This window comes from Methylomonas sp. HW2-6 (genome assembly GCF_052474525.1).
Window position 1 is genome coordinate 2,182,144 of record NZ_CP184124.1, and the last position, 57,671, is coordinate 2,239,814.

A 57,671-nucleotide genomic window follows, 5' to 3' on the forward strand; every position below is an offset into this window, starting at 1 on the left:
CTAAATCCGAGATCAAGACCAGTCTGGATAAACGGTTCGATATGAACTATGTCGAACATGTCAAGCCCGAAGACGTGACGATCGTGGCGCAACCGGGTTACGTCCGGGTCGAAATCGACTACGAGCGGGTGGAGCACATCATGGGTAATCTGAGTGTACTGGTCGAATTCCACGAAGGATTCGAAGCCGGCAACAAGTGATTAAGAAACCCGAACTTCTCTCGGCAAAACTCGGATTGACCTTCAACGATCCGCAGTTGTTCAGCATGGCGCTGACCCACCGTAGCGTCGGTGCCCGCAATAACGAACGGTTGGAATATCTGGGTGATTCGGTACTCGGCTTCGTCATTGCCGAGCAATTGTACGAGTTGTTTCCCGACGCCGGCGAAGGCGTGCTGAGCCGTTTGCGGGCTAGTCTGGTCAATCAAAGTTCGCTGGCCGAATTGGCCAGACAGCATAATCTCGGCGACTATCTGATCCTGGGGTCCGGCGAGTTGAAGAGCGGCGGATTTCGCCGCGATTCGATTTTGTCGGATGCGCTGGAAGCCATCATGGGCGCGTTGCTTCGAGACCAGGGCATCGACACTTGCCGGCAATGGATACTGCGCCTGTTTGCCGATAAGTTCGCAGATTTGAAAGTCGACGATTGGAACAAGGATCCGAAAACCCGGCTGCAAGAGTTGATGCAGGCCGGCCGCAAGCCCTTGCCGGTTTACGAATTGATCGGCATGTCCGGCGCCGACCATGCCCAGACTTTCGAAGTCAAATGTAGCGTCGTGGTCACTTCCGAGACCTGCAACGGTGTCGGAATCTCCCGCAAAAAGGCCGAGCAGGCCGCGGCGGAAAATATGTTGAACCTTTTGCAAACCAAGGCTAAATGAACTGCGGATATGTCGCTCTGATCGGTAGGCCCAACGTCGGCAAGTCGACGTTGATGAACCACTTGCTGGGGCAAAAGCTCAGCATCACATCCCGCAAGCCGCAAACCACCCGGCATCGGATTCTCGGCATCAAAACCACCGAGGCCGGTCAGGCGATTTTCATGGATACGCCGGGCATGCATCAGGACGAAAAAAAAGTCTTGAACCGTTACCTGAACAAAACCGCCGACAGCACCCTGCTGGGCGTCGACGTCGTGGTCTGGTTATTGGACGGCTTGTATTGGCACGAATACGACGAGAAAATTTTCAAGAAGTTGGAGCGGGCTGGTTTGCCGGTGATTCTGGTGGTCAACAAAGTCGATAAGCTCAAGGACAAGGATGCCGTATTGCAGTTTTTCGCCGAGGCCCAGACCAAGTATCCGTTCCAACACATTCTGCCGGTGTCGGCCTTACGGAACACCAATCTGGATGTTCTGGAGCAGCAAATCATGGCCTTATTGCCCGAGGCCGAGCCGATTTACCCGGAGGACCAAATCACCGACCGGCCGGAGCGGTTTTTTGCCGCGGAAATCATTCGCGAGAAATTGACCCGGCGTCTGGGTGACGAGCTGCCTTACGCATTGACTGTCGAAATCGAGCGCTACGAAGAATACCCGGAATTATGCAAAATTTACGCGGCGATTTTAGTTGAGCGCGACAGCCAGAAAAGCATCGTCATCGGTAAACAGGGCGAGATGCTGAAAAAGGTCGGTAGCGAGGCTCGAGTCGATATCGAAAAATTGATCGGCCAAAAAGTCTATCTGCAGTTATGGGTCAAGGTGAAAAAAGGCTGGTCGGATAACGAGCGGGCCTTGCAGAGTTTGGGTTTTACCGACTTCGGTGAGTGATGGATGGTGGTGCGGTTCATTTGCAGCCGGCGTTCGTGTTGCAACATCGGCCGTATCGGGAAACCAGCCTGTTGTTAGACGTATTCACCCGCGATTTCGGCTTGGTCCCGATATTGGCCAAAGGGGTCAGAAAACCGAAGTCTAAGACGGCCGGCCTGCTGCTGCCGTTTTCGGCATTGAAGCTGTCTTATGTCGGCAAAAACGAACTGAAAGTCCTGGCCGATGCCGAATATGTCGACAGTTATCCGTTGCAGAGCTTGGCTTTGTACTGCGGATTTTATGTCAACGAATTGGTCGGTATCTTCGTGCAGAAAGCCGATCCCCAACCGGGAGTTTTCGCGCTTTACCGGCGATGTCTGCGCGAATTGTCCGATGCTCGGAATATCGAGCAAACTTTGCGCTATTTCGAGCTGGATTTGTTGCGAGAGGCCGGCTATGCCGCCGATTTGGCTTACGATGTCAGCGGCGAACCGATTGTCGCCGGCCGGCGCTACAATTTTGTTGCCGATTACGGCATGGAACAGGCCGGCGGCGGCGTGGCCGGCGGCGACACGCTGGCGATGTTAGCCGGCAGGGCGGCATTGCCGGCTGAGGCGTTGGTCGAAGCCAAAGCCCTGCTCAGGAAAATGTTGGATGTCCACTTGCAAGGGCGGCAGCTGAGTAGTCGCGCAGTGCTGGCCAAAATAATCAAACATTTATAACCGAATGGTTTTCGCGGATTTTTTCCTCGGATTTAAGAGTACATGACAAAACAAACTATATTGCTGGGCGTCAACATCGATCATGTCGCGACACTGCGGCAAGCCAGAGGCACCCGTTACCCTGAACCGGTGCAGGCAGCGTTGTTGGCGGAGCAAGCCGGTGCCGACGGCATCACCGCACATTTGCGGGAGGATAGACGGCATATTCAGGACCGGGATATCCGGCTGTTGCAGGAGATGTTACATACCCGCTTGAATCTGGAAATGGCGGTGACCGAGCCGATGCTGGCGATCGCCTGTGAACTGCGGCCGCAGGCTTGCTGTTTGGTGCCAGAGCGTCGCGAGGAATTGACGACCGAGGGTGGCTTGGACGTGGCCGGCGCTGCCGACAGAATGAAACAAGCCTGCCTACAGTTGGCCGAGGCCGGCATCGAAGTCTCGTTGTTCATCGATCCTGATTTTCGCCAAATCGACGCGGCGCTGGCTGCCGGGGCTCCGGTAGTCGAATTACATACCGGCCGCTATGCCGATGCCGAAACCTGCGAGGAGCGTGAAAGGGAATTACAGCGGATTCGCGACGCAGCGGCATACGCCCATGCCGCCGGCCTGCAGGTCAATGCCGGACATGGTTTAAATCTGCACAACGTCGAAGCGATTTGCCGGATCGATTCTATCGTCGAATTGAATATCGGCCACGCCTTGATCGCCCAGGCTTTGTTTTGCGGGTTGGAGCAAGCGGTAAGGGATATGAAGCGGGTGATGCGAGAGGCGCGTTTGCACGGTTAGAGCTATGCTGGCAGAACTCGAGTTTTACCAATTGACCTCGATCGGTAACCGCGAGGTCAATCAAGATTGTATGGCGCATCGGGTATGTAACGAATATGCGCTGTTTGTGGTGGCTGACGGTTTGGGCGGTCACCATGGCGGGGAAAAAGCGTCGCAATATTTTTGCCGTTGTTTGATTGCGTTGGTGGATAAATATCGCTCACCTATTCAAAGTCGCGGCGCGCCGGCGGTGCAGGATTGGATTGCCGAGGCTGTGGTTGGTATGCGCGAGCTGTTTGCCGGCGACCCGGTCGCGCTAAATGCGCATACGACTTGTGCGATATTGTATCTGGACGCTGAGCAGGTCATCACCGCACACTGCGGCGATTCGCGCATTTACCGGCTCAACGCCGAGCGGGTGTTGTGGCGGACCAAGGATCATTCGCTGCCGCAGCAATTGTTCGACGAAGGTAAGATCAGCGAATGGGAAATGGGTGTGCATCCAGATCAGCATAAATTGACGCGGAGTATTAACGCCTTATATCCTCCGGTTGTCGATATTGTCAGTTGTCCGCCGGTAAAAAGTGGCGAGACTTTCATTTTATGCAGCGACGGCTTTTGGGAATTTGTCAAAGAGCCCGAATTGTTGCAATTGTCGCAACCGGCCAGCGCTAAACCCGAGTTGCAGAAGATGGCGAAAATGGCCGTGCTGCGGGCTCAGGGCAAAAGCGACAATGTAACGGTGCAATGGGTGCGCAAACGATAATACGGCGGATTGGAAATTGTTAGCCGTAGGCCTTTTTTGCGGGGCATAAAAAAGGCCGCTGAATGTGCGGCCTCGGTTTGTCAGTGGGTGGCTAAACCGTGTTTCTGAATCCGATACAGTAGCGTATCGCGCGATATGCCCAGCAATCTGGCGGATTTGCTGCGGTTGCCTTTGGTTCTGGTCAGCGCCTGTAAAATCATGTCCGCTTCCAATGCATCCAATTGCAGACCCAGTTCCGGCAGCGTGAATTCCGGGCCGGAGGCTACCGTTCCACGGCTGAATTCGTGCGGCAGGTTTTCCGGCTCGATGACTTTGCCGGATAGCAGGATGCTGAGTCGTTCGCAGAGGTTGCGCAGTTCGCGCACGTTGCCCGGCCATTTGTAGTTGCGCAGGGTTTTTAACGCTTGCCTGCTGAAGGTTGGCGGTTCTAGCGAATGCGTCGCCGAAAAATGGGCGAAGAAGTGTTTCGCTAACTCTTCGATGTCTTCGCTACGCTGATGTAAGGACGGGATTTCCAGAGGGACGACATTCAGGCGGAAATACAAGTCTTGGCGAAACTCGCCGTTTTCGATCAATCTGGTCAAGTCGGCGTTGGAGGCCGCAATGACGCGCACGTTGACAGTATAGGGTTTGGTACCGCCGACCGGCAGGCATTCGCCGGATTCCAGAAAACGTAACAGTTTCGATTGAATGCTGATCGGTAATGAGTTGATTTCGTCCAGGAACAGCGTGCCGCCGTCAGCGGCCTGGAACAATCCCTGTTTGTCGGAAATTGCGCCGGTAAACGCGCCTTTTTTATGGCCGAAAATCTCCGATTCGACCAAGCCCTCGGGTAGGGCGGCACAGTTCAACGTGATAAAAGGTTTGTTGGCGCGCGGGCTGTCTTTCTGTATTGCCGTGGCGAGTACCTCTTTGCCGGTACCGGTTTCGCCTTTGATCAAGACGGTAACGTCGGTCGCGGCGACAATTCGGGCGCTACGGATTAGCGCTTCTATGGCTGGAGACTGTCCAATAATCGAATTGAAGTTATCCACCTGTAAAACCTCTCAATACGTCATAATGTGTTCAACGCGCATCGGGTTTAGCCAAGGAAAGGCTGCCAATAATGCGAAAATGATAAACAAGGCTCCGACCGCATGCTTGAATTGGCGCAGTCTGGAAAGCCGAGTCAGAAACGAGGTCATTATACCGATTCCCATGACGGCTGGTAAAGTACCTAACCCGAAAGCTAGCATGGTCATTGCACTGTGTAGTATCCCTTCGGCCGTTGCCGCTAACGCCAGCGCGGTGTAGATCAGGCCGCACGGCAACCACCCCCAAACCATACCGAACAATAAGGCCTGGGTGCGGTTCTGTACCGGAATCAGGCGTCGGCCCAAAGGTTCGATGCATTTCCAAAAGCGCGCGCCCACTTTTTCGATATAAGCAAAGCGTGGAAACCAGCCGGCCAAGTACAGACCGGCGCCGGCCATCACGGCGGCTGAAAAAAGTTGCAGCAACCGATGTGCTTGGCCATGGCTGAACGGCAAGCTTAGAAACACCTGTATCGCCCCGGCCAACGCGCCGGCCAGGGCGTAGCTGAAAATCCGCCCCAGGTTGTAATTCAGTACGATTGCGAACAAACGCCGTTTGTCGTTACGCAGCTCGGGTTTAAGGCTATATGTCAGCGTGCCGATGATCGAGCCGCACATGCCGATACAATGCAGACTACTGAACAGACCCATTAGGAACGCTGCAAAATACGAAGCGTTGAAATCGAGATAAACGTGCATATTCGGAACGAGTTGGCGGCGATCGGTGGTGGCGATAGGCGCGGATTATAGCGGGTTTCCGCTGTTCTCGATGCGAGATTGCGCTGGGGCCTTTAACCAGTGTCGGTAATGTTGTTGGCGCAAACCCGGTTGCGCCCCTGGTTTTTGGCTTGATAGAGCGCGTCGTCGGCGGCTTTTAGTAGAATTGCCGAGTGGTCGTGAGCATGGGCCTGTAAGCTGGCGACGCCGACGGAGATGGTGACAAAAGCCAAGGGATTGTTCTTGACGTGACGGATTTTCAGGGTTTCTACGGTTTCCCGATACTGTTCCGCCCTCAGCATTGCGCCGATACTGTCGGTGTTGGGTAGCAGGATTGCGAATTCCTCGCCGCCGAGTCGAGCGACCAAGTCTTCCGGGCGGAGGGTCATCGCTTGCAATGCTTCGGCTACCCGTTTCAAGCATTCGTCCCCCATCGGGTGGCCGTAAAAGTCGTTATATTGTTTGAACGAATCAATGTCGACGATCAGCAACGAAAGCGGCATGCCGGTACGCTTGGATTGGTTCCACTGCCGTTCCAGCGCTGCATCGAACGCGCGGCGGTTGGGAAGTTCCGTCAATCCGTCCAGCGATGCCAATTTTTCCAACAGATCGGATTTGGTTTTTAGTTGGATTTGGGTTTTGACTCTGGCCAGGACGATGGAAGGGGAAAAGGGCTTGGTGATGTAATCGTTACCACCGATGCGGAAGCCGTGGACCTCGTCTTCTTCGGTATGTTTGGCGGTCAAAAAAATGATGGGAATGTTACGGGTTTTATCTTGCGATTTGAGTTGCAGGCAGGTCTGGTAGCCATCGGTACCGTCCATCACGATATCCAGCAGAATCAAGTCAGGAAGTTGGCTGGACGCGATTTTTATCGCCAGTTCGCTGTTCACGGCGACCTTGACGTGATAGTACGGCTCCAGGATGTTTTTGATCAAATCCAGGTTTTCCGGACTGTCGTCCACCGCTAGGATGGTGTGGGCCTTTGGGTTTTCCATGATGTTACATTCCAGAATCCAATAAACGGTTCAGTGCCTGAGCGGCTTCCACAAACTGGTAATTGGCGATTTGCTTTTTCACCGGTGCCAACGCTTCCGCCAGCTTTGCGTCTTCGACCGCGGCGGCGATCTGTTCCATTTGCCGATCTGCATCCGAGTCGAAGACTTGTAATTTGTTGATCAGTAACGCCAATTGTTGACGGAGTTCCAGCGGCGACAGGCTGATTTTCGCCTCGGGTTCGGCGGCGGCCGGTAGCGCGCTGTTGATGCCGCGGATCACTTTGGCCATTTCCAACGCAGTGGCGGCGATGTTGTTTTCTATCGTCGACCAGGTTCCGGGGTTGGACTGAGTGGCCGACAAGCATTCTTCCAGTCGCACCAAATGGCTTTGTAACTGTAGCGCGCCAAGTGAGCCGACCAAGCCTTTTAAAGTATGGACCAATTGGTAAACTTTATCGTGATTGTTGTCGGCAACCGCCTGATTGATTTCGGCCATCGTGTCGGCGTGGTTTTCGGCGAATTTTTGCAGGATTTTGCGGTAGACCACGCGGTTTCCGGCCGTATGCTGTAAACCGACGACGCTATCGATGCCGTAGAGGTAAGGGATATGGCTGTTGGCTGTGTCTTTCGGCGCGATGTGGAGCGTGGTGTTGGTGCGCGGGGCAATCCATTTCACCAGGGCCGCGTAGAGGGTTTCCGGCAATATCGGTTTGCTGACGAAATCGTCCATATCCGCTTGCAGGCACTTATTGCGGTCATTGCTCATCGCGTTCGCGGTCATCGCGATGACCGGCAATGTCTGGCAACTTGGCAGGGATCGCAAGTGTTTCGTGGTCTGATAGCCGTCCATGACCGGCATCTGTACGTCCATCAATACGCAGTCGAACGGCATCTGTTGCAGTTTCTGCAAGGCTATTTCGCCGTTTTCGGCGACCTCCGCCTCGATACCGGCTTGCTTGAGCAATTCGATCGCGACGATTCGATTCACTTCGTTGTCCTCGACTAACAATACCCGGGCTCCGGCGATGGTATGCAGCTTGTCGGTGTCCAGGGTATTTTTCCGCAGGTATTGTGCCTGACGAATCGAAGCCATATTGCTGATACCCAATTTGACGCTGAACGTAAAGGTGGAACCAACGTTTTCCCGACTCGAAACGCTGATCGTTCCGCCCATTTGCTCGACCAACTGCTTCGATATGATCAGGCCAAGCCCGGTGCCGCCATAGTTGCGGGTGATGCTGCTATCGCCCTGGCTGAACGCTTGAAACAATTTGGCTTGCATTTCGGCGTTCATACCGATGCCGGTATCGCTGATGCTGAATTGCATGCAGGTCTGTTGGGCCGAGCGGCTTAATTCGTTTAGCGTGACTCGGATCTCGCCGTGTTCGGTGAACTTGATAGCGTTACCGATCAAGTTGATAAGTATTTGCCGTAAACGTTGTGGATCGCCGACGACTGCCAGATGCGTTTGGTCCGCCGGCGGCCGAATTAGCGCCAAGCCTTTGCGGGCGCTAAGTTCTGACATTGTCGAAAAGACGTTATCCAGCATTTCCTCGAGTACGAAGGGTGTGGATTCCAAGTGCATCTTCCCGGCTTCCATTTTCGAGAAATCCAGAATATCGTCGATGATGGTCATCAGCGAGCGGGACGCGGTTTCGACCCGTTCCAGATAATCGCGTTGTTTGTCGGTGATACCGGTGTTCAGGCATAGCTCCACCAGGCCGATGATGGCATTCATCGGCGTGCGGATTTCGTGGCTCATATTGGCCAAAAACTCCGATTTGACCCGGGTGGCTTGTTCCGCCTGTTGTTTCGCCTCCAACAAACGTTGTTCGGCCTGCAGGCGGTCGGTAATGTCTTGCATGGTGCCTTGCACGCCGACGATTTTGTTATCGGCATCGCGCAAGGCTTTGCCGCGCTGGTGCACGTGACGGATTTCCTTATTACTCAATACGATCCGGTGGCGAAAGTCGATAACGTGGCCGTGGACGGCATTTTGCATCGCCGATTTGAAAAAAGCTTGGTCTTCCGGGTGCACCAGTCGGGTCAAAATCGCCGAAAAATCCGGGGAAAAATCCGGTTTTCCGGTCCCGGTGATGCGGTACATTTCGTCCGACCAACTGAAATGATTGTCGGACAAACGCCAGCGCCAATCGCCGATATGGGAAATACTTTGCGCATCCAGTAAGCGTTGTTTTTGATCCTGCAACGCATCGATTGCCCGGCTCCGTGCCAATTCTGCGCTGATTTGCAGCGCGAGCAGCTTCAGTATGTCTGTGGCGAATGTGGCGTCGGGGATCGGTTTGCAATACGACACGGCGATGAAGCCGAAACTGTTCTGCTGTTTGTCCTGTAGCGGAATGCCGAGATAGCCCTCGATATGTCGCGCTTGCAACCATCCCGCGTTAGGAAAGGTTTGGCCGACGCCGCTGCCGAAGCAGCAGATGCGGCCGGCAGCAACCTCCCGGCAGGGCGAATTCAATAAGCTAATTTCCTGGTTGGGCACGATTTTGCCGTGAGCGCATAGCGAAAGGCTATGGGCGCGGCCGCTATCCAATACTTCTGCTACCAATGCGTAATCGGCTCCCAGAGTTTCCAGGGTCAGTATGGTCAAGTTATCCAATAGTGACTCGGCATTCTGCGGCGCCGTGCTGGAAATGATGTTTCTGATGGCGCTGTTTTGCTGGCGTTGCTGGGTGACGTCACTGACCAGTCCCTGGTAATCGGTAATCCGGCCCTGCTCGTTGCGGACGATCATCTTTCGGTCTTGCACCCATTTAATGCCGCCGCCGTGGGTAACGATACGATAAGGTTGATGGACGATTTCCTGGCATTCTAAGGATTCACCGCCGATTTCAATCTCCCTTTGGAATGCGGCCAAGTCGTCCGGATGTACCAGGTTTGTGTAAAACACGCCGCCGTTAACCAGTTGCTCTGCGCTGTAGCCGAATAGCTGGCGAGCGTTCTCAGTGGCGAACTCGACTGGCAAGCCCTCGGAATTGTTCCATTTCAATACCACTGCACCGCTACGACTGATAATGTGGTAAGCGGCCTGTAAATTGGTCTCGGACTGTTTGCGTTGGCTGATATCCTGATGGGTGCCGCATAAACGGGTGGGGCCGCCGCTTACCGGATCGTGTGCGACTACGGCTCCGGACCCTTGAATCCAAACCCAGTGGCCCAGTTTGTGGCGCATGCGAAATTCGACGACATAAGGGCGGCGGGACTCGATGTGTTTTGCGACGACAGTCCTTACCCGCTCCCTATCGTCAGGGTGCAAACGCCTCGCCCAATCGCTGACGTAGTTGTCGAGTTCGTCCTGCTTCAGGCCGAGCATGTCGAGCCAACGTTGATTGACCAAATGCTTGCCGGTGGGATACTCCCAATCCCAATAGCCCAGTTGGGCGCCGTCGATGGCCAGCGTCAATTGTTCTTCGACGCGCTTACGCGGTGTGATATCGATGTGAAATTCGATCAATTCGCTATTGTTGCGCGAACTCAAACGCTGCAGCGAGATTTCCCGCCAAGTGTCGCCGGGGAAAGCGAAATCGGCGGCGAGCATGGCTTTACCGGCTTTGATGTGTTGGCACAGAGGGCATTCGCTTTCCGCAAGCTGGCACGGGTGAAACCAAACGTGTACCGGCTGATTCAGCAAATCCCCGGCGTTTTTGCCTGTCGCCAATGTGGCGGCGCGGTTGATAGCGCGTATCAGGCCGGCACTGTCGACTAACACGACCGGATGGTTCAGCGCATCGTAGTTGCGCCGCACCTGGGCCGCCAGCGATTTGTCGCGGGTCGGGTGTAGCAGTAGGTTGCCGAATAGCAATAGCGCGGCAGTTCCCGGCAATAGCAAACTGATTAGATCGGATAAAGAGCCGCGGCCGCTGGTCTGCTGGTAGAGTGTCACCGCTACATCGCAGAGCAAAAGCAAGCAAGCGGCGATCAACACCAGCCGCGGTATCTGCTCGGATGATTCGGTGGAAGTGTCGGTCATGGCGGATTGGCCCGGGTAAAACCGTTCTCGAAGCGAAAATCTTAGCCTGCGGCCATGTAAATGTGAATTTAGCTGAAGCCGAATTTGCTGGTGTGTTTAGCAAATCGGGATTTTAAAGGCTGCTCCTGCCTGTTCTTTGACCAGTCGCGGTACCAAATAGCCGGGCAAATGCCTTTGCAAGTGCTGGTGCAGTATTTTGGCTTCCGCTTCGCTCACTTCGAAATGGCCGACGCCGCGAGCTCGGTCCAGCAAATGTAAGTAGTAGGGCAGGATGTTAAAGCTGAATAATTTTTCGCTCAGCTCACGGAGTTGTTCGCCGTCATCGTTGATTCCTTTCAATAACACACTTTGATTTAATAGGGTCACGCCGCTAAGTTTGAGTTCGGTACAGATTTGGTTGACCGAATTGCTGAGTTCTTGAGCATGGTTGACGTGCAACACCATCACGACTGGTTTTGGCAACGCGGCGAAAGTCCGCAGCAATGCTTTGGTCACGCGTTCCGGCAGCACTACCGGGGTGCGGGTGTGGATGCGGATGCGCTTGATGTGGCCGATTTCAGCGAAACGAAACATGAGCTGTTCGAGTTTAGCGTCGCTGAGTAGCAAAGGATCGCCACCGCTCAGAATTACTTCGCTAATTTCCGGACGTTGCTCGACATAGGTCAGGGCGCTTTCGAATTGTCGGCCGGACAATTGCAATTCGCCGTACGGAAAATTTCTGCGAAAACAGTAGCGGCAGTGCACCGCACAGGCGCCGGTCATGATGAATAGCACTCGACCCCGGTATTTGTGAATCACGCCGGTCTCCGCCACGGCCTTTAAGTCGCCGACCGGGTCGTCAGTGTAGCCGCGGTAATCGGTTAATTCGGCCAGATCCGGCAATACTTGGCGTAGCAGTGGGTCATCCGGATTGCCGGCTTGCATGCGTGCCGCAAAATCACGCGGCACCCGTAACGGGAATGCGCTGGCTTGCTCGGGTAAATTCAAATCGGCGGGTGAAAGTTGCAGGTAGGCGCACAAGTCGGCAACGCTGTCGAATGCATCGGCAAGCGCCTGTTGCCACGTGGCGGATGGGGTGTTCAAAGTTGCTCCGGTTTCCGAATAAAAATCTTATCCATTATAATCGTCCGCTTATTGTTTGTTTCACGAGGAAAAAATGGCGACTTTTAGCACCAACGAGTTCAAGGGCGGTTTGAAGATCATGCTGGATAACGACCCTTGCGCGATTATCGAGAACGAGTTCGTTAAGCCCGGCAAAGGCCAAGCCTTTAACCGGGTCAGGATCCGCAATCTGAAAACCGGCCGGGTAATCGAGCGCACTTTCAAATCCGGCGATACCGTGGAAGGTGCCGACGTCGTCGATAAGGAAATGCAATATCTGTATAGCGACGGCGAATTCTGGCATTTCATGGTGCCGGACACCTTCGAGCAATACCAAGCCGATAAAAACGCCGTGTCCGAAGCCATTAAATGGCTGAAAGAGCAGGATATCTGCACCATGACTTTGTGGAACGATTCGCCGCTGTCGGTGACGCCGCCCAATTTCGTCGAATTGGCGATCACCGAAACCGATCCCGGTTTGAAGGGTGATACCTCCGGCGGCGGCGGCAAGCCGGCGACATTGGAAACCGGCGCTGTGGTGCGGGTGCCGCTGTTCGTGCAAACCGGAGAAGTGATCAAAGTCGATACCCGTACCGGCGAGTACGTCTCCCGCGTCAAAGAATAGTGGCTGCTGCCTGGCGGCCTGTTTGCACTATCGGGCATTTGCGCAGCCGAGCGCAAATGCTCGCCGCAATCAGGCGCTTTTTCGATCAGCGTCAGGTTCTGGAAGTCGAGACCCCGCTGTTATGCCGGACCACCGGTACCGATCCGCAGTTGGATTTTTTCAGCAGCGATTACCTCGCGCGGCCGACGCGGCAAACCCTGTTTCTGCAAACCTCGCCGGAATTTGCGATGAAGCGGCTGTTGGCAGCCGGCAGCGGCAGCATCTACCAGATTTGCAAGGCCTTCCGCAACGGCGAGGCCGGACGCTTTCACAATCCGGAGTTCACGATTCTGGAGTGGTACAGAGTCGGTTTCGATCTGCAACGACTCATGGCCGAGGCGGCCGAGTTGGTGCGGTCTTTAGTCTTAGTGGACGGCTTGCCGATGCCTGTGGTGCAAATCTCCTACCGGCAACTGTTCCTCGGCAGCGTGGGCCTGGACCCGTTGGCGTTCCAGCGCGAGACTTACGCTGCCTATGCTGCGGAGCACGGCCTACAAGACGCCATTAGCTTGTGCGGCAACGACCACGCATTGTGGTTGGATTTTATTTTCAGCCACCGGGTGCAGCCGGCGCTGGCAGCCAGCACTCTGTATCTGGTTTACGGCTATCCGGCGATACAGTCTTCGCTGGCCAGGCACAGTGTCGACGATCCGCGGGTTTGCGAGCGTTTCGAGATTTTTGTCAATGGTGTCGAATTGGGTAACGGATTTTTCGAGTTGGCCGATCCGGACGAGCAGGAACGGCGGTTCAACCGCGAAATCGCTTACCGCGAGCAAAAAGGCCTGCCTGCGGTTACCAAAGACCGTTATCTGCTGGACGCGTTAGTCTCCGGCTTGCCGGACTGTAGCGGGGTGGCGATCGGTTTGGATCGGTTGTTGATGTTAGCCACCGGTAGCGAATCGATTGCCGAGGTGTTGGCTTTTCCGTTGGCGAATGCCTGAGGTTGGGCTGTCGTTGCCGGAAAAAACGCCCCCTTCTGCTGAAGGGGGAATTCGGCAAGGGTTCCGGATCAGAATAAGACAGTCATAGTTGCGCGGCGGTTTAGAAAGGCCAGCTCAAATGGTTTTTTTGGTTATCCATGCTGTCGAGCGCCGCTTGTACGTCCTTAACGAAAAAGCGTTTCAAGCCGCGGCCCAGTCGGGTCGAGAGCATCGGAACCGCCTGTTCTTTAGCCAGATAAGTCGCCGGTTCGCGCCCTCTACGGTATTTGCTGAGCGCTTGTCTAACGGCCGAACACAAATAGCATTCGGTGCCTTCCGGAAGTGTGGCGTTTAAATCGCGAATAAGATGGGGGGTTATTTTGTTCATACCAACCTCCTCCGCAATCGGGAGCCGGGGACGCTAATCCCTGTGTCAGTTAAAGATCCGCGACTCGGATCTGTTATTTAACAAAAATAACGTGATTAACTTATCAATCCTGTGGAAAAAGTCAACGATTGTGTTGCCGTATTTTTTGATTTATGTCAAGGCAATTTTTGACTGCTTGTGGGTTTGCTGCGATGCGGAAGCAGGCGGACCGTCCTAACGGTTCGCCTGCTGCTGCTTGGCGGCAGATTAGTCTGGTTTCTCTTCTTTGCCGGCCGGTTTGCGCAGGCGGATGCCCAATTCTTTGAGTTGTTCTTCACTGACCACTGCCGGGGCATTGAATAGCGGGCAGGCTGCGGTTTGGGTTTTCGGGAAGGCAATTACATCGCGGATAGAGCCGGCGCCGGTCATCAGCATCACCAGACGGTCCAAGCCGAAAGCAATACCGCCGTGCGGCGGCGCCCCGTATTTCAGTGCGTCCAAGAGGAAGCCGAATTTCTCGCGGGCCTCTTCGTGACCAATACCGAGAATATCGAACACGGTTTGCTGCATCGCGGTGCGGTTGATCCGGATCGAACCGCCGCCGACTTCGGTGCCATTCAATACCAAATCGTAAGCCCGTGACAACGCGGTTCCCGGATTAGCGACCAGTTCCTCGACCGAACAGCTCGGCGCGGTAAACGGATGGTGAATCGCAGTGTAGCGCTGGGCTTTTTCGTCCCAGGCGAACATCGGGAAATCGACGACCCACAATGGTTTCCACGGCCCGGTCAGCAGGTTGCGGTCCAGGCCCAGTTTGACCCGCAGGGCGCCCATGGCTTCGTTGACGATACCGGCTTTGTCGGCGCCGAAAAAAATCAGGTCGCCGTTTTGGGCGCCGACTTTTGCCATGACCTTGGCCCAAACTTCGGCTGGCGCAAATTTGACGATGGGCGATTGCAAGCCGTCTACGCCAGCGGCCAAATCGTTGACCTTGATGTACGCCAGGCCTTTGGCGCCATAGATGCCGACGAATTTGGTCAGCTCGTCGATCACGCTACGGCTCAAGTCGCCGCCTTCCGGCAGTTTCATCGCTACCACGCGGCCGTTGGGATCGTTGGCCGGACCGGAAAAGACTTTGAAATCCACCTCTTTCATTTCTTCGGCGATGTCCACCAGCTCCAGCGGAATCCGCAGGTCGGGGCGGTCGGAACCGAAACGGCGCATCGCTTCTGCATAGCTCATGACCGGGAATTGGTCGCCCAAATCGACGTCGATGATGTCCTTGAACAGGCGGCGGATCATTTCTTCCATCACCGCCATGATTTCCTGCTCGTTCATGAACGAGGTTTCGATATCGAGCTGGGTAAATTCCGGCTGGCGGTCGGCGCGCAAGTCTTCGTCGCGGAAGCAACGCACTACTTGGTAGTAACGGTCCATGCCGGCGATCATCAGCAACTGTTTGTAGAGCTGCGGCGATTGCGGCAAGGCAAAGAACGAATTTTGGTGGGTGCGGCTGGGGACGATGTAGTCGCGGGCGCCTTCCGGCGTGGCTTTAGTTAAATACGGGGTTTCGATTTCGAAAAACTCGTGGTCGTCCAGATACTGGCGCAGGTTTCGGGTGACGTCGCGGCGCACCTTCATTTTTTGCTGCATCGCGGTGCGGCGTAAGTCGATGTAACGGAAGCGCAAGCGGGTTTCTTCGTTGACTTCGATCTCGCTTTCCAGCGGGAACGGCGGGGTCTCGGCTTCGTTTAAGACTTCAATGTGTTTGCCCAGCACTTCGATCTGGCCGGTGGACATATTCGGATTATGCGTGCCTTCAGGCCGGTCGCGGACGATGCCTTCGATGCGCAGCACGTATTCGCTGCGCACATGCTCGGCAATGGCGAAACTCTCGGCCGCGTCGGGATCGAACACCACTTGCACCAGGCCGGCGCGGTCGCGCAAGTCGATAAAAATCACGCCGCCATGGTCGCGGCGGCGGTGCACCCAGCCGCACAGGGCCACGGTTTGTCCCAGATGCTGGGTGTTCAGTTCTCCACACTTGTGGCTACGCATAATGTCTCTCGGAATATTTCAAAAAGCTGGCGATGGTACGGATTTATAGGGTTTCAGGCAAGTTTAATGGCAAGCGCAACTGCCGCCGCAACCGCCGCTGTTACCGCCGGATTTTTCCGGAGTCTTGCTTTCGCCGGCGACGTTTTTCTTGTTGCCGCTTTTGAAATCGGTTTCGTACCAGCCGCCGCCTTTCAGTCTGAAGCCGGCCGCGGAGATTTTCTTTTTCAATTCGGGTTCATTACAGGCGGGGCAAATCACCAGCGGTTCGGCGCCCAGTTTTTGCAGGGCCTCGTGTTCGTAGCCGCAAGCGTTACATTGGTATTCGTAAATAGGCATCTGCTTCTCCAGTTAAAAGTCTCTAAAAACCGCTTACTAAGGCCAGGTTTTAAATTTTCAAGGCCCTTAATGCTAGAATATCGCGCCATTTTAAATGAAAACGCCCGGAGAATATGGACAAATTGACCATCCGCCAGCCCGACGACTGGCATTTGCACGTCAGAAACGGAAGTATGTTGCGCTCGGTCATTGGTCATAGCGCCAGGCAATTTGCCAGGGCGATCATCATGCCCAATCTGAAGCCGCCGGTTACTACGTTGGAGCAGGCGTTGGCTTATCGGCAGGAGATTTTGAATGCGCTGCCTGAAGGCTCTGAGTTTCAGCCATTGATGACGCTGTATCTGACCGGGAACACAACGCCGGAACAAATAAAAAACGTCGCCGACTGCGAACACGTTTATGCCTTCAAGCTGTATCCGGCCGGTGCGACGACCAATTCCGACGCCGGCGTCGCCGATATCGTTGCGGCTTACCCCTTGTTTGAAGCGATGGAAAAATATGGGGTGCCATTGCTGGTTCACGGCGAGGTTACCGACGCCGAATACGACATTTTCGATCGCGAAAAAATCTTTCTCGAAACCAAGCTCAGTCCAATTATCCGTCGTTTTCCGCGGCTACGGATTGTTGTCGAACACGTGACTACGCAGGAGGCGGTGGAATTTGTCCAATCGGCGCCGACCAATGTCGGTGCAACCATCACGCCGCAGCATTTGCTTTACAACCGTAATGCCTTATTGGCGGGCGGGATTCGGCCGCATTTTTACTGTTTGCCGATTCTGAAACGCGAGCATCATCGGCAGGCTTTATTGCAGGCGGCAACCAGCGGCAACTCCAAGTTTTTTCTCGGTACCGACAGCGCGCCTCATCTTACCGCATTGAAAGAAAGCCACTGCGGTTGCGCCGGCTGTTTCAGTGCGCACGCGGCGTTGGAATTGTATGCGGAAGCCTTCGAAACGGCCGGCGCTCTGGAAAAGTTGGAGGGCTTTGCCAGCGATTTCGGTGCGGATTTCTACGGATTGCCGCGCAATAGCGGTGAGGTTACCTTGGTCAAGCAGGCGTGGCAGGTGCCGGATGTATATGCCGATCCCGATTTAGGAACGGCGATCACACCGTTGCGGGCCGGAGAATCGGTTTCTTGGCGATTGCTGAGTCAGTAACGGTGCAATTGAACCGTCATTGTGGTTTATATCAACCCGCAGCGGCAGTCGTGTACGTTTTCGATTGGGGCGCCTGGCGTCGAAATCCCTCTAACGAAGTATTGGCATGAATCTGGCTTTTCCATCGGATTTAGTCCGGTCTTCGGCTCCCATGGCCGTTAGTTGCGGCGGCCGCAAATTTTCGAAATGAATTTATCTAGCGATCCGATTTACCGTTGGGGAATATTTTTGCTCTGGCTTCTGCTGAGCATCAGCGTGTTTTTTCGCGCGCCGATTCCGATCGACGAAACCCGCTATCTGAGTGTGGCTTGGGAAATGTGGCTACGCGGCGATTTTTTAGTGCCTTATCTGAACGGGCATACCTATAGCCACAAGCCGCCCCTGTTGTTCTGGCTGATTCAGCTCGGTTGGGGGCTGTTTGGCGTCAACGACTGGTGGCCGCGTTTAGTGGGACCGCTGGCGGCGCTCGGTAATTTGCTATTGGTCAGGCGCTTGGCTGCAACTCTTTGGCCTGAGCAACGCGAGGCAGCGGCACTGGCGCCCTGGGTGCTGGCGGGTACATTGCTCTGGACTTTGTTTGCCACGTCGACCATGTTCGATATCTTGCTGACCGATTGCGTGATGCTCGGCATGCTGGGCCTGTTAATCGTAGCGAACGGTCGGGTGCGCAAGGGCTGGCTCTATTTCGGCCTGGCGATCGGGTTGGGTCTGCTGACCAAGGGGCCGGTGATTTTTCTGCATCTGTTGCCCACGGCCTTGTTTGTCAGATTCTGGCACACCGACGCCAAAGCGCTGGGAGCCGCCTGGTGGGCGGGATTGCTGGCGGCAGTGTTGTTGGGTGCGTCGCTGGCTTTGGCTTGGGCCTTGCCCGCAGCACAGGCGGGCGGGCAGGAGTACGCCGACGCGATTTTGTGGCATCAAACCGCGGACCGTACCGTGGGTACCAAAATCCATACCCGGCCTTTTTTCTGGTATTTACAGTTTCTGCCGTTGTTATTGTTTCCCTGGTTGTTCTGGCCGCGCTTATGGGCCGGCTTGCGTCAGGGGGTTAATGGCGACAACGGTTTAAAGTTCAGTGCGATTTGGTTGGTTTCGGTTTTTGTGTTGTTTTCGGCATTGCCCAGCAAGCAACTGCACTATCTGATTCCGATGCTGCCGGCTTTTGCTTTGGTTACGGCCAGGGTGTTGTCGCGGAAGCGTTTGGCCTGTTCTATTGCCGCGGAATCGGTGCTCCCGGTTTTGTTTGCGTTGATCGGGATTTTTCTGATGATACTGCCGCAGGTGCCGGGTTTGGCCAAGTTGCATTGGGTGCAAACTATCCAAATCGACTGGGGGCTCTGGGTGTTGGCAGTTGGGGTAGGCTTGGTCGTCGCAGTCTGGCGCTCGCGAAGTCTGTCGGTGGCATCCTTGTCCGCCGCTGTGGTGGTGGCGGTTTTCGCCGGTTTTATCTTCTTCTTTCAGTATGTCGGTCTGGCCTATGACTTGCGTCCGGCTGCGATGCAGATCCGCGCGTTCAACGAACAGGGCGTGCCCTACGTTTACGTCGGCAATTACCAGGGGCAGCTGAATTTTCTGGGCAGACTGACCACGCCGCTGCCGGTATTGGCGACGGTTGCCGACGCCGAGCGCTGGGCGGCCAGCCATCCGGCCGGTTATCTGGTTTCGCTGGAAAAAGACAAACCGGAGGATACCTTTTATCTGCAGGGGCATCGCGAATATTGGCTGGTTTTCCGCCGTGCCGACCAGTTTGGTCGGTTAAAACCCCTATGACCGGCCGACAATAATCCGGCTTCGCATTAAGCGTTTGATACAATTAGCAACTTTTTACTTTTTCCGAGTTTATGCAAATTTCCGTCGTAGTTCCCGTTCATAACGAAACCGACAACGTAGACGCGTTGATCGCCGAAATTGACCAAGCTTTGAGCGGTCAGGATGCTTACGAAATGATATTCGTCGACGACGGCAGCACCGACGATACCGCGGCCAAGTTGCAGCGGGCCATGCAAAAATATTCGGCATTACGCGTATTGCAGCATCGGCGCAGTTGCGGCCAAAGCCGGGCGGTGCACAGTGGAGTGCTTGCTGCGCGTTACCCGTGGATCGCGACGCTGGACGGCGACGGCCAGAACGATCCGGCCGACATTCCAAATCTGGTCGCCGCCTGGCAAGCCCAGAACGATCCGCAATTATGGATGCTGGCCGGGTTTCGTCATCAACGAAACGACACGGGTTGGCGCAAATTCTCGTCCAAATTCGCCAATGCGGTGCGCCAGGCGATTTTGCACGATGCAACCCCGGATACTGGCTGCGGCTTGAAATTGTTTTTGCGCGACAAATTCTTAGGATTACCGTATTTCGATCATATCCACCGCTTCTTGCCGGCCTTGATCCAAATGGCCGGCGGCCGGGTGATTTCGGTTAAAGTGAACCACCGGCCGCGCAATTTCGGGCAGTCCAAATACGGGACGTTGGATCGGGCTTTGGTGGGTATCGTCGATATCTTGGGTGTGGTCTGGCTGAAACGGCGGCACAGTTTGGCGCAAGTCAGCGAGGTGGCGCGTGGTTAATTCTGCGTATCCCGCATCAGCTCAGTTGGAAGCGAGGGCTTGATGGAACAGGGTGTTTTCGGTTTTTTCAGTCATTTGATGGATAAGTGGCAGCACCATCTGTCCAGCATGGACTCGAACGATATTATCTGGCTCACCATCGGGTTGGTGGGGCAGTCGCTGTTCATGATGCGCTTCATCGTGCAGTGGATTCATAGCGAACGCCACCAAAAAAGCGTTATTCCGGTCAGTTTTTGGTATTTCAGTCTGTCGGGCGGGGTGATCGTCTTGATGTACGGTATTCACCGGGTCGATCCGGTGATTATTCTGGGGCAGTTGCCGGGCACTTTTGTCTATGCCAGAAATCTTATGTTGATCAGGCGGGAGCACAGAGATGCGCTGGCCGAATTGACCGATGACGACATGGGTGGCTAGTGCCGGGTGTTTACTCGGAGAGCGATTTTCGCCGTTTTTCGGAAAAGACGGCCGCTTTACCCTAGACTTAATCAATTAGTATAACGACATATCGGTGAGGTTCCGGATGAGGTATTTTGTTCTGATCGCAATGATTGTTGCCTGGCAGCAAGCGGATGCCGAGGTTTTCAAATGCGTCGGCAAGGATGGTAAGACCGTTTATCAATCGAAACCCTGCCAAACCGCGGCGAAAGTCGAGCAGTTGGATATTCAGGCCGATCCGGAGCTGGAGGCGGCAGCAAAAGCCAAACGCGAAGCTTTGGAAAGCGAATATGACAGTAAGAAAGCCGCGAAACGAGAAGCCGAGCGCCGCGATACCGTGTTGAGAAATCAAACCGAATCGACCAATGCATTGAAGCAAAGCGCTATCGCCCAGCAGCAACAAGTCGAGGCTGCGCAAAGACAGGCCGCAGCGCTGGAACGGCAGGCCCAGCACAATGCCAATCCGGTCATGATCGTCGCGCCGCCGATGGTATTGCCGACACCGGCGGTGCCTGTGTCTCCAGGCTCGACGGTCACCAAAGACCAGACGCTGCGCTAACCGGCGGGTGCACCGATGTTGTGGTTAAAAGCCTTACACCTGATATTCATGGTCACCTGGTTTGCCGGGCTGTTTTATTTGCCGCGCCTATTCGTCTACCATGCGATGAGCGAGGACAGTATCAGCAACGAGCGCTTTAAAGTCATGGAACGCAAGTTGTACTGCGGCATCATGACTCCGGGAATGCTGTGCACCCTTGCGTTCGGCATCTGGATGTTGGCCGACTATGCCTGGATGTTGTATTCGGCTAGCGGCTGGTTGCACTTGAAATTGGCACTGTTGGGCTTGTTGGTGGTGTACCACGGCGTTTGCGGCAAATGGCTGCTGGATTTCAAACACGACCGGAATCGCCATTCCCACATTTATTTTCGGTGGGTCAACGAGATACCGGTTCTGTTCCTGTTTGCGATCGTCATCTTGGCAGTGGTTAAGCCTTTTTGACGGCCTGCCGATCGATTGTCCTGGAGCCGCTGGGCGGTCTAAGTCTTTATCGGGGCTCGTTCGCTGCCGACCATGTTACTGAAATGTTCCAGTCGGTCTGGAGTGCCGATATCGAGCCAGATACCGGAATGTTTTTGTCCGCTTATCCGTTGCTGCTGTATTGCCCGATTGAGCACCGGGCGCAATTTTAGCGGTGCTACCGGAACACCCTCGAATAATTCGGGGCGATAGAGGCCGATTCCGCTGAAAGTCAGTTTGGTTTCGCCTTGCCCTGTCAGCAAGCCGGAGTCCGTCAGGGCGAAGTCGCCTTCGGGGTGGTGCGGTGGATTGTCGATCATGACCAGATGCGCCAAGTCTAACTTGACGTCGCGCAACGGCTGCAATGAACAATCGCAGACAATGTCGGCGTTGATAGCCAGAAACGGAGTATCACCAAGTAGCGGCAAGGCTTTGGCGATGCCGCCGGCCGTTTCCAGTGCCGTTTCGCCTTCGTCGGAGTAAGCGATCGATAGGCCCCAGCGTGCGCCGTTGCCGCAATGGTTTTTAATGAGCGCGCCGAGGTGGGCGATATTGATCACGATATCGGTGAAACCGGCGGCGGCCAGATTTTCCAACGTGTATTCGATCAAAGGCTTGCCGGCGGCTCGCAGTAGCGGTTTCGGGGTGTGATCGGTCAGCGGACGCATTCGTTCGCCGCGTCCGGCGGCGAGGATCATGGCTTTCATTGGATGGGCGGGTAAGCGAGTTTAAGCTGCTGCTGTAAAAATTGGTGAAACTGGTCAAGCTCCGGATAGCGAGCGCAAACGTTCTCCACATAGGCAAGCGTGCGCGGAATATCCGCCAGATAACTGGATTTGGCATCGCGCAGGTGGAGTCTGGCAAAAATACCGATCGCTTTCAGGTGGCGTTGCATGCCCATCAGATCGAACCAGCGTTGAAATTGCCGGTAGTCCACTGCGATCAAGCCTTCGGCGTACAGGCGGGCATGGTAGGCTCGAGTCCAGGCGTCGACTTGCCGGTCCGGCCAGGCGACATAACAGTCGCGTAACAGCGACACCAAGTCGTAGCTGATCGGGCCAACCACGGCGTCTTGAAAGTCGATTACACCTAGACTACCACTGCGCGGCAACATCAGATTACGGGAATGGTAGTCGCGGTGGACGCAGACCTGCGGCTGCGCCAATGCCGATTCGATTAGAATCCGATTCAGTCGCTCTGCCAATGATTGCGGCAATTCCAGTCCGACCAATTTTTGCAGGAACCACTCGTAGAAGATGCCGAGTTCGCGTTCGATGAATCCCGCGTCGTATTCCGGCAATCCGCAGCTGGCGGGGTCGACGTTGCGCTGCAATGCGAACAGGCTATCCAAGGCCTTGGCATAGAGGCTCTCCGCAGTTTTCGGGTTTAGCCGGTCCAACAGGTTTTCGCAGCCGAGATCTTCCAACAGCAAAAATCCCCGCTCAGTGTTGCTGCTATGAATCTCAGGTACGTGAATGCCGGCCTCTCGCATTAAACCCGCGACCCGGATAAACGCGGCGCAGTTCTCTTTCTCGGGCGGGGCGTCCATCGCGATGTGCACGCCTGAGGCGTGTTCGATCCGAAAGTACCGCCGGAAACTGGCGTCACTGGAAGCGGGGGAGAAACGATGGATGTCTAGCGAAAGATCGCGCTGCAACCAATCGACGAGTGCCGCCAGGCGACGGTCTTCCAAGCGGGAGTCGTACATTTTTGATATTTGCCGAGCAACCTAAGGTAAAATGATTCGATGCATTTTATTCGATTTCCATCCTGCTAAGCCAATTTAGCCGCATTCGCCAAAACATGAATTATCGGTTCTATACAATTTCTTCGGCTTTGATGTTCGTAACCGGGCTCGCGTCCGCCGCCAACAACTCGGCATGGAATTGTGAACAAACCAAAAATGGCGAATGGACCTGTCTTAACCAAGGCCCAAGTAACACGCCTGAGCCCCAGCAACAACCGCAAACCGTAAAAACTGTTCCGGCCGAGCCGGTGGGGCCGGTCAAAGCGGAAACGGTGGTCCAACCGCCCGCCGCCGCAGCGCCTGTGCCGGTGCAGCAGGCGCAACAACCGGCGGTGTCTCCGAAGGATGCGCCGAAAGAAACGGTTAAAGTCGTGGAAAAATCGGTCGCCGAGCCGCAGAAGTTGCGGGTGAAAGTTGGCGAGAACCAGAAACCGGAAGTCGAAAAAGCAGAAGCCAAAACTCAGGTTGCGGCGGGTGGCAGCCGAACCCAAGGCTGGACCTGTAAGGCTGGGGATGCCAAAAACGGTTGGAACTGCAATCTGGTCGGTGCCGATCCCAAAGGCGAAGCCCATATAGTCGACGATAACGGCGTCGCCGATGCGGCCGGTTCGCTCTGGTTTGCCCCGGCGTTCAGTCATCAGCAGGAACGCGACTTTCAGACCTTGCGGGCCGAATTCGATCGCGATCCGTGGCAAAGCTGCGAGGTGTGGGGAAAGAGGAGGCCTAAAATCAAGGCGACTTCCAAAGAAGCCAGGGATGCGGCAACCACCGAAATCAATGCCGACTTTTCCGAAGTCTTCGACGGCGAAGTGTTGAATTTTGCCGGCAATGTCGATATGAACCGTGCCGACCAGCATTTGGTGGCCGATAAAGCCAGTTACGATACGGTGGCCGAAACCCTGGACGCGCAAGGCGGCGTGTTATACAGCGAAGATCAACTCGCTATGTCCAGCGACACGTTGTCGCTGAATCTGGGCAAAGACGAAGCCCGTCTGCGCAATGCTCAATTCATCGTGCCGCAGGCACCTTTCCGCGGTAGCGCCGACGTGGTTTACCGGGACAGTAAAAGTTTGTCGCGCTATAACGATGCAGCCTTTACCAGTTGCGCCCCCGGTAACCAGGATTGGGTCGTGCATGCTTCGCGTTTGAAGATTAACCGGGACAGCGGGCAAGGCTCGGCGAAGAACGCCTGGCTGGAGTTCAAAGGCGTTCCGGTGTTGTATACGCCGTACATCTCGTTTCCTACCGACAACCGGCGCTTATCCGGTTTCCTGGCGCCGACCTGGGGTAGTACCCAGCGTAACGGTTTCGACGCTACTTTACCGTTTTACTGGAATATCGCGCCTAACTTCGACGACATCGTCACTCCCCGGTACATGAGCCGACGCGGCGAACAATTACGCAATAAATTCCGCTATTTGACGGAGATGTCCCGCGGTACGTTTGCCGCAGAATACATGCCGCACGACCAGTTGGCGGATAAAGCCCGCTACTCGGCGAGTTTGAAAGACCAGACCTTATGGCTTCCGGGCCTAAGTTCCTTGCTGGATTTGAACTACGTCTCCGACAAGACTTATTTCAACGACTTGAACAACGCTCTGGGATTTCAAAATACCAGTTACCTGCCCAGTACCGGCATGCTGACCTACGCTCGCGCCGGCGTGTATCTGTCGGCCGCCGGCTACCACTACCAGTCGGTGGACAAGACCATCACCGACGATTTGTTGCCTTACGACGTACTGCCGCGCATCGGCATGAATTTTTCCCACGCCTTCGACGATTTTCCGCTGACTTTGGCGTTGGACAACCAATATAGCTATTTCACCCACAAGACCCTGGTCAACGGCCAGCGCTTTAATGTGGCGCCGTCGGTCAGCTTCCCGTTGGAAAGCAGTGAGGGCTTCTTCATCCCGAAGATTTCGGCCTTGTATTCCCAATACCAGCTCAGCAACCAGACCGTCGCCGGGCTGCCGAGCAGCATTTCCCGGACCTTGCCGGTGTTTTCGGTGGACAGCGGCATTGTGTTCGAAAAGGATATGCAGATTTCGGGGACTCCGTATGTCAATACTTTGGAGCCGCGCCTGTTTTATCTGTACATCCCGCGCAAAGACCAGAGCAATATTCCGATCTTCGATACCGCGCTGTTCGATACCAATTTCTACAGTTTATTCCGGGAAAACCGTTTCTCCGGTTACGACCGGATTCAAGATGCTAACCAAATCACGCTGGCGGCCTCCTCGCGCTTTATTGATTCAACTACGGGGCTTGAACCGCTCAAACTGACGCTCGGCCAGATTTTGTATTTCGAGGATCGCACGGTCGATCTGTTCGATCGAAATAATCCGACCTTGCGGCCGTTCGCCCAACCTCAAACCAGTAGCACTTCCAACTTCATCGGCGAGTTGAGCGGCCAGTTGAGTCGGAATCTGCGCTACATCACCGGCGCCCAATGGGATCCGGAGTTGAACAGCTTGTCTCGCGGCCAGTTTGCGTTGAAATACCGGATGCAGCCAAACCAAATCTTGAATATCGGTTACCGTTACCGTCGCGCCAATCCGCAGGACGTGGTGCAGACCGTAAACCAAAACAACACGACTCAAGTGTTCTCGCAAACCATCTCGCAAACCGACGTCTCGTTCCGCTGGCCGTTGTTTGGCGAGTGGTTCGGCTTAGGCCGTTGGCAATATTCGTTGAATTTCGACAAAACCACCGAGAGCTTCATCGGGATCGAGAAGGAAAACTGCTGCTGGCGGTTCCGCGTCCTCGGCCGGCGTTTCATCAACGGTGCCAACACCATCGCCTTCATCGATCCGAGCACCAAGCCGGAAACCGCTTTCTTCGTACAGTTGGAACTCAAAGGCCTGAGTAGTTTCGGCGACCATGTCGATACCTTCCTGCAAACCAACCTGGACGGTTACCGCAAGGATAATTTCTTTGAATAAGCAATACATTTTGAAACAATCGCTAGCCACTTTGCTGTTTTCGCTTAGTTTTTACGTCGGCTTGGCCCAGGCCCAGCTATTGGATCGGATCGTCGCGGTGGTCGAAGAAGACGTTATCCTGGAACGGGAGCTGAACACCGAAGTTGCGGCGATCAGCAATAAGCTGAGTAGTAGCAACGTGATGGTGCCGCCGGAATTCGTGCTACGCAAACAGGTGTTGGAACGGATGGTGGTCGATAAATTACAGCGGCAAATGGCGGCAAAGTCCGGGATTCAGGTCAGCGACGAAATGCTGAACGCCTCGGTGGCGGACATCGCCGCCCGCAACGGCATGTCCGTCGATGCTTTCCGCAGCGAATTGGCCCGGCAAGGGATGGATTACAAGGGTTTCGAAGACAACTTGCGCAACGAAATCATCATCAACCAGTTGCGTGGCCGCGAAATCGGGGCGCGGGTTAAAGTGACCGATGCCGAAGTCCAGCACTACATGGAAACCCAGAGTAAGGCGGGGCAGAGTGGCGGGCAATATCATCTGGGCCATATTCTGATCGCGGTCCCGGAAGGCGCCTCAGCTTCGGCGATTCAAAAAGCCAAAGACAAAGCCGACCAAGTCATTGCCGATTTGCGCGGCGGCAAAGATTTCAAACAAGTCGCGGTTGGCGTTTCCGACGACGACAACGCGTTGAAGGGCGGCGATCTGGGCTGGCGCAGCATAGGCCAGATTCCTTCGCTGTTTACCGATATTGTCGGTACGATGAACCAGGGCGACGTATCCGAGGCCATTCGGAGCCCCAGTGGCTTTCATATCATCAAGATGCTGGAAACCGAAGGCGGTAGCCAACATATCGTTACCAAGACCAAGGTCAGACATATCCTGATCAAGACCAATGAACTGGTCGACGATGCCGAGGCACAGAAACGCTTATTGGCGCTGCGTGACAGGATCAACGATGGCGACGATTTTGCCGCGCTGGCTCGGGCCCATTCCGACGACAAAGGTTCGGCCATCAACGGCGGTTCGCTGGATTGGGTTGGGCCGGGCGCCTTGGTGCCGCCGTTCGAGGAAGCGATGAACAAATTGGGTATCAACGAAATTAGTGCCCCGGTACAGACTCAGTTCGGCTGGCACATGATTCAGGTGTTAGGTCGGGAAAGCCAGGATAATAGCGAGCAGTTTAGAAAAGATAAAATCCGCGACGAGATTCGGAAGCGCAAAATCGAGGAAGAAACCGAGTTATGGTTGCGGCGCTTACGCGACGAAGCTTACGTGGAAATCGATTTGGACCGACTGTAATAAGTTATGAGCGCGATTCCGGTTGAGCCGAGAAAAGAAGATAAATTCAAACGCCGCCTGCAACGGGTTGCCAGAGAAGAGGATTTGACTCGGCAGCGCGACTTGGTACAACGGATAGCGGCCGATTTGAATATCGACCTTCTGACTTGCGCCGCGGCGTTGGTATTCATGAACCAGCCGAATCTGTATCCGCCCCTGAAACGCCAGCCGGCGGAACCGAGCCGCTCGATTCAGCCCAACTATAAAATGGTTCGTTACCGCCTCGCGGTCGGCAATCAACACCAAGTCAGTCGCGACCAGATTCAGGCGGTATTGGTATCGGAGTCCGGCGTCGACAGAAAACGCATCGGCCGGATTGACATTCGAGACACCTATACGCTGGTGGAGTTGCCCGACGGCATGCCGGCAGATGTCTTTCAGTTATTGGCAGAAACCGAAATCGGCTCGCAAAAGCTGAACATCAAACGCATCAAGCCCAATAAATTCAGACAACAGCGCAATGTTGGCGGAGACGAAAACGGCGGTTGAACCGCCGTTTTCATTGGTGAAGATTACATCGTCAGGCGAATGCCGATCCAGGCCGCTCGGGGCGCACCGACGCCGACGAAGCGGCTTTGTTGATCGCCCGGCAAACCCAGGCCGTCCAATACATCCCCGGTATTACCCCAGGTGCCGAAGTTGGCGTATTCGCGGTCGAACAAGTTGGTCACTCTACCGAACAAGGTGACGTTTGGATTAAAGCGGTACTCGCTACGCAGGTTGAACACGACGAAAGCCGGCAGTTTGGCCGTCAGATTGGCCTCGTCGCCACGTAGGTATTGCGAGCTGTTGTAGTTCATGTCCATGCCCAAGGTCCAGGCCGAGACGATGTCGAAGTCGGTACTGAATTTGAATTGGTGGGCCGGGATGCCGGGCAATTTATCGCCGGGTCGCACGACGATGTCGCCGTTACCGTCCGCCATCGGGTTGTTGGGGCTGCTGGACAGAAAGCCGGTTTCGAAGCTGGCGTCGATATAGGTGTAATGGGTCGACCAGCGCCAACGTTCGTAAAAGTTTCCGTTCAGGCCGAGTTCGACGCCTTGGCGCAGGGTCGAGCCGACATTGTCGAAGTAACCCAGGTTGCTGCCGACGCCGCCGGTACTCTTGAAGATGATGTCGTCGTTGTTTATGGTGCGGAACAGCGCCAGATTCCAGTCCAGATAACCCGGCAACAGGTTTTTCAAGCGGCCGCGCAGACCGGTTTCGAAGGTGTTTGCGACCACTTGCTTCAACGGCGGATCGGAGACGAATGCGTTCGGCAATCGGCACGGATCGTCGGGATTGGCACAGCTCAACTCCATCGGCGTCGGCACTCGCGACGATTCGCTGTAGTTGCCGAAGAAGGTCAATTCCGGCATCACGGTGTAGGTAAAGCCGGCGGCCGGATTGAAGCGGTCGAAAGAATGCGAGCCGTTCAAATCTTCGCCGACGTGATCGCGCAGTTTGATGTGGGATTGGTTGTAGCGTCCGGAAACCGTGACGTCCAATTGGTCGGTCAAAGAAAAAGTATCGGTCAGGAAAACGCCGTAGTTGTCGGTCTCGGTGGTCAAACGAACGTGAGCGTCTTCGATCAACACGCCGCCGCCGGCCACACCGCGGTCGGCGGTCAATGAACCCAGTTGGGTGTCGGCGTGGTAACGCGCGTTACCGTAATCAAAGCTGGCGCCGCCGACCAGACGGTTGTTTCGGCCGAAAATCTTGTGGTCGAAGGCATCCTGCAGTGCAAAACCGAAGGATTGTTGCAGCGTGCTGGAGGTATTGATCGTGCCGCCTTCCAGTGCGTCGCTGGCAGGGATCGGATTTTCGTTCAGATCTTCCAATTGTGTCACGCCGTCTTCTTCGCACATAAAGCCGCCGCAGTCGTCAAATTCGCTGCCGTCGCCGTTATAAGTGCCGATTTTATTGCGCCGGTAGTACATGGTGCCGGACAACTGGTTGTGATCGTTTAACCAGGTATCGCCGTCCAAGGATACCAACAGCATGCGGTTGCGGGTGATGTCGGGGTGGGTAAAGACCTGATCGCGGCCGAAAGCCAGCATTTGTTGCGGTAGCGCGCCGTTGCCGCGCAAGGTGTTCTCGGTCCCGGCAATGCTTAGGTCCAGACTGGATTTGACGCCGCGCCAGCTTAACGTGCCGAAACCTTGTTTGGCCTCGCTGGGCGAATGGGCGCGCCAACCTTTCTCGTTGAAGTATTTGAAATCCAGGAAATAACCCCAGGTGCCGTTGTTCCAGCCGCTGCTGACTTCTTCGGAATGCCGGTCCCAGGAGCCGCCTTGGGCCTCGAAGCTGTGGCCGGGCGCGGAAAAGCCGGTCTTGGTATTGACGCTGATGGAGCCGCCCAATGCATTCAGACCAAAGGCCGGATTCGACGCCGGCTGCAGCGCCATGCTTTCGATCGCGCCGTTCGGTATCAAATCCCAGTTCACCATGTCGCCGAACGGTTCATTGAAGCGGATGCCGTTGACGTAAACCGCCAAGCCCTGCGGCAATCCCATCAATGGCGACGCGCTGAACCCGCGGTATTGCACGTCCGGCTGTAGCGGGTTGTTTTGGGCGTCGTTAATGTTGACGCTGCCCAAATAACGGTTCATGTACTCGGCCAGCGAAAGCGCCTGTGCCTCCTGCAACTGGTCGGCGGAAACGGTTTGTACGTTGGCCGGGATTTTCCTGATGTCAATGCCGCTGAACTGTAATGGCGTTACCGCAACCACCTCCACCGCATCCAGTTTATCGGATGTTTCGGCCGAGATGGCTTCGGCCAACGGCAGCAGGCTAAACCAGGGCAACATACCCACGGCAAGTTTATTCATGACTTTTACCTGAAACTGACTAAACAAAAAAAGTGCCGCATGGTAACTCGCGCGTTGCAAAGCGCTATGGTTTTGGCCAAAAAAAGGAAATTTTCCCGTTCGCCGTCATTGGCGAATTATTCAGCCGGGCCGCGGCCGGCGGAGTAAAATAGCCAGCCGAGCCCTTTATCGGCCCCCTTGTCAAACAGAATGAGATCATGTCCATCCAATACATCGATAAACCCGACCAAATTGCAGACCTTTGCCGGCAAATAGCCAACGAACCTTGGATTGCACTGGATACCGAGTTTCTCCGCGAAAAAACCTATTACCCCAAGTTCTGTCTGTTGCAAATCGCGGCGCCGGGCTGGGTTGCCTGTGTCGATCCGCTGGCCGTCGGCGATTTGAGCGAGTTGTTCGACGCCATCTACGCGCCGAATATCGTCAAGGTGCTACATTCGTGCCGCCAGGATCTGGAAATTTTTTATCAGATCACCGGCAAAATCCCTGGGCCGATCTTCGATACCCAGATTGCCGCGCCTTTGTTGGGTTTTCAGGAAAATCCGGGCTATGCGATGTTGGTATCCAGCTTTTTGAACGTCAATTTGAGCAAGGCGCATACCCGCACCGATTGGTCGGAGCGGCCGTTGAGCGCCGACCAGATCCAATACGCTGCCGACGACGTGATTTATCTGTGCAAGATTTACACGATGATGTGCGAGCAGTTGGCCAAATTGGGACGATTGAATTGGCTGGAGAGCGATTTTGCCTTGTTGAACAATCCCGAACTCTACCAACTGTCGCCGGAGAACGCCTGGCTCAAAATCCGCGGTAAGAACAAATTGACCGGCAAGCAGTTGTCGATAATGCAAAGCCTGAGCGAATGGCGCGAACGCAGCGCGCAGCAGGAAAACAAACCGCGCAACTGGTTGATGCAGGACGATTTGCTGCTGGAGCTGGCCAAATTGCAGCCGGTAACGCTCGCCGAGCTCGGGAAGATCCGCAACATCAACGAGCGCACGGTAAACCGTTACGGCAAGACCCTGTGCAGCCTGATCGAGGAGGCCAGGCAACGGCCGCCGAAGCCGATTGCCGATAAAGACCACGCTTTTAAAAAGAATCAGCAACACGAGGCGATTCTGGATGTGTTGAGCGCGGTGGTCAGGATTCGGGCCGAGGAAAATTCGCTGAACCCGGTGATACTGGCAAGCCGCAAGGATTTGGAGCAATTGCTGTTCGGCGATGAGGATTGCCTGCTGCTGCAAGGCTGGCGCTACAACATGGCCGGTCGCGAATTGCAGGGCCTGCTGAATGGCGATTATTCGTTGAGCTTAAAACCCGAAGGCGTGGTAATCAGCGCTGCGTAATAGCAAAGCCGTTGAGGCGGATATATTCGACAAACCGGTTCAGAGGGTTGGAATCAGTCCGGCTGCAACCAGGCTAAGATAGGTTTTGTAGCCGGCGGCGGCGGCCAAGCCCAGAAAAAGCAGGCCGCTGACTTTATGCAACAGGCTAAGCGGGATACGTTGCAGTACGGTACGGCCGGCCAATACGCCGAGCGCGGATGTAAAACTCAACGCCAGGGTGGACCCTAACCAAACGGCAGCGGGTTGTGCGGTACTGCTGAAGGCGACCACAGCCAATTGCGTCTTGTCGCCGAATTCGGCGACCGTGATCAATAAGAAGGTGGTGAAGAAAATGCCGTGACCGCTTTTTTCGGCAACATCCTGTCCGTCTTCGTCATCGTCGCCATTGCACAGGGCGTGAATGCCGAACACCGCGAATAACAGCGCGACACAGGCCGCGACGGCATAGTCCGGCAGCCAGTTCGCGATCGCTGTGCCGAATACCACGGCCAACGTATTCAACAGCATGAATGCCGCGATCGCGCCCCACAGTACCGGTGCCGGCCGGTGGCGCGACGCCAGCGTCATGCAAACCAGCTGGCTTTTATCGCCGATTTCGGCGGCGGCGATCAGTGCAAAGCTGGTGCCGCCGGTGGTCAGAAGTTCGGCTGGGCTGATGGCTTGAAGTTGACCAAGTAGCTGGGAGATATAGTCCATGGATCCGGTGTTTTCGAGAAAGACAAAAGCAGGCCCGCCGGTTTTGATCTGTAAGGCGGGCGGTTGGATCGAAAGTGTCGGCTAGGCCAGCAGCCTGTCCAATACCATCATCACGATGAAACCGAACATCAGCGAGAAGGTGGCGATGCGCGAGCGGCCTTTGGAGTGGGTTTCCGGGATGATTTCTTCGCTGATTACAAACAGCATGGCGCCGGCAGCGAAACCCATGGCGATCGGCAGGATCGACGAAAACAGTGTGACCATCGTGATTCCCAGCAAACCGCCGACCGGCTCGACCAGGCCGGTCAAGGTGGCAATTCCGACCGCTTTCCATTTATCGTAGCCCAAGCCCACCAGCGGCAGAGCCACCGCCAAACCTTCCGGCAGGTTTTGCAAGGCGATCGCGATGGACAGCACCAAGCCGTTGTTCAAATCGCCGGAACCAAAGCTGACCCCGACCGACATGCCTTCCGGGAAGTTATGGATGGTGATGGCGATGATGAACAGCGAGATTTTTTGCAAAGAATCCAGGGAATGGTCGCTGACCGAATCGAAATGCAGATGCGGCAGGCGGCTGTCGGCGACATGCAAGAACAGGGCGCCAATTAGCATACCGGCCGAGACGACCCACAAACCTTTGCCGGGCCAGACTTGTTCGCCGTATTCCATGCCGGGCACCAGCAGCGAAAATGCGGTCGCGGCCAACATGACGCCGGCGGCGGCACCGAGCAGACTATTGAATAAGCGGTCGGAAATGTCTTTAAAAAACAGGGCCGGCAGGGCGCCGACGCCGGTGGCGCAGCCGGCCAGTGTGCTGGCGAGAAAGCCGATCACGACAATTTTGCCGAAAATGAGGTAGAGGCTGCCGAATACCAGAATTTGCGATGCCAGGAACAGGCCGATCAATACCCCCCAACGTTGCAAGGTGGGTAAAGTCATAACCTGCAGGTATTTGGGGTGGGCTTGCAAGCGGAGGTAGTAGTCTTCCAGTGTTTTTTGAATATTCTGCATATCGTTACCCGATCGATGGTTAGGCTAAGCCGGCGATTATACTTATTAAGTGTAAGCTTAAGTACCGGTTGCCGGGAATCCGTTCGGAGGCCATCGCGCATGCGGTTTGGACGGGTACTGCCTGGTCGAGACGGTGGTGCCATAGCGGGACAAGTTTAGTACCCCAGAACGCTGTCTGTTGCCAGGCCCTAAGGTTTCGATTTAAAGTTCCACCCGGCACGTTGGGTAGCGGCTGCGTACGCCGGATCGGGACGTCTATTCGCAAACTGAGGCAAAACAGGGTATCTCTACTATGAAAAACTTACACGGGTATGTCACGACGATCGCGCTGTGCTGCTTAAGCGCGAGTGTGCCGGCACAGGAGGCTGGCCAGATTTTCGGCTTGGGTGGGGCGCAAAATGCGGTCGCGCAACAAGCGCCGGCTGCGGTCGGCGCACTGGGCTCTGCCGTTACCGGTACAGGCAACGAAGCGAGTTTGATCAATTTGCTGGTCGGAAAATTGGGCGTCAGTCCGCAGCAGGCTTTGGGTGGCGTCGGCTCGATCTTTTCGGTGGCGCAACAACGCATGAATCCCGCTGATTTTTCTCAGTTGAGCGGTAGCGTTCCCGGCATGGACGGCTACCTGTCGTCGGCGCCGCAACTGCCGCCAGCCGGCAGTAATAGCGGTTTATTGGGTGCTGCCGGTAGTCTGTTGGGTGGTCAAAACAATGCCTTGGGCAGTTTGGCGGCTTTGGCCGGCTCGTTTCAGTCCTTGGGCATGAACCCTTCCATGGTCAGCCAGTTTTTGCCCGTCGTATTACAGTATGTGCAAAACCAGGGCGGAGCCGGCGCCATGAATCTGCTGCAAAGCGCTTTACGCTGATACCCCGCCGGTCGCCCCTTAATTTAATAAAATAAAACAACAACATGGAAATATTATTGGTAGGCGCGGTGTTGATGATTGCCGCAATTTTAATGTCGGCTTGGCTGATGACTTTTGCCAAATGGTTCCCGGTTCCCGGCATCGACGGCGTGTTCCTGAAGGATTACAAAACCATGATTCGCGCTCACGTCGATTTTGCGTTGATGGCGCTGTTCTGTCTCGGCTTTTACGCAACCAAAGTGCAGTTACCGGTGGCGGCATGTTGGCTGGTCGTGATCGGCGGCATGACCAATCCCGGCGTATTTGTGGTTGCGGCCTTCGATCCCGATTTCTGGGCCAAGCCGGTGTGGCGGATTTATTCGCTGCTCAGTTTTATCGCAACGACCCTGGGATTCGGCTGGATCGCCTGGACTTTATTGCGCTTCGCATTGCAGACCGGCTAAGCGGTATCGAAAACAGCGGCTTGGCGCTACAATGGCGCGTCTTTCATTGCCAGGTAACGATTACATGACAGCCGCTGCTTTACCCATCCACGATTATGCCTTACTGGACGACGCCGAGTGTGATGCGCGGATAGCCGCCGCCAAAGCCAAACTCGGCAAACGCTGCATTATTCTGGGCCACCATTACCAGCGCGACGAGGTGTTCAAGCACGCCGATATTTACGGCGATTCTTTGAAACTGTCGCGCGAAGCCGCTCAATCCGAGGCCGAATACATCGTATTTTGCGGCGTGCATTTCATGGCCGAGGTCGCCGACATTCTGTCGCGGCCGGAACAAATCGCAATTCTGCCGGATATGGCGGCCGGTTGCTCGATGGCCGATATGGCCAACAAAGTCAAGGTCCAACAATGCTGGGATGAGTTGGCCAACATCATCGACGTCGAAAATGCGGTCACGCCCGTCACCTATATCAACTCCGCCGCCGATTTGAAAGCGTTTTGCGGCCAACACGGCGGTATCGTCTGTACCTCGTCCAATGCTCAGAAAATCCTGAACTGGAGTTTTGCCCGTCGCGAGAAAGTGTTGTTCTTCCCGGACCAGCATTTGGGCCGCAATACCGGTTTTCGGATGGGCATCCCGTTGGCACAGATGGTGACCTGGGACTTCAACAAACCCCAAGGCGGTTTGACCGAGCAGAAAATCCGCGACGCGAAAATGATCCTGTGGAAAGGCCATTGCTCGGTGCATCAGGCATTTCAGCCGGAGCAGATCGACAATTTCAAGGCTAAACATCCGGAAACCATCGTCATTTCCCATCCGGAGGCTTGTTTCGAAGTCTGCGAAAAATCGGATCACATCGGTTCCACCGAGATGATCCTGAAGATTGTCCGCGAAGCCGAAGCCAATACCCGCTGGCTGGTGGCCACCGAGCTGAATCTGGTCAACCGTCTGGCCCAGGAGTGCAAGGCCCAAGGCAAAAGTGTGCATTTCATGGCGCCGACCTTGAGCATGTGCTCGACCATGTTCCGCACCGATCCGCAGCATTTATGCTGGGTCTTGGAAAACCTGGCGGCCGGCCATGTCGTCAACCAAGTCGCGGTAGCTGCCGAGCAGGCCGCACTGGCCAAGCAGGCACTGGATAATATGCTGGCGGCTTCCTGATCCCGCGCTTTTAAGCGCCCGGCCGGCGCCAATCCGCCGGTCGGCTACTCTCTTTTTCATCATGACATCCTTGCAAAACTCCTTGGCCTGCCCGGCAATGCTGATCGCTGCGCCGGCTTCGGGCCAAGGTAAAACCACCATCACCGCCGCACTGGCTTACCATTTCCGCAGCCAGGGTCTGCGGGTGCGGGTGTGCAAAACCGGCCCCGATTTCATCGATCCGCAGATATTGGCGTTCGCCTCCGGTCATCCGGTTTACCAACTGGATTTGTGGATGATGGGCGAGAGCCATTGCCGCGAGTTGCTCTACCGTGCCGCCGGGGCAGCCGATTTGATCTTGATCGAGGGCGTGATGGGCCTGTTCGACGGCGACAGCAGCAGCGCCGATTTGGCCCAGGCGCTGAGCGTGCCGGTGGCGGCGGTGATCGACGCGCAAGGCATGGCGCAAACCTTCGCCGCGGTCGCCCATGGGTTGGCCAGCTACCGGCCGGAATTGCCGTTTGCCGGCGTCATCGCCAACAAGGTCGGCAGTGCCGGCCATGCCAAGCTGTTGCAGGAAGCCTTGCCTCCGGACATGCCGATGCTGGCGGCGGTCGCCCGCGACGATGCCATCGGACTGCCTTCGCGCCATCTGGGCTTGCTGCAAGCCGACGAAATCGGCGATCTTTCCGCCCGCTTGGCACGAGCCGCCGAATTGCTGAACGGCTTCGGCCCGTGCCGGTTGCCGCAACCGGTAAGATTCGAGCCGGTCCGCGGCGAGCCGCTGCCGCAACTGCTGGCCGGGTTGCGGATTGGCGTGGCGCGGGATGCGGCGTTTTCGTTCCTCTATCAAGCCAATCTGGATTGTCTGCAGGCGATGGGCGCCGAGTTGGCGTTCTTCTCGCCGTTGGCCGATTCGGCGCTGCCGGAGGTCGACAGCCTGTATTTGCCGGGCGGCTATCCGGAGTTGCATTTGTCGGCGCTGGCCGGGAATCAGCCGATGAAGCAGGCCTTGCGCGAGCAGCATGGTCTGGGCAAACCGATTTACGCCGAATGCGGCGGCTTTCTGTATTTGCTGGAAAGTCTGGCCGACAAGCAAGGCCAAGCCGCCGAGATGGCCGGTTTGTTGCCCGGCCGGGCGACGATGCACAGTCGGCTGGCAAACCTGGGTATGCACAGTCTGACCTTGGCGGAAGGCGAGATTCGCGGTCACAGTTTTCATTTTTCGACCCTGGAAACCGAACTGCAGCCGCTGCAGATTTCGCAGCCGCTACGCAGTTTCGGCCACGGCGAAGGGTTTTTTCGCGACGGTGCTTTGCAGGCGTCTTATCTGCACCTGTATTTCCCGTTCAACCCGCGCGCGGCGGCCGGTTTTTTCCGGCAATCCGGCCGATAAAAACTGTTTCACGGCCGGCCTCTATGGGATAATGCCGCGTTTTCACCGGGCAGACAACAGTAGGTAGGATATGGACGAAAACAAGAAAAAGGCTCTCGGCGCCGCGTTGATGCAAATCGAAAAACAATTCGGCAAGGGCTCGGTCATGCGCATGGGCGACGTCGCCGCGACCCGCGACATCGAAGTGGTGTCCACCGGCTCCTTGTCCGTCGACATCGCGCTGGGTTGCGGCGGTTTGCCGCGCGGCCGAATCATCGAGATATACGGTCCCGAATCGTCCGGTAAAACCACGTTGACGCTGCAAACCATCGCCCAGATGCAGAAATTGGGCGGCACCGCGGCCTTCGTTGACGCCGAGCACGCGCTGGACCCGGTATATGCGCAAAAGATCGGCGTCAATATCGACGACCTGCTGGTGTCGCAACCGGATACCGGCGAGCAGGCCCTGGAAATCACCGACATGCTGGTCCGTTCCGGCGCGGTCGACATCGTCGTCATCGACTCGGTCGCGGCGCTGACACCGAAAGCCGAAATCGAAGGCGACATGGGCGACTCGCACATGGGCTTGCAGGCGCGTTTGATGTCGCAAGCCTTGCGTAAACTGACCGCCAACATCAAACGCTCCAACACCCTGGTGATCTTCATCAACCAGTTGCGGATGAAAATCGGCGTGATGTTCGGCAATCCGGAAACTACCACCGGCGGTAACGCGTTGAAATTCTATGCCTCGGTCAGGATGGACATTCGCCGCATCGGCGCGATCAAGAAAGGCGACGAGGTGATCGGCAACGAAACCCGGGTCAAAATCGTCAAAAACAAAGTCGCGCCGCCGTTCAAACAAGCCGATTTCGAAATTCTTTACGGCGAGGGCGTGTCCTTCCTCGGCGAATTGGTCGACTTGGGCGTCGAATTCGGCTTCGTGCAAAAGTCCGGTTCCTGGTACAGCTACAACAACGACAAAATTGGCCAGGGCAAGGATAACGCCAAGCAGTATTTGCGCGAGCACCCAGAAATCGCCGCCGAGCTGGAAAAAGCCATTCGCGAGAAAGCCTTCGCCAGCAGAGTGACGACCGCTCCGGCCCATGAAGACGAAGACCCCGAGTTTAACGCCGGCGAATGAGCGTGGCCGGCAAATCGAAGAGATTTGTCTGAGATTGTTGGCGCGGCGCGAACACAGCCGCCGCGAGTTGCTGGATAAGTTGGCCTTGCGCGGCTTCGAGCGCGACGAAGTTAATCCGGTTATCGATGCGCTGACCGAGCAGAATTGGCAAAACGACGACCGCTACGCCGAATGTTATGTCCGCGACCGCATCGGTAAAGGCTACGGCCCGATCCGCATCGCCTACGAATTGCAGCAGCGCGGTATCAGCGGCGTCGATTTGGATGCGCAAGCCGAAGAGCAGGGCGGCTGGCTGAATTTGGCCTTAGACGTTTATGCGGGTAAATACGGCGATGAAAAGGCCTTGCCGCCAAACGAATGGGCCAAGCGCAGCCGGTTTATGCAGCAGCGCGGCTTTAGCGGCGAGACGATCAAGCAGGTGTTTGCCGAGTTGAAAATAAAGTTGCAAAACACTGCAGATAAATGAATGGCGTGAATTTGTCGATGCCAATTACTACGTTCTGATGGGGAAGAGAAGATTATGGCGCTAGTAAACAAAATTGATTATCAGACTCTGGAACGCGATTCGGTGCATACCGAAGCCGAATGCTCGTATGCGGTTATCCAGGACAATCAAGGATGTCGTTACTGCAACTAGATACTTTTGGTTCGAAAGAAAGGCAACTTGTAGGAAAGAAAAGCCAGAGTATTCGACTATCACCGGAAGGCATAAAGCGGCTCAAAGATATTCTGATAAAACACGGACTTTGAGAGAGCCCCTAGCTCCGAATCGCAAAGCGTATTCGGGAATAAAAGACTCAAACAGGTAGAAGGTAAGTATATGGAATTATCAATCAGCGACGAAAAAACCAAAGAGTTGCTCACCGAGGTGATGATCGACTTACTCAAAACCAAACGGGATATATTGTATGACGTGGTTTTGGAAGCCTTGGAGGAAGTTGGATTAGCTAATGCTATTGCCGAGGGTAGAAAAGATCAATTTGTATCCGAAGATGAGGTTTTTTCTATTCTCGATAATGGCGCAAAGTGAAAGTCCGGTTTGAAGCCAAATTTGCTAAAGACTTACGGAATATCAAAGACGGTAAATTCCTGGAAAAAGTTAAGGAACTCATCATTGACTGTCAAAATGCTGGATCATTGGTCGAGCTAAGTCACGTCAAAAAACTTCAAGGTTATGAGAGCTTTTATCGGATACGAATTGGCGATTTCAGAGTCGGAATAGAAGTTGTGAGTGGCGAGTTGATTTTTACCCGTTGTCTGCACAGAAAAGATATTTATAAATACTTTCCCTAGGTGCTGACCTTGGAAGGTAAGCGAATTTAAATTGGAACATACGAAATAACCACGATGAAATACATGACCAGCGCCGAAATTCGCGCCGCCTTTTTGGAATTTTTCCGCCAGCGCGGCCACGCCGTGCGTCCGTCCAGCAGCTTGGTGCCGGGCAACGATCCGACCTTGTTGTTCACCAATGCCGGCATGGTGCAGTTCAAGGACGTATTTTTGGGCCGGGAGAAAGTCGATTTTAACCGCGCCGCGACGAGCCAGCGTTGCGTGCGGGCCGGCGGCAAGCATAACGATTTGGAGAACGTCGGTTACACCGCCCGCCACCATACCTTCTTCGAGATGCTGGGCAACTTCAGCTTCGGCGATTATTTCAAGCGCGACGCGATCAATTTCGCCTGGGACTTTTTGACCAAAGAAATGGGCATTCCGCCGTCCAAACTCTGGGTGACGGTGTTCGACGAGGACTCGGAAGCCGAAGCGATTTGGCTGGAAGAAGTCAAAATCGATCCGACCCGCTTCTCGCGCATCGGCGCCAAGGACAATTTCTGGGCTATGGGCGATGTCGGTCCGTGCGGCCCTTGCACCGAGATTTTCTACGACCATGGCGAACACGTGGCCGGTGGCCCGCCGGGCAGTCCTGACGAAGACGGCGACCGTTACATCGAGATCTGGAACCTGGTGTTCATGCAGTACGAGCGCGACAAGGACGGCAACCTGACGCCGCTACCGGCGCCGTCGGTCGACACTGGCATGGGCCTGGAGCGCATCGCCGCGGTGATGCAGGGCGTACACAGCAACTACGAAATCGATATTTTCCAAAATCTGGTCAAAACCGCCGCCGCGTTGGCCGGCACCAGCGATTTGAGCAACAGTTCTTTGCGCGTCATCGCCGACCACATCCGTTCCTGCGCATTCCTGGTCGCCGACGGCGTGTTGCCGTCCAATGAAGGCCGCGGCTACGTGTTGCGCCGCATCGTGCGTCGAGCGATCCGCCATGGCTACCGCCTGGGCATTCAGGATACTTTCTTTTACAAACTGGTTGCGCCGTTGGCCGCCGAGATGGGCGAAGCCTATCCGGAATTGGTCAAGGTACAGGAACAGGTCGAACGGGTGCTGAAAAAAGAAGAAGAGCGCTTCGCCGAAACCCTGGGCCAGGGCATGCGTATCCTGGAAAACTGCGTCGCCAAACTAGACGGCCACGTCATCCCCGGCGACGTGGTGTTCTTGTTGTATGACACCTACGGTTTCCCGGTCGATTTGACCGCCGACTTCGCCCGCGAACACAACCTCAGCGTCGACCACGCCGGTTTCGAAGTCGAAATGAGCGCCCAGCGCGACCGCGCCAGGGCCGGCGGCCAGTTCGCGGCCGATTACGACCAGGACATTCGCCACGACAGCGTCACCGAATTTACCGGTTACTCGCATCTTGACGGCTCGGTGCAAGTCATCGGCCTGTTCAAAAAAGGCCAGCCGGTCGAGAGTCTGGAAGCCGGCGACGAAGGCGTGGTGATTCTGGATCAAACCCCGTTCTATGCCGAATCCGGCGGTCAGGTTGGCGACAGCGGCTTGATCGAATGCACCGGTGGCACGTTCGAAGTCACCGACACCCAAAAGCAGGGCGGCCAGTTGTTTTTGCACAAGGGCAAAGTCGTCAAAGGCGTGATTGCCGAAGGCATGGCTTGCGAAGTCAGCGTAAACGCCGAGATCCGTAAAGCCACCGAGCGCAATCACTCGGCGACTCATTTGTTGCATGCCGCATTGCGCAACGTGTTGGGCGAGCACGTGCAGCAAAAAGGCTCGCAGGTCAACAATGAGCGCTTGCGTTTCGACTTCTCGCATTTCGAGCCGATGACCGCCGAGCAAATCGCCGCCGTCGAGCGTTTGGTCAACGAACAAATTCGCGCTAATAACGCGGTCTGCGCGCAAATCATGGCCAAGGATGACGCGGTCAAAGCCGGCGCGATGGCCTTATTCGGCGAAAAATACGGCGACGAAGTGCGGGTTCTGACGATGGGCGATTTTTCCACCGAGCTGTGCGGCGGCACCCACGTGCAGCGCACCGGCGATATCGGCTTGCTGAAAATCGTCACTGAAACCGGCGTCGCCGCTGGTGTGCGCCGCGTCGAAGCGGTTACCGGCGAGGGTGCGTTGGAATGGATTGCTCAGCGGGAACAGGCCTTGTTGAGTATCGCCGGCTTGTTGAAAGCCGCGCCGGACAAGACCGCCGACAAGGTGCAACAGTTGTTGGAGAAAACCCGCCATCTGGAAAAGGAACTGGAAAAACTCAAGGGCAAACTGGCCAGCTCGGCCGGCGATGAGATGACCAGCCAGGCGGTCGAGGTCAACGGCGTAAAAGTATTGGCGGTGCAGCTTGAAGATGTCGATCCGAAAGCCCTCCGCGACTTGGCCGATCAACTCAAAAACAAGCTCGGCAGCGCCGCATTGGTCTTGGCCACCGTCAGCGGCGACAAGGTCAGCCTGATCGCCAGCGTCTCGAAAGATGCGATGGACAAGGTCAAGGCCGGCGATTTGGTCAACTTCGTCGCCACCCATGTCGGCGGCAAAGGCGGCGGCCGGCCGGATATGGCGCAAGCGGGCGGTAACGATCCGGCGGCGTTGCCGGCGGCGCTGGCGGCGGTACCGGAATGGGTTAAAGCCAAGCTGGGTTAATCGCGACGGCGGGCCAGAGCGTCCGCCAACAATTTCAGTGTAAGAAAGCCAATAAGGTCAATAAAGAATGGCATTGTACGTTTATAAATTCGGCGGCACTTCGGTCGGCTCGGTGGAGCGGATCAAGGCGGTGGCCGAAAAAGTGAAAATAGCCCACGACAAGGGCGATCAAATCGTCGTCGTCGTCTCGGCGATGAGCGGCGAAACCAACCGCTTGGTGGCATTGGCCAAACAAATGCAGCCGCAACCGACCGACCGCGAGTTGGACGTGCTGCTGTCGACCGGCGAACAGGTGACCATCGCGTTGCTGTCGATGGCACTGCATCACATCGGCGTGGAAGCCAAGTCCTATACCGGTCCGCAGGTGCGGATTCTGACCGATAGCGCCTTTACCAAGGCCCGTATCCGCGAAATCGACGAAGCCAACATCCGCGCCGACCTGGAGGCTGGTCGAGTCGTGGTCGTGGCCGGTTTTCAGGGGGTCGATGAGCACGGCAACATCACCACTTTAGGCCGCGGCGGTTCGGATACTACCGGCGTGGCGCTGGCGGCGGCGCTTAAAGCCGACGAATGCCATATCTACACCGACGTCGATGGTGTCTATACCACCGATCCGCGCGTAGTACCCAAAGCGCGGCGCTTGGAACAGATCACCTTCGAGGAAATGCTGGAAATGGCCAGCTTGGGTTCGAAAGTCCTGCAGATCCGTTCGGTCGAGTTCGCCGGCAAATACAACGTCAAATTGCGCGTGTTGTCTTCGTTTATGGAAGGCAACGGCACCCTAATTACCTACGAGGAATCAGAAATGGAAAAAGCGTTAATTTCGGGCATCGCGTTTAACCGGGACGAGGCCAAGCTGACCTTGACCGGTGTGCCTGATTTGCCGGGCGTGGCGTCGAAAATCCTGGGACCGATCGCTGCCGAAAACATCGAAGTGGACATGATCGTGCAGAACATTTCCGCTCATGGCACCACCGATTTCACCTTCACCGTGAATCGCAATGACTTTGCCCGCGCCAAGAATGTGTTGGAAGGTTTAAAAGCTGAATTGGGCGGCAGTACGACGGTGATTGGCGACAACACCATCGTTAAGGTGTCGATCGTCGGCGTTGGCATGCGCTCGCACGCCGGTATTGCCAGCTCGATGTTCAGGGTGTTGGCCGACGAAGGCATCAATATTCAAATGATTTCGACATCCGAAATTAAAATTTCGGTAGTGGTCGATGAAAAATACCTGGAGTTGGCTGTTCGCGCATTGCATACCGCATTCGGTCTGGATCAACAGTAGTCTGTTAGGCAAGGCCGGCCGTTGCGGATGGCGCAAGAGAAAGCTGGGTAGGAGTTCAATAGTTAAAAAACTGTGTTATATAACGCATTAGAAATAAGGCATATGCCTTGTTTTTGCCGATAAATCGCGCTTCAAGCGGATTTTTACAGGCATTATCAATAAGTTATAATTTTGGCATTTTTTGTGCTGTTTATCGGCGTTGCATTAATTTTTTCTGCGCGAGGTAAACAGATGGCTCAAGAATTGGTAGTTGTGAATCAAGAAGTGGTTGCTCAGCAACTGAATACCGCCGGATTGGTTTTGGGTGCCGGTTTGGCGGTGGCTTCGATGATTTTAGTGCCGGCTTTGGCGATGCGGCTTGGCTTGAGTGCGAGCGTGACCGGAGCCCTGAGAATTGCGTTGATGAAGGCTTCCAGCCAAGCGGCACGGGGTCGCCGATAGTGGTTCCTGCGCCCCTGCCGTTAACCGGCGGGGCAGCGCCTCAAACTTCAAAATTTTCCTTTCGGGAACCTATGTCCAAGTTGCCGTCACTCGCATCACGCCGTTGGTTTTCGTCAAGCCGGTTGTCAGGTTCAGGTATAATTCCACTTCGGAATGGCGGTATTTGCCGAACAAAAACGGGTTTGTGTCATGGCGGATGAAATCAAAAAAGATTGCGACCTTTGCGGATTGCCGGTTGAAGTGACGGGTTTTGAACTTAAAACCGTCGACGGAGACAAAAGATTTTGTTGCGAAGGGTGTAAAGGTATTTACCAAATGTTGCATGAAGCGCAAGTATTAGCGGATCAAGACGACGCCCGTCAGCCCAATTCATAAACAGCATAGAGGACACTATGGCGCACAAGCACGAACCCAAATCCGATGCAAACGGTCAATCGATGACTAAGCAGGTGGTGGCGGGTACTTTGGCGACCGCAACGGTTAATACTGGAGGAAAATTAATGAGTAAACTAGCGAAACATCCACTGCTGGTGTTTGGTGCCGGGATGGTAGCCGGTTATTTTGTCTACAAATACCGGAAAGATATCATTGCCAGTGCCAGCAAGACCCTGGAGGCAGGCAAAGACTTCGTGCTACACCAAAAGGAAAACCTGGAAGATATCGTTGCCGAGGCCAAAGAAAGCGAATGAGCAGGCTTGGTTTACACCTCCAACCCGAACTTTGCTGAGTTGACAACGGGCGGTTTCGGCAATCCCGAACCGCCCGTTTTAGTGTGTATTACGACCTATGGCAATCCAGAAACAATTTCTATTGCGTTACCGCGGAGACGGCCACGTCAGGTTTCAACTGCCGGTATCGGCCTGCCAAGCCGAGGCCGCCAGACAGCTTACGCTAAAACTCTCGGAAACTGGCGGCGTCCGTTCGGTGCGCCTCTATCGAAACCAGCGCAAATTATCGATCCGTTATAACGAGTCGGTTTGCGGCTTCAATCAATTGGCAGTTTGCCTATATCGTGTCGTGGCCGAGTTGGAACAACAGGGGCTGTTCGAGACGCCTTTAGCCGACAAGGCTAAAAAATCGATGCTCGATATCAGTCAGCGCTTCAAGCAAACCCGGGTCGGCGGTTGGTTTCGCGAAAAATATCAGGCCGGCCGGGAAACGTTGCAGGCGGCGAAGATCGTCGGCAAACTGGGTGTCAAAGGTCCGAAAGCGCTGATCAAGGATCCGGAAAAAGCCACGATCGATTTTTTAAATGACGTGTTGGTGCTCTACTTGATCAAGACCCATTGGACGCGGATTACCCAAGAATGGCTGGTGCGGCCGTTTGTACACCGTTACGAATGGATGGCCTTGTTCTATATGTTTTTCTTACTGGTCCGCTCCCGCAGGCCTAAATAGCGTTCAGCCCGGAGTCGCCGCTTGGCCGGCGGCGCACCGGTTCGCCTTTCCAGTACAGGATTATCCCGCCCATGGAAACCGAGATCCCAATCCCCAAAAACTTCGAGTTGCGCCACCAATTGCGCAACCGGGTACGCATCGTTTCGCGTGTGTTGGCCGACGACCCGGAACGCGGATATATCCTGGAAATTTTGCTGAAAAAGCGCCCGGAAATTAAACGGGTGCGTTCGGTGTTTGCGATCGGTTCGGTCGTGATCGAGTTCGATTCCAGCCGGCTGCCGAAGAAGAACCTGTTGATTATGCTGGACGCCGTGTTGGGTAACATCGCCCAGAAGCAGACCGATATCAAACAGGATAAACGGAAAATCATCGACGGGCCGTTGCACGATATCGATTTGGCGGTGCAGGGCATGAGTTGCGCATCCTGCGCGCTGTTGATCGAAATGGTGCTTAACCGCGACGAGCGAGTGAAGAAAGCCGGTGTCAATTTCGCTACCGAAACCGTAAACGTGCAGGGCTGTTTGAGTTCGGCCGATGTGGTGGAAATCGTCGAACGGTTGGGCTATAGCGCAATGCCGGTCGATACGCTGTCGCAACGAAAGAAACTGATCGAAAAGGAGTTGCAACGAATTGACGTGGCCCGGCGCCGATTCGTAACCGCAGGGCTGTTGAGCATACCAGTAGTGGTCTCGGCGATGGCGATGGGTAGCCGCAGCTGGCTGCACTGGTTGCAATTTGCATTAACCACCCAAGTGGTGTTCGGCTCCGGCCGCCAGTTTTTCAGCAAGGCTTATCGCTTGGCCAAACAACGGGCGGCTAACATGGACAGCCTGATCGCATTGGGCGTCGGTTCGGCTTACGGTTACAGCGTGCCGGCCTTGTTCCGCGGCCGCGGCCATATATATTTCGAAGCCGCCGCGGCGATTGTCACCTTCGTCTTGCTCGGCCGTTACCTGGAAGAGCGCGCCCGCGGCAAGGCCGGCGAAGCGATTCGCAAATTAGTCGATTTACAACCGCAAACAGCGACCTTGCTGCTGGAGGGCGGTAACGAACGGCGCATCGATATAGACGATATCCGGATCGGCGATTTGCTGTTGGTGCGGCCCGGCGAGAAGATTCCGACCGACGGCTTGGTCGTCTATGGGATTTCCACTGTGGATGAAGCCATGATTACCGGCGAGAGCATGCCGGTGGTGAAAAATCCGGGCCACGCCGTGATCGGCGGTTGCGTCAACGGCAACGGCGTGTTGCATGTCAAAGCGACTGCGATTGGCATGGACACCGTGCTGGCCGGCATCGTGCACATGGTCGATCAGGCGCAGGCGACCAAATTGCCGATCCAGAAACAGGTCGACAAAATTTCGGCGGTATTCGTGCCGGTGGTCATGGGGCTTTCTGCGGCGACTCTGGCCGGTTGGCTGCTGGCCGGAGCGCCGTTCGGCTTCGCCTTCGGCAATGCGATTACGGTGCTGCTGATTGCCTGTCCGTGTGCGCTGGGATTGGCGACGCCGGCGGCGATCATGGTCGGCGCCGGCCAGGCCGCCAAGCAGGGCGTCTACATCCGCAACGGCGAAAGTCTGGAAATCGCCAGCAAACTTAACGCGATCGTGTTCGACAAAACCGGCACCATTACCGAGGGCCGGCCCAGGGTTAGCAAGCTGGTCAAAATCTCGCGGATGGCTGAGGCCAAACTGCTGTTATTGGCGGCATCGGCTGAGAACAACTCGGAGCACTACCTGGGCAAAGCTGTGGTTGCCCACGCCCGCGAGCAGGGCGTCGAGCCGGGAGAGTGCGGCTATTTTTACAGCGAGACCGGCCGCGGCATCCGGGCCGAAGTGGCCGGACACAAAATTCTGCTGGGCAACCAGGCTTGGCTGGAAAGCCAGCAAGTGGCGGTCGAACGTCTGACTGAACACGCCGATTTGTTCGCCCGGCAGGGCCAGACTCCGGTGTACATGGCGGTGGACGGCAAAGAGGTTGCGGTATTTGCCGTGTCCGACAATCCGCGCGACGAGGCTGCAGAAGCCATCGCCCGCCTGCATCGTCTCGGTATCAAAACCATGATGGTGACCGGCGACACCGAAAAAACCGCGCATTTCATCGCCGATAAAGTTGGCATAGCCGACGTCGTCGCCAACGCCAGGCCGGAGCAAAAATTGCAAATCATCCGCCAATTGCAACAGGACGGCCGCAACGTCGGCATGATCGGCGACGGTATCAACGATGCGCCGGCGCTGGCGGCGGCCAACGTCGGCTTTGCGGTCGGCGGTGGCGCCGACATTGCCATCGAATCGGCCGATCTGACTCTGGTGCAAGGCGATATCGGCAAGGTGACCGATACCATCGAGCTCAGCGCTTTTACCATCCGCGTCATCAAACAAAACCTGTTCTGGGCCTTCGGTTACAACACTGTAGCGATTCCGGTCGCGGCGCTCGGCAAACTGAATCCGATGATCGCCTCGGCCGCAATGGCATTATCCTCCGTGTCCGTCATCGTCAATTCTCTGAGATTGAACAAGTAAATGAACCACCACAATATGGAAGGGATGGATCATGCCATGCACGGCATGACCGAAATGGCTGCGGCCAGCGGATTCGATTACACCTTGGCGTTTGCCGCCGGGTTTTTGGGCAGCGGCCATTGCCTCGGTATGTGCGGAGCGCTGGTCTCCGGCTATTTCATGAAAGCCGGCAAAAGCAAAAGCTACTTGCCTTATCTGGCCTACCAACTCACGCGGATTTCGGTTTACGCGACGATCGGCATGCTGGCAGCGGCACTGGGCGTGGTGTTGGTATCGAGCGGCTTGTTCGGCAAGATCCAAAGTATTTTGCAGATCGCGATGGGTTTGGTGGTTATCGCGCTGGCGATGGGGGTGCTGGGCTGGATTCCCTGGCAGGGGTCTTTGCGTCTGATTCCATTGACGGTTCTGCGTAAGGGCTATGCTACTGCCAATCAAAAAGGGCCGTTGATCGGGTCGGTGATCGCCGGCTTTCTGAATGGCCTGATGCCTTGCATGTTGACGTTTGCGATGGCGGTGAAGGCGACGACGGCAACCAGCGTGCTGGAAGGCGGCGCGTTGATGCTGGCTTTCGGTGCCGGAACGCTGCCGATGATGCTGTTCATCAGCGTCGCCTTCGGCAAAATGAGCGCCAAGCTGCGCGGCTACATGTTCAAAGCGGCTGCCCTGATCATGCTGGCCATGGGCCTAAATACCATCAACAACGGCTTGAGTTTTTATCTGGACCAGGATTTCGACCACAGCCATTTCCTGTTCTTCTTGCAGGCTGAACTCGACCGGCTGATTCTGTTCTTGGCGCAAATCATGGATTACTTGTCCGGCATGATAGACAGCATCCGCAACAAGTAAGCCGTAGCGGTAAAAAGAAATGGATTAATCCGATTTTTTTTGTATAATGGCGAGCCAATTTGCTGGCGTAGCTCAGTTGGTAGAGCAGCTGATTTGTAATCAGCCGGTCGCGGGTTCGAGTCCCATCGCCAGCTCCATATTTATCAAAGGCTTAGGTGTTTTTCACCTAGGCCTTTTTTATTTGGGGTTACATTAGACGAATCAAGTTTGCGCTAAATCGTCACGATTCCAATTTTCATAGCCCAACGTCGCCAAATTTAATTCAGCCCTGATGTCACGCCAATTTGGCAAGTGGTGATCCATCAAGCCGACAAACCGTTCGTTATGTCGACGCTCCAAAAGATGCATCATTTCGTGTAGGACGATGTACTCCAGGCATTCCGGTGCCTTCTTGGCCAACTCGCTATTCAGCCGGATACTTTGCGACTCGGGATTACAACTTCCCCATTTAGTTTTCATGCGTTGAACGTAGAGCCGTTTTACCTGTACTCCCAATCGCCGCTGCCATTTCTCAATTAACGGGCGCGCCGCTTCTTTCAAAATAGTCCGATACCAGTCTTCAAGAATGGCCTGCTTTTGCTCGGTGTCGGTTCCGGGTTTGACGCGCAGCATGATTTTGCTGTGTTTCAAAAACACGCCTAAAGCATCCTCGGTATAAGCCACGTTCAGCAGATACCGTTTCCCCCACACAAAATGGCTTTCAAGGTTGAGGTATTCGCGCGCTGTTTCGCGTGGCTGATTTAAAAACTTGCGCTGTTGCTGTTTGATCCAGGTCAGCTTGGAAATGGCATAAACACGAATGGTGTCCAAATTCATATGCTCGGGAGCGGCTATCTTTACTTCCCCATCTGGCGGGCACACGCTGAGGTGAATATTCTTAATGTCCTTAAACACCACGTTAACTGCAATTTTCCCAAGCTGAATCTGGCGGTCCATCAATACTCACCTTTATGTTCGGCGATGATGTTGAAAATGCGATCCACCTCGTCGCCGTTTTGCAAAACACCATAAATTGCGCCTTTGATAACTTGTTCTTTGGGTAGATTCCCGCGCCAATCATCCCCCCTAACCTGCTTAACCACTTCATCGACTTGCAGCGCCAACGCTTCATCGTTCCCCAGATTGTTGTAAAGCGCGCGTTTGCCCGGCGTATTGATCTTATCCGGCGTGCCGCCGCCGGTTCCGGCCTGGACCTTTTTCACCAATTCGGCGATTTCCTTCAAGTATTCTTCATACTTCAGCGCCTTGGCCTTACGGGCTTTGATAATCTCCTCCAGGAGCGCCGACATCTTTTCGTAAAACTCGGGATCGGTCAGATGCTTTTTGATGATGGTTTTGCGGACATTGTTTTCTATCGTCTCCGCTACAGCATTGGAATTGCTCTTTAAACTACCTAATTGCTTGTCGATAGCATCCAAAATTCCGGTTTTAACGATCAGTTCCAGCAAAGGCATATCGCCGAAAGGCGAGATGGGGCGCGGCTCATCCGCTTGGATATAGGTATCGATCAAATGCCGCATGTCGGCTTCGTAGGGCTTCAAGTCCAGGGTTTCGCCGCTGGCTTTACGAATCAGTTCACGAATTGCCAGATACTCGTCCATGCTTTTCTTGATGCGATTCGTTTCGGCTTGGCTATAACCGGCGGCGTCCATCTCATCAGCCAGATTGGCATACGCCCGCAGCAAAGCCACCGTGGCTTTGTAAAACGCCACCCGTTTGGGTTGGCGCTCTTCCAGATCGGAGGGGATTTCCGTATTGCCGCAAAAGTAATGGATATACTCCAGTTCGCCTTTGGGCGGCGCGACCGGTTCACAGAGCAAGGCTATGGCTTCCACGGCATTGTCCAGCCGTTCCTTACCGGTTTTCAGCCGGTCTTGCATCATCACATCAGCCGATGCGCCAGGCGCGCTATGATCCAGTTCGGAGCTATAAACCTGCAAAGCCCCGGTGCCTTGATCGTTGACCAAGTTTTTGAACAGGTCTTTATAGTCAACGATGTAACCAAAATCTTTATCGTCGCCGTCCAGCCGGTTGGTGCGGCATATCGCCTGAAACAAGCCGTGATCCTGCATCGACTTATCGATATACAAATAAGTGCAGGGCGGGGCATCAAAACCGGTCAGCAGCTTATCCACCACCACCAGCAATTTCATGTTGGCCGGCTCTCTGGAAAACAGCGCTTTCGCCCAATCCTCATAGGTTTCGGTTTTACTTTTGCCCGGCTTGGCTTCCACGCCTTGCAACAGCTCGGTGTAAATGTTGTAAATAAACTGCTTATCGGTTTCGGTATTGGCGCCGGTTTCTTCCTTGGTAATGTCCTTGGCTTGCGGATTGTACGAAGTCACAATCGCGCAACGATTCTTGAACGGCGTTTTCTGCAACAAATCGTAATACTTGCACGCCTCGTAAATGCTCGACGCCACTAAAATGGCATTGCCTCGATCATTGGATAGACGCGGCTTGACGCTGAAATCGAAAATAATATCGCTGATCACCCGCTCCATCCGCGACCGCGAACTGAGCACGTTCTGCATGGTGCCCCATTGCTTTTTCAGCTCGTCCTTTTGCCAATTATTCAGCCCCTTGGTTTTTGCCTCGAACCAGGCATCAATCTTGTCGGTCGAGCCCAAAGTCTGATCGATGTCGCGCGCCTCGTACACCAAATCCAACACCACGCCGTCCTCGACCGCTTCGCTGAATTTGTAGGTATGGATGTAGCTGCCAAACACCTCCAAGCTGGTGGCCTTGTCCTTCTTCAGCAACGGTGTGCCGGTAAAGCCGATGAACACCGCATTGGGCATGATGGCTTTCATTACCCGGTGCAACTTGCCGCTTTGCGTGCGGTGGCATTCGTCGACAAACACAAACACCTCGCCCACGGTGACGCTGGGTTGTGCTTCCAGATCCTGGATGAACTGATCGAAATCGTCCACGCCTTTTTTGCCGAACTTATGTACCAGCGAACACATCAAGCGCGGCGTCGCTTGTCCCAGTAACGACATCAACTCGCCGCCGCTGCCGGTGCGTTTGATGCTTTCGCCGGCTTCGGTAAAGACCCGTTCGATTTGCTTGTCCAGTTCGTCGCGGTCGGTGACGATCGCCACGCGGGCATTTGGATGATTTTCCAAAATCCATTTGGCCAACAACACCATCACGATGCTTTTGCCGCTGCCCTGGGTGTGCCAGATAATCCCGCCCTGGCGTTGTTTGACGCGCGTTTGCGCGGCTTTGATACCAAAATACTGATGCACGCGCGGCAGCTTTTTCTTGCCGCCGTCGAACAACATAAAATCGTGCATCAATTCGACAATGCGCTGCTTACTGCATAGCTTGTGCAGATACTTATCCAGCTTGTAGCCGTTGTTGTCCTGCTCGTCTTCTTTCCATTTTAGAAAGTACTTTTCCTCGGTGCCGATAGTGCCGTACTGCAAACCTTCGGAATCGTTGCCGGCAAACACGATTTGCACCGTGCTAAAAAACCATTCGTTAAATTCCGGCTGCTGGTTGGACAACAATTGCCGAATGCCGTCGCCAATCGAGGTGCGGCTGTTTTTTAACTCGATCACCGCAAAGGCAATGCCGTTGATGTACAACACCAAATCGGGCCGCCGTTCCCGATTGCCTTTCAAAGTCACTTCCTCGGCCAGCGCAAAATCGTTGTTGCCGGCCGTTTCCCAATCGATCAAATGCAGCGTTTCGGTGGCCTGGTTGGCCTCGATTTTCACCGGTACGCCATAGCGCAACAGGTTGTAAACCGCCTGATTGTTGCCGTACAAGGTGCGGCTGTGGTTGCCGGCTTCGTTTTGCAGTTTATGCAGGGCAATTCCGATTTGCTCGGAGCTGTAACCGCGCCGTTGCAAATACCCAGACAATAACCACTCTTCGATATTGCTGTTATTGGCGCGCTCCGACCAATCGCCTAAATAGGCATAGTGCAGGGTATCGGTGAATAAACCAATCAGCCGCCGCTGGGTGATGCGTTCCGCTTTGCCTACCGTGTCCATGTATTTCTATCCTTGCATTATGGGTTAGCGTTGTTTAACGATTCCGGAATAAAGCCTTCTTGCGATAACGCTTTAATCACGCCGCGTATCAAATAATTGCTGCTAAAACCAATCGTGTACTGTCTTGCACCGGACTTGATGGGCTGCAACATCTGCCGCTCGACCAGCTTTTTAAGCTGATACGTGCGCTGGGTCGGGGTCATATTCGGCATGGCCGGTTCAAAATCCGCGGCCTTTGCCGTCCCGGCTTTCGCGGCAATGTGCAGAATCTTCTCTTCCAGTACGGTGATTAACTCGCGTTCGCGTGCGTAGGCCAATGCCGGCGCCAAGATCTTGTTGCCCAGATAGTCAAAGTCAGCCAGTTGATCGAGCTTGTTCAGCTCTTCCAGAATGCCTTGCAACACATACACGCACCAAGTTTCCAAACCTTCGAAGGTGCCTTTATCAGCCGCTGCCAGCATCGCGTAATATCGGTCGCGGTCGTTGCAAAATACCGCCGTCGGATTCAACACCCTGCCACCGGTTTTCACGTTAAAACCGTATTTGATTAACAATGTATAAGTCAGCAAACGCACCACCCTGCCATTACCGTTGCCAAACGGATGTATCCAGCCGAAGCGATGATGCGCCAAGGCCACTTTAATCAGATCGTATTTACGCGGATGATCGGCATTGATAAACGCCACCAACTCCCTCATATAGTCCGGCACTTTCAAGGCATCGGGCGGCAAGTGGTCGGATTGGGCAATTTGCACCGGCTTTTGCCGATAGGCGCCGGGCGTCGCGTCGCCTTCGCGTTCCAATTGGCTGACTGTCATGCTGTGCAATTCGCGGATGAAATATTCGGTCAGTTCGTCACCGGTATTGAAATGGGCTTCGATAAAGTCCATCGCCGTCTCGATGTTTAGCATTTCCCGCAATTGATCGTTAGGTTGTGCTGGGTTGCCCTCCAGCTTGCTTTCCACGTAATCGGCCAAGGTCGTATGATTACCCTCGATCCGCGCCGACCCCAAACTTTCCAGCATGTGGAAAATGGTTTTCAATTGAAAAAACACCTGCGGCGGCGTGGTGCCGCCCAATTGCAAACGCCGCAAATATTCCAGCTCGGTCAACACATCCACCAGCGGCGAATCGAAAGCCGGATTGAGCAAGGTTAAATCATGATGATTAAATGCAGGCATGGTGGCAATTATCTGTAACAGGTTGTTTTGCTATCTTTAATAGCATGCCGTAATAGTAGTCAAATCAAGTAATTGTTTATAGTGGCTCAAAAAATTATCTGTAATCGCTAGCAAGCTTATCTGGTAAAGCGGCTATTAGGAAGTCGAATTTCCTGGCTGCTAACCGTCCGCGCGGCAGTCTGCTATTAGTGGCTAGTGGTCCACGGGTACTAAGGCATCCTTGCTATATCCATCCAGGGTAACTACAGCATCGCGGCTTGCCCTGATTTTGTCACAGTTCCAACCGCCGACATCTCCGCCGATGAACAAGGTTTGCGGCGGGCCTGTCCGCTTTATACCAAGCGAATCTTGCCGGTGAGTAGTTGCTGCATCATGCCTTGCTTGATGGCGCGGGCTTTGGCGAGTTTGCTTTCCAGTTCAGCGATTTCGGCGTCCATGTCGGTGAGGATTTGGGCGATGGCGGTTTGTTCGGCTTCGTCCTTTGGAAAAGGTATTTGGAACGAGTTAAGACTTTTATTTGTAATTTGGTTAATAGTTGCGCCGAGGTGTTCGTTAATCTGGCGTTTAATCACATTCGATTGAAATTGGTGAAAAACAAAATTATGGAATGGTGTTCTGAATACGGACATAAATGCCCCAAAGGTCATGCCTTTGCATCCATCATCAATCTTTGCGCATTTACCAATCAAATCGCGACTACCATTCCTAACACAAATTAGAATGTCACTAGCTCTAACCATAATTCTTTCCGAGATTTCCAACTCGACATATACATTATCCTGAAAGCTCAACGCACCGTCTTGGACGTTGGATGACCGCAAAACCAACACGCCATCAGCTCTAACATCATTTGGTGAATACGTTAAACCAATTATCGATTCTCCAATTTCTCCAAGCAGCTTAATCTCCCACTCCCCATTAAACCCCGGCAAACGGCGCTTGCCGGTGAGCAATTCCTGCATGGCGCCTTGTTTGAGCTGGCGCTTTTTGGCGACGAGTTGTTCCAGGGCTTCGATCAGCGCATCCGCATCGCTCAACACCTCGGCGATGGCATCTTGTTCGGCGCGTGGTGGAACCGCATAAATAAAATTAATGGCATCACTTATATTGAACTGTTTCTGCGCTGTTCCATATTGCACATCTGCAATTTGGGAAAGACCAGCTTTTGAGTTCATCACATAACAAAGCCATTGCGAATTGAACCGGGCGTGGTGCCGGATTATCATGACAGAGGCGCAATTGCAGCCGTCTAACTCCCGAGGAATAACAGCCGTTATCCCAGGATCTCCCACACGAACAGTAACAAGGTCGTTTGCGAAAAGACGTGACGCTGGTAAAGCTTGATTGCTAATTTCACTAATTCGTCGTGCCGACTCCCAGCTAATTTTGTTTGGGAAGATGTTCGAACCAACTAGCATTGGCACGGTTCCGTCGTCTTCGACATAGGTTGATGGATTTATTACTAGGCCGACGCTTTGAGATGGAGAGATGGCTTTTAGCCTCTTTACTTCCCAATCCTCCGGAATCACCCCTACCTCAGTCTGTTTATATCCCTTCGGTATTTGCCGCTCGGCAGTCGGCAAATATTTTGCATTCGCTTCCCTCACATCCATAAACGCCCCTGGTTTGGGTGCCGTGGGGCCGCTTTTGCTGCTATTTCGCGGATCACTCATGCTCTGCCTCGCGCAAGGTGTCTTCCAATTCCCGGCGCAGCTCTTCCCGATCCGGCAGATACAGCTGATATTTCTGCACGAATAGCTGACTGTTCAGGTTGTAGGTGGCGTATTCCACCAGCAGTTCATCTTTATGCCGACTGAGGATGATGCCGATGGGCGGATTGTCGCCTTCGATATTTTCCTCGTTGGCAAAATAACCCAGGTACATGTTCATTTGGCCAATGTCGTGATGCTGCACATCGCCCATTTTCAGGTCGATCAGCACGAAACAGCGCAAGATGCGATGATAAAACACCAGATCGACCTTGTAATGGGTATTGTTGAGGGTAATGCGATACTGCCTGCCGACAAAGGTGAAACCTTTACCCAACTCCAGTAAAAATTGCTGCAAGTGATTGCACAACAAGGTTTCGAGTTGTGTTTCCGAGACCTGCGCCGGTTCCGGGATTTTCAGAAACTCAAAAATATAAGGCTCGCGCAGCAGATCGGTAGGCTGGGCCAGCGTTTGGCCCTGTGCGGCCAGCTGCAATACTCCGGCCTTATCCTTACTGGCTGCCAGTCGTAAAAACAATGAGGAGGCTTTTTGGCGTTTCAGTTCCGGTACCGACCAGCGTTCGGCGATGGCCTGTTTTTCGTAGAAACTACGTTCCAGCTCGTCATCGAGCTTCAATAATTCGACATAGTGCGACCAGCTCAATTGGTGAGAAGGCTTCTGACTTATTGGGTAACGCAGATAGAACAGGCGCATGTAGACCAAATTGCTGCGACTGAAGCCTTTGCCGTGGCGCAGGCTTAAATCGTTGGCCAAGCTGCTGATCAAGGCTTTGCCATACTCGGCGCGAATTTTGCCGGCTTGCTCAAACTCGATGATATGCCGGCCCACTTGCCAGTAGGTTTCCAGCAGACTGGTATTGACAGCCTGCATGGCCTGCACCCGGCCTTGGGTGTAGCCGTCGGTGATGCGCTCCAGCAGGGTTTGATAATCAGTGGTTTGGGTCAACTCCATGCAAACCCCATCCTTTGCAGGTGACCGTTGACCTTGGCTTCCAATGCGTCCACGCGCAGGTTGATTTGCGGCACCGGGGTTTCGTAGCGTTCGGCAAGTTGCTTGACGCGCTGGGTGAGTTGCTGGCTGATGCGGTCCATTTCACCGTGGATCGCGGTATCCAGCGTCGCCAGCCATTTGGCATCGACCACCAGGGTTTTGATCTCGGCCTCGCTGAGTTTGGGATAGTGGCCGTAGGCTTTAGCATCCAGCTCGGCTTCGGCTTCTTTCAATGCTTTTTTCAGCGCGGCTTCGTTGACGGAGAGCGTTAGCCAGCGTTGCAATACCGCGATTTCGTCTTTGGCATCGACGTCATTGCCGGTCGCTTCCGGCATCCCTGCCCTAGGCGACATCAGGCCTTCCGTGGCCAAAATTTCTTTTAACCGGCTGCTGACTTCGGCCCTGTTGATTTTATCGAAGCCGGAAAATACCGCGTCCTCGCCGCTGTGTTCTTCTTCCAGTTCGTTTAATTCGGCGCTGACGGCTTCCAGATCGGCTTGCAGTTGGCCGATGGCCTGCTGCTGTTCGGCAAAGTAGCGGGCGACGCTCAAGGCTTTGGGGACCAGATCGCAAGTCCAGCCCTTGTCTTTTTGCTTGCCGCTTTTCTTGTCGGTTTCCAGGATGCGGTAAGTCTGCGCTTGCCAGCCGTCGGCAGAGATCAGATAACAATCGTCCTGCATGGTGTCCGCCCAGTAATCCATCAGGTGTTGGTAAACGTGGTATTTATCGATCAGGGCTTTGCCGGTGTAGTGGTTTAACAAGTCCTCGGACAGTTCGGCGATCAGTTGCTTGGGGTGGCAGCCGATTTGCAAGGCTTTGAGGCGCTCGGCGCTGCGTTGCCGCCATGTGGCAAAATGCGCGTTCATGTCGGCGATGAAGGCCGAAAATTCGGGGTGCTGATAGATGCTGGTTTTGATGGCGCTTTTCGCGACAGCCAAATCGCAATAGCCGGGGCGGTTGGGCTGGAACAAGGCGGTTTTCAGGGCAGGGCAGACGTCCCAATAGCGGGCCAGGGCGTCGATGTCGGCCTCCGGAATACCGCCGCGCAAATGGCCTTCAATG

General features: G+C 54.8%; 53 protein-coding genes and 1 tRNA gene (2 of these 54 only partly in view). 35 read left to right on the forward strand and 19 right to left on the reverse strand.

Annotated features, from left to right (window positions below):
• The 6 genes in view from ACH518_RS11040 to ACH518_RS11065 are tightly spaced (at most 42 nt apart) and all read left to right on the forward strand, a layout consistent with a single transcriptional unit that may run on beyond the window.
• Positions 1 to 200, forward strand: partial view of a DUF4845 domain-containing protein gene (locus ACH518_RS11040; RefSeq protein WP_140912387.1) — the 3' portion only. 178 nt of this gene lie to the left of the window's left edge; the window shows 200 of its 378 coding nt (coding positions 179-378); the start codon falls outside the window, past its left edge; its stop codon occupies positions 198 to 200.
• Positions 197 to 880 (forward strand): ribonuclease III, encoded by a 684-nt coding sequence (gene rnc / locus ACH518_RS11045; protein ID WP_140912386.1) that lies wholly within the window; start codon positions 197 to 199, stop codon positions 878 to 880. Before ACH518_RS11040 ends, rnc begins: the two co-directional genes overlap by 4 nt.
• The gene (gene era / locus ACH518_RS11050; protein WP_445372932.1) at positions 877 to 1,767 is read left to right on the forward strand and encodes a GTPase Era; all 891 of its coding nucleotides are present in this window, start codon (positions 877 to 879) and stop codon (positions 1,765 to 1,767) included. The genes rnc and era overlap by 4 nt, the downstream gene beginning before the upstream one ends.
• Positions 1,767 to 2,468 (forward strand): DNA repair protein RecO, encoded by a 702-nt coding sequence (gene recO / locus ACH518_RS11055; RefSeq protein ID WP_445372933.1) that lies wholly within the window; start codon positions 1,767 to 1,769, stop codon positions 2,466 to 2,468. Before era ends, recO begins: the two co-directional genes overlap by 1 nt.
• Positions 2,469 to 2,510: 42 nt before the next feature.
• The gene (gene pdxJ, locus ACH518_RS11060; RefSeq protein ID WP_140912383.1) at positions 2,511 to 3,254 is read left to right on the forward strand and encodes a pyridoxine 5'-phosphate synthase; all 744 of its coding nucleotides are present in this window, start codon (positions 2,511 to 2,513) and stop codon (positions 3,252 to 3,254) included.
• A 4-nt stretch (positions 3,255 to 3,258) separates the two neighbouring features.
• Positions 3,259 to 3,999: a PP2C family protein-serine/threonine phosphatase gene (locus ACH518_RS11065; protein ID WP_445372934.1), complete on the forward strand. Its 741-nt coding sequence runs from the start codon at positions 3,259 to 3,261 to the stop codon at positions 3,997 to 3,999.
• Positions 4,000 to 4,079: 80 nt separating this feature from the next.
• Here the strand turns inward: ACH518_RS11065 and ACH518_RS11070 are convergent, their stop codons facing one another.
• The 5 genes from ACH518_RS11070 to epmB all read right to left on the reverse strand — a co-directional run bounded on the left by ACH518_RS11070 (position 4,080) and on the right by epmB (position 11,864).
• On the reverse strand, positions 4,080 to 5,033 hold the full coding sequence (locus ACH518_RS11070; RefSeq protein ID WP_140912381.1) for a sigma-54 interaction domain-containing protein: 954 nt from the start codon (positions 5,031 to 5,033) through the stop codon (positions 4,080 to 4,082).
• 12 nt (positions 5,034 to 5,045) lie between these two features.
• Positions 5,046 to 5,771 (reverse strand): sulfite exporter TauE/SafE family protein, encoded by a 726-nt coding sequence (locus ACH518_RS11075; protein WP_445372935.1) that lies wholly within the window; start codon positions 5,769 to 5,771, stop codon positions 5,046 to 5,048.
• A gap of 92 nt (positions 5,772 to 5,863) precedes the next feature.
• Positions 5,864 to 6,787 (reverse strand): diguanylate cyclase, encoded by a 924-nt coding sequence (locus ACH518_RS11080; protein ID WP_445372936.1) that lies wholly within the window; start codon positions 6,785 to 6,787, stop codon positions 5,864 to 5,866.
• 4 nt (positions 6,788 to 6,791) lie between these two features.
• On the reverse strand, positions 6,792 to 10,781 hold the full coding sequence (locus ACH518_RS11085) for a PAS domain-containing protein (protein WP_445372937.1): 3,990 nt from the start codon (positions 10,779 to 10,781) through the stop codon (positions 6,792 to 6,794).
• A 96-nt stretch (positions 10,782 to 10,877) separates the two neighbouring features.
• Positions 10,878 to 11,864, reverse strand: a complete 987-nt coding sequence (gene epmB, locus ACH518_RS11090; RefSeq protein ID WP_445372938.1) for an EF-P beta-lysylation protein EpmB — start codon at positions 11,862 to 11,864, stop codon at positions 10,878 to 10,880.
• A 73-nt stretch (positions 11,865 to 11,937) separates the two neighbouring features.
• Here epmB and efp point away from each other — a divergent pair, with 73 nt between their 5' ends.
• Both efp and epmA read left to right on the forward strand, forming a co-directional pair.
• Positions 11,938 to 12,507, forward strand: coding sequence for an elongation factor P (gene efp / locus ACH518_RS11095; protein ID WP_140912376.1), 570 nt, complete (start codon positions 11,938 to 11,940; stop codon positions 12,505 to 12,507).
• Positions 12,507 to 13,487: an EF-P lysine aminoacylase EpmA gene (epmA, locus tag ACH518_RS11100; protein WP_445372939.1), complete on the forward strand. Its 981-nt coding sequence runs from the start codon at positions 12,507 to 12,509 to the stop codon at positions 13,485 to 13,487. Before efp ends, epmA begins: the two co-directional genes overlap by 1 nt.
• A 100-nt stretch (positions 13,488 to 13,587) precedes the next feature.
• On the opposite strand, the gene ACH518_RS11105 is transcribed toward epmA, so the two are convergent.
• The 3 genes from ACH518_RS11105 to ACH518_RS11115 form a co-directional block, all read right to left on the reverse strand.
• Positions 13,588 to 13,854 (reverse strand): hypothetical protein, encoded by a 267-nt coding sequence (locus tag ACH518_RS11105; RefSeq protein WP_278212555.1) that lies wholly within the window; start codon positions 13,852 to 13,854, stop codon positions 13,588 to 13,590.
• 246 nt (positions 13,855 to 14,100) lie between these two features.
• Complete coding sequence (gene aspS / locus ACH518_RS11110; RefSeq protein ID WP_445372940.1) at positions 14,101 to 15,891, reverse strand: aspartate--tRNA ligase; 1,791 nt, start codon at positions 15,889 to 15,891, stop codon at positions 14,101 to 14,103.
• A gap of 63 nt (positions 15,892 to 15,954) precedes the next feature.
• Positions 15,955 to 16,227: an FmdB family zinc ribbon protein gene (locus tag ACH518_RS11115; RefSeq protein WP_140912372.1), complete on the reverse strand. Its 273-nt coding sequence runs from the start codon at positions 16,225 to 16,227 to the stop codon at positions 15,955 to 15,957.
• A gap of 113 nt (positions 16,228 to 16,340) precedes the next feature.
• Between ACH518_RS11115 and pyrC the strand changes: the two genes are divergently transcribed.
• From pyrC to hemJ, 6 genes are all read left to right on the forward strand, one after another.
• Positions 16,341 to 17,384, forward strand: a complete 1,044-nt coding sequence (gene pyrC, locus ACH518_RS11120; protein ID WP_445372941.1) for a dihydroorotase — start codon at positions 16,341 to 16,343, stop codon at positions 17,382 to 17,384.
• Positions 17,385 to 17,570: 186 nt separating this feature from the next.
• Positions 17,571 to 19,154: an ArnT family glycosyltransferase gene (locus ACH518_RS11125; protein ID WP_445372942.1), complete on the forward strand. Its 1,584-nt coding sequence runs from the start codon at positions 17,571 to 17,573 to the stop codon at positions 19,152 to 19,154.
• Positions 19,155 to 19,225: 71 nt separating this feature from the next.
• Positions 19,226 to 19,951, forward strand: a complete 726-nt coding sequence (locus ACH518_RS11130; RefSeq protein ID WP_140912369.1) for a glycosyltransferase family 2 protein — start codon at positions 19,226 to 19,228, stop codon at positions 19,949 to 19,951.
• 42 nt (positions 19,952 to 19,993) lie between these two features.
• Positions 19,994 to 20,365, forward strand: a complete 372-nt coding sequence (locus ACH518_RS11135) for a lipid-A-disaccharide synthase N-terminal domain-containing protein (RefSeq protein WP_445372943.1) — start codon at positions 19,994 to 19,996, stop codon at positions 20,363 to 20,365.
• 106 nt (positions 20,366 to 20,471) lie between these two features.
• Positions 20,472 to 20,945, forward strand: coding sequence for a DUF4124 domain-containing protein (locus tag ACH518_RS11140; RefSeq protein WP_445372944.1), 474 nt, complete (start codon positions 20,472 to 20,474; stop codon positions 20,943 to 20,945).
• Positions 20,946 to 20,960: 15 nt separating this feature from the next.
• Positions 20,961 to 21,386, forward strand: a complete 426-nt coding sequence (gene hemJ, locus ACH518_RS11145) for a protoporphyrinogen oxidase HemJ (RefSeq protein ID WP_445372945.1) — start codon at positions 20,961 to 20,963, stop codon at positions 21,384 to 21,386.
• A 38-nt stretch (positions 21,387 to 21,424) separates the two neighbouring features.
• Here hemJ and murU read toward each other — a convergent pair whose 3' ends face one another.
• Entirely contained in the window at positions 21,425 to 22,111 is a 687-nt protein-coding gene (gene murU, locus ACH518_RS11150) for an N-acetylmuramate alpha-1-phosphate uridylyltransferase MurU (protein WP_445372946.1), read from the reverse strand.
• Complete coding sequence (locus ACH518_RS11155) at positions 22,108 to 23,112, reverse strand: aminoglycoside phosphotransferase family protein (RefSeq protein WP_445372947.1); 1,005 nt, start codon at positions 23,110 to 23,112, stop codon at positions 22,108 to 22,110. Before ACH518_RS11155 ends, murU begins: the two co-directional genes overlap by 4 nt.
• Positions 23,113 to 23,423: 311 nt before the next feature.
• Between ACH518_RS11155 and ACH518_RS11160 the strand changes: the two genes are divergently transcribed.
• Genes ACH518_RS11160 through ACH518_RS11170 form a run of 3 tightly spaced genes read left to right on the forward strand, consistent with a single transcriptional unit; the run spans position 23,424 to position 27,915 of the window.
• Entirely contained in the window at positions 23,424 to 26,093 is a 2,670-nt protein-coding gene (locus tag ACH518_RS11160; protein ID WP_445372948.1) for an LPS-assembly protein LptD, read from the forward strand.
• On the forward strand, positions 26,086 to 27,387 hold the full coding sequence (locus ACH518_RS11165) for a peptidylprolyl isomerase (protein ID WP_445372949.1): 1,302 nt from the start codon (positions 26,086 to 26,088) through the stop codon (positions 27,385 to 27,387). Before ACH518_RS11160 ends, ACH518_RS11165 begins: the two co-directional genes overlap by 8 nt.
• A gap of 6 nt (positions 27,388 to 27,393) precedes the next feature.
• Positions 27,394 to 27,915, forward strand: coding sequence for a DbpA RNA binding domain-containing protein (locus ACH518_RS11170; protein WP_140912362.1), 522 nt, complete (start codon positions 27,394 to 27,396; stop codon positions 27,913 to 27,915).
• A gap of 23 nt (positions 27,916 to 27,938) precedes the next feature.
• Here the strand turns inward: ACH518_RS11170 and ACH518_RS11175 are convergent, their stop codons facing one another.
• Positions 27,939 to 30,236: a TonB-dependent receptor gene (locus ACH518_RS11175; protein ID WP_445372950.1), complete on the reverse strand. Its 2,298-nt coding sequence runs from the start codon at positions 30,234 to 30,236 to the stop codon at positions 27,939 to 27,941.
• Positions 30,237 to 30,433: 197 nt separating this feature from the next.
• On the opposite strand from ACH518_RS11175, the gene rnd reads away from it, so the two are divergent.
• The gene (rnd, locus tag ACH518_RS11180; RefSeq protein WP_278212541.1) at positions 30,434 to 31,582 is read left to right on the forward strand and encodes a ribonuclease D; all 1,149 of its coding nucleotides are present in this window, start codon (positions 30,434 to 30,436) and stop codon (positions 31,580 to 31,582) included.
• A 39-nt stretch (positions 31,583 to 31,621) separates the two neighbouring features.
• Here rnd and ACH518_RS11185 read toward each other — a convergent pair whose 3' ends face one another.
• A complete protein-coding gene (locus ACH518_RS11185; RefSeq protein ID WP_445372951.1) occupies positions 31,622 to 32,278 on the reverse strand; it encodes a TMEM165/GDT1 family protein in 657 nt (218 codons plus the stop codon).
• Positions 32,279 to 32,359: 81 nt separating this feature from the next.
• Complete coding sequence (locus ACH518_RS11190) at positions 32,360 to 33,289, reverse strand: ZIP family metal transporter (protein WP_445372952.1); 930 nt, start codon at positions 33,287 to 33,289, stop codon at positions 32,360 to 32,362.
• A 292-nt stretch (positions 33,290 to 33,581) separates the two neighbouring features.
• Between ACH518_RS11190 and ACH518_RS11195 the strand changes: the two genes are divergently transcribed.
• From ACH518_RS11195 to ACH518_RS11275, 17 genes are all read left to right on the forward strand, one after another.
• Positions 33,582 to 34,151, forward strand: coding sequence for a DUF2780 domain-containing protein (locus tag ACH518_RS11195; protein ID WP_445372953.1), 570 nt, complete (start codon positions 33,582 to 33,584; stop codon positions 34,149 to 34,151).
• A 44-nt stretch (positions 34,152 to 34,195) separates the two neighbouring features.
• Positions 34,196 to 34,594: a hypothetical protein gene (locus ACH518_RS11200; RefSeq protein WP_278212537.1), complete on the forward strand. Its 399-nt coding sequence runs from the start codon at positions 34,196 to 34,198 to the stop codon at positions 34,592 to 34,594.
• Positions 34,595 to 34,658: 64 nt separating this feature from the next.
• Entirely contained in the window at positions 34,659 to 35,756 is a 1,098-nt protein-coding gene (nadA, locus tag ACH518_RS11205; RefSeq protein ID WP_445370123.1) for a quinolinate synthase NadA, read from the forward strand.
• Between the two features lie 61 nt (positions 35,757 to 35,817).
• Positions 35,818 to 37,131, forward strand: coding sequence for a cobyrinate a,c-diamide synthase (locus ACH518_RS11210; RefSeq protein WP_445370124.1), 1,314 nt, complete (start codon positions 35,818 to 35,820; stop codon positions 37,129 to 37,131).
• 70 nt (positions 37,132 to 37,201) lie between these two features.
• Positions 37,202 to 38,251: a recombinase RecA gene (recA, locus tag ACH518_RS11215; RefSeq protein WP_445370125.1), complete on the forward strand. Its 1,050-nt coding sequence runs from the start codon at positions 37,202 to 37,204 to the stop codon at positions 38,249 to 38,251.
• Positions 38,214 to 38,717, forward strand: coding sequence for a regulatory protein RecX (locus ACH518_RS11220; protein ID WP_445370126.1), 504 nt, complete (start codon positions 38,214 to 38,216; stop codon positions 38,715 to 38,717). Before recA ends, ACH518_RS11220 begins: the two co-directional genes overlap by 38 nt.
• Positions 38,718 to 39,071: 354 nt before the next feature.
• Positions 39,072 to 39,281, forward strand: a complete 210-nt coding sequence (locus tag ACH518_RS11225; protein WP_445370127.1) for a hypothetical protein — start codon at positions 39,072 to 39,074, stop codon at positions 39,279 to 39,281.
• A complete protein-coding gene (locus ACH518_RS11230; RefSeq protein WP_445370128.1) occupies positions 39,278 to 39,544 on the forward strand; it encodes a type II toxin-antitoxin system RelE family toxin in 267 nt (88 codons plus the stop codon). Before ACH518_RS11225 ends, ACH518_RS11230 begins: the two co-directional genes overlap by 4 nt.
• 54 nt (positions 39,545 to 39,598) lie before the next feature.
• On the forward strand, positions 39,599 to 42,208 hold the full coding sequence (gene alaS, locus ACH518_RS11235) for an alanine--tRNA ligase (protein WP_445370129.1): 2,610 nt from the start codon (positions 39,599 to 39,601) through the stop codon (positions 42,206 to 42,208).
• Between the two features lie 67 nt (positions 42,209 to 42,275).
• Positions 42,276 to 43,496 carry an aspartate kinase gene (locus ACH518_RS11240; RefSeq protein WP_445370130.1) on the forward strand — a complete coding sequence of 407 codons (1,221 nt, stop codon included), beginning with the start codon at positions 42,276 to 42,278 and terminating at the stop codon, positions 43,494 to 43,496.
• Positions 43,497 to 43,667: 171 nt separating this feature from the next.
• Positions 43,668 to 43,937, forward strand: coding sequence for a hypothetical protein (locus tag ACH518_RS11245; protein ID WP_445370131.1), 270 nt, complete (start codon positions 43,668 to 43,670; stop codon positions 43,935 to 43,937).
• A gap of 153 nt (positions 43,938 to 44,090) precedes the next feature.
• On the forward strand, positions 44,091 to 44,312 hold the full coding sequence (locus tag ACH518_RS11250) for a heavy metal translocating P-type ATPase metal-binding domain-containing protein (RefSeq protein ID WP_260839292.1): 222 nt from the start codon (positions 44,091 to 44,093) through the stop codon (positions 44,310 to 44,312).
• A 17-nt stretch (positions 44,313 to 44,329) separates the two neighbouring features.
• Positions 44,330 to 44,626 (forward strand): hypothetical protein, encoded by a 297-nt coding sequence (locus ACH518_RS11255; RefSeq protein ID WP_186289570.1) that lies wholly within the window; start codon positions 44,330 to 44,332, stop codon positions 44,624 to 44,626.
• Positions 44,627 to 44,723: 97 nt separating this feature from the next.
• Entirely contained in the window at positions 44,724 to 45,335 is a 612-nt protein-coding gene (locus ACH518_RS11260; RefSeq protein WP_140912351.1) for a hypothetical protein, read from the forward strand.
• A gap of 71 nt (positions 45,336 to 45,406) precedes the next feature.
• Positions 45,407 to 47,857, forward strand: a complete 2,451-nt coding sequence (locus tag ACH518_RS11265) for a heavy metal translocating P-type ATPase (protein ID WP_278212526.1) — start codon at positions 45,407 to 45,409, stop codon at positions 47,855 to 47,857.
• Positions 47,858 to 48,703 carry a sulfite exporter TauE/SafE family protein gene (locus ACH518_RS11270; protein WP_445370132.1) on the forward strand — a complete coding sequence of 282 codons (846 nt, stop codon included), beginning with the start codon at positions 47,858 to 47,860 and terminating at the stop codon, positions 48,701 to 48,703.
• Between the two features lie 61 nt (positions 48,704 to 48,764).
• Positions 48,765 to 48,840, forward strand: a tRNA-Thr gene (locus ACH518_RS11275).
• A gap of 64 nt (positions 48,841 to 48,904) precedes the next feature.
• Here the strand turns inward: ACH518_RS11275 and ACH518_RS11280 are convergent.
• From ACH518_RS11280 to ACH518_RS11305, 6 genes are all read right to left on the reverse strand, one after another.
• The gene (locus ACH518_RS11280; RefSeq protein WP_445370133.1) at positions 48,905 to 49,639 is read right to left on the reverse strand and encodes a M48 family metallopeptidase; all 735 of its coding nucleotides are present in this window, start codon (positions 49,637 to 49,639) and stop codon (positions 48,905 to 48,907) included.
• Positions 49,639 to 52,707, reverse strand: a complete 3,069-nt coding sequence (locus ACH518_RS11285; protein WP_445370134.1) for a type I restriction endonuclease subunit R — start codon at positions 52,705 to 52,707, stop codon at positions 49,639 to 49,641. The genes ACH518_RS11280 and ACH518_RS11285 overlap by 1 nt, the downstream gene beginning before the upstream one ends.
• 17 nt (positions 52,708 to 52,724) lie before the next feature.
• Positions 52,725 to 53,888, reverse strand: a complete 1,164-nt coding sequence (locus ACH518_RS11290) for a Fic family protein (RefSeq protein WP_445370135.1) — start codon at positions 53,886 to 53,888, stop codon at positions 52,725 to 52,727.
• A gap of 332 nt (positions 53,889 to 54,220) precedes the next feature.
• A complete protein-coding gene (locus tag ACH518_RS11295) occupies positions 54,221 to 55,561 on the reverse strand; it encodes a restriction endonuclease subunit S (RefSeq protein ID WP_445370136.1) in 1,341 nt (446 codons plus the stop codon).
• Complete coding sequence (locus ACH518_RS11300) at positions 55,554 to 56,570, reverse strand: PDDEXK nuclease domain-containing protein (RefSeq protein WP_445370137.1); 1,017 nt, start codon at positions 56,568 to 56,570, stop codon at positions 55,554 to 55,556. The genes ACH518_RS11295 and ACH518_RS11300 overlap by 8 nt, the downstream gene beginning before the upstream one ends.
• A protein-coding gene (locus tag ACH518_RS11305) for a type I restriction-modification system subunit M (protein ID WP_445370138.1) crosses the window boundary here: on the reverse strand, positions 56,561 to 57,671 show its end. 1,343 nt of this gene lie beyond the right edge of the window; 1,111 of the gene's 2,454 nt are visible here — the last part of the coding sequence; its start codon lies off the right edge, out of view — the gene reads right to left on this strand; it ends in the stop codon at positions 56,561 to 56,563. Before ACH518_RS11305 ends, ACH518_RS11300 begins: the two co-directional genes overlap by 10 nt.

Coding starts and splice junctions, on each gene's coding strand:
- ACH518_RS11300 (WP_445370137.1), bottom strand. CDS start 56,570: ATGGAGTTGACCCAAACCACTGATTATCAAACCCTGCTGGAGCGCATC.
- ACH518_RS11250 (WP_260839292.1), top strand. CDS start 44,091: ATGGCGGTATTTGCCGAACAAAAACGGGTTTGTGTCATGGCGGATGAA.
- pyrC (WP_445372941.1), top strand. CDS start 16,341: ATGGACAAATTGACCATCCGCCAGCCCGACGACTGGCATTTGCACGTC.
- ACH518_RS11200 (WP_278212537.1), top strand. CDS start 34,196: ATGGAAATATTATTGGTAGGCGCGGTGTTGATGATTGCCGCAATTTTA.
- recA (WP_445370125.1), top strand. CDS start 37,202: ATGGACGAAAACAAGAAAAAGGCTCTCGGCGCCGCGTTGATGCAAATC.
- ACH518_RS11195 (WP_445372953.1), top strand. CDS start 33,582: ATGAAAAACTTACACGGGTATGTCACGACGATCGCGCTGTGCTGCTTA.
- ACH518_RS11295 (WP_445370136.1), bottom strand. CDS start 55,561: ATGAGTGATCCGCGAAATAGCAGCAAAAGCGGCCCCACGGCACCCAAA.
- ACH518_RS11075 (WP_445372935.1), bottom strand. CDS start 5,771: ATGCACGTTTATCTCGATTTCAACGCTTCGTATTTTGCAGCGTTCCTA.
- ACH518_RS11255 (WP_186289570.1), top strand. CDS start 44,330: ATGGCGCACAAGCACGAACCCAAATCCGATGCAAACGGTCAATCGATG.
- nadA (WP_445370123.1), top strand. CDS start 34,659: ATGACAGCCGCTGCTTTACCCATCCACGATTATGCCTTACTGGACGAC.
- ACH518_RS11065 (WP_445372934.1), top strand. CDS start 3,259: ATGCTGGCAGAACTCGAGTTTTACCAATTGACCTCGATCGGTAACCGC.
- ACH518_RS11210 (WP_445370124.1), top strand. CDS start 35,818: ATGACATCCTTGCAAAACTCCTTGGCCTGCCCGGCAATGCTGATCGCT.
- rnd (WP_278212541.1), top strand. CDS start 30,434: ATGTCCATCCAATACATCGATAAACCCGACCAAATTGCAGACCTTTGC.
- recO (WP_445372933.1), top strand. CDS start 1,767: ATGGATGGTGGTGCGGTTCATTTGCAGCCGGCGTTCGTGTTGCAACAT.
- ACH518_RS11080 (WP_445372936.1), bottom strand. CDS start 6,787: ATGGAAAACCCAAAGGCCCACACCATCCTAGCGGTGGACGACAGTCCG.
- ACH518_RS11290 (WP_445370135.1), bottom strand. CDS start 53,888: ATGCCTGCATTTAATCATCATGATTTAACCTTGCTCAATCCGGCTTTC.
- ACH518_RS11225 (WP_445370127.1), top strand. CDS start 39,072: ATGGAATTATCAATCAGCGACGAAAAAACCAAAGAGTTGCTCACCGAG.
- ACH518_RS11155 (WP_445372947.1), bottom strand. CDS start 23,112: ATGTACGACTCCCGCTTGGAAGACCGTCGCCTGGCGGCACTCGTCGAT.
- pdxJ (WP_140912383.1), top strand. CDS start 2,511: ATGACAAAACAAACTATATTGCTGGGCGTCAACATCGATCATGTCGCG.
- ACH518_RS11260 (WP_140912351.1), top strand. CDS start 44,724: ATGGCAATCCAGAAACAATTTCTATTGCGTTACCGCGGAGACGGCCAC.
- ACH518_RS11280 (WP_445370133.1), bottom strand. CDS start 49,639: ATGGACCGCCAGATTCAGCTTGGGAAAATTGCAGTTAACGTGGTGTTT.
- ACH518_RS11130 (WP_140912369.1), top strand. CDS start 19,226: ATGCAAATTTCCGTCGTAGTTCCCGTTCATAACGAAACCGACAACGTA.
- ACH518_RS11125 (WP_445372942.1), top strand. CDS start 17,571: ATGAATTTATCTAGCGATCCGATTTACCGTTGGGGAATATTTTTGCTC.
- ACH518_RS11190 (WP_445372952.1), bottom strand. CDS start 33,289: ATGCAGAATATTCAAAAAACACTGGAAGACTACTACCTCCGCTTGCAA.
- ACH518_RS11175 (WP_445372950.1), bottom strand. CDS start 30,236: ATGAATAAACTTGCCGTGGGTATGTTGCCCTGGTTTAGCCTGCTGCCG.
- ACH518_RS11170 (WP_140912362.1), top strand. CDS start 27,394: ATGAGCGCGATTCCGGTTGAGCCGAGAAAAGAAGATAAATTCAAACGC.
- ACH518_RS11185 (WP_445372951.1), bottom strand. CDS start 32,278: ATGGACTATATCTCCCAGCTACTTGGTCAACTTCAAGCCATCAGCCCA.
- ACH518_RS11135 (WP_445372943.1), top strand. CDS start 19,994: ATGGAACAGGGTGTTTTCGGTTTTTTCAGTCATTTGATGGATAAGTGG.
- ACH518_RS11270 (WP_445370132.1), top strand. CDS start 47,858: ATGAACCACCACAATATGGAAGGGATGGATCATGCCATGCACGGCATG.
- aspS (WP_445372940.1), bottom strand. CDS start 15,891: ATGCGTAGCCACAAGTGTGGAGAACTGAACACCCAGCATCTGGGACAA.
- ACH518_RS11140 (WP_445372944.1), top strand. CDS start 20,472: ATGAGGTATTTTGTTCTGATCGCAATGATTGTTGCCTGGCAGCAAGCG.
- ACH518_RS11115 (WP_140912372.1), bottom strand. CDS start 16,227: ATGCCTATTTACGAATACCAATGTAACGCTTGCGGCTACGAACACGAG.
- hemJ (WP_445372945.1), top strand. CDS start 20,961: ATGTTGTGGTTAAAAGCCTTACACCTGATATTCATGGTCACCTGGTTT.
- ACH518_RS11105 (WP_278212555.1), bottom strand. CDS start 13,854: ATGAACAAAATAACCCCCCATCTTATTCGCGATTTAAACGCCACACTT.
- alaS (WP_445370129.1), top strand. CDS start 39,599: ATGAAATACATGACCAGCGCCGAAATTCGCGCCGCCTTTTTGGAATTT.
- ACH518_RS11085 (WP_445372937.1), bottom strand. CDS start 10,781: ATGACCGACACTTCCACCGAATCATCCGAGCAGATACCGCGGCTGGTG.
- ACH518_RS11240 (WP_445370130.1), top strand. CDS start 42,276: ATGGCATTGTACGTTTATAAATTCGGCGGCACTTCGGTCGGCTCGGTG.
- ACH518_RS11285 (WP_445370134.1), bottom strand. CDS start 52,707: ATGGACACGGTAGGCAAAGCGGAACGCATCACCCAGCGGCGGCTGATT.
- murU (WP_445372946.1), bottom strand. CDS start 22,111: ATGAAAGCCATGATCCTCGCCGCCGGACGCGGCGAACGAATGCGTCCG.
- ACH518_RS11220 (WP_445370126.1), top strand. CDS start 38,214: ATGAAGACGAAGACCCCGAGTTTAACGCCGGCGAATGAGCGTGGCCGG.
- ACH518_RS11265 (WP_278212526.1), top strand. CDS start 45,407: ATGGAAACCGAGATCCCAATCCCCAAAAACTTCGAGTTGCGCCACCAA.
- era (WP_445372932.1), top strand. CDS start 877: ATGAACTGCGGATATGTCGCTCTGATCGGTAGGCCCAACGTCGGCAAG.
- efp (WP_140912376.1), top strand. CDS start 11,938: ATGGCGACTTTTAGCACCAACGAGTTCAAGGGCGGTTTGAAGATCATG.